At 54.6% G+C, this 48,627-nt stretch carries 43 protein-coding genes and 1 tRNA gene (1 of these 44 cut by a window edge); 27 read left to right on the forward strand and 17 right to left on the reverse strand.

The annotated features are described in order from the left end of the window. From mglA to AAIR21_RS19345, 6 genes are all read right to left on the reverse strand, one after another. A protein-coding gene (mglA, locus tag AAIR21_RS19320; protein ID WP_020883197.1) for a galactose/methyl galactoside ABC transporter ATP-binding protein MglA crosses the window boundary here: on the reverse strand, window positions 1-1,400 show its 5' portion. Its footprint begins 121 nt before the window's first position; the window shows 1,400 of its 1,521 coding nt (coding positions 1-1,400); the start codon lies at window positions 1,398-1,400; its stop codon lies beyond the left edge, outside the window. Window positions 1,401-1,479: 79 nt separating this feature from the next. Further along, window positions 1,480-2,478, reverse strand: coding sequence for a galactose/glucose ABC transporter substrate-binding protein MglB (gene mglB / locus AAIR21_RS19325; protein WP_183516143.1), 999 nt, complete (start codon window positions 2,476-2,478; stop codon window positions 1,480-1,482). A gap of 295 nt (window positions 2,479-2,773) precedes the next feature. Next, complete coding sequence (gene galS / locus AAIR21_RS19330; RefSeq protein WP_020883196.1) at window positions 2,774-3,796, reverse strand: HTH-type transcriptional regulator GalS; 1,023 nt, start codon at window positions 3,794-3,796, stop codon at window positions 2,774-2,776. A 155-nt stretch (window positions 3,797-3,951) separates the two neighbouring features. Then, window positions 3,952-5,109 (reverse strand): DUF418 domain-containing protein YeiB, encoded by a 1,158-nt coding sequence (gene yeiB / locus AAIR21_RS19335; RefSeq protein ID WP_032678573.1) that lies wholly within the window; start codon window positions 5,107-5,109, stop codon window positions 3,952-3,954. 18 nt (window positions 5,110-5,127) lie between these two features. Further along, entirely contained in the window at window positions 5,128-5,796 is a 669-nt protein-coding gene (gene folE / locus AAIR21_RS19340) for a GTP cyclohydrolase I FolE (RefSeq protein WP_020883194.1), read from the reverse strand. A gap of 102 nt (window positions 5,797-5,898) precedes the next feature. After that, a complete protein-coding gene (locus AAIR21_RS19345) occupies window positions 5,899-7,047 on the reverse strand; it encodes a YbfB/YjiJ family MFS transporter (RefSeq protein ID WP_151711879.1) in 1,149 nt (382 codons plus the stop codon). A gap of 138 nt (window positions 7,048-7,185) precedes the next feature. On the opposite strand from AAIR21_RS19345, the gene fghA reads away from it, so the two are divergent. Together fghA and AAIR21_RS19355 are read left to right on the forward strand one after the other, a co-directional pair. Next, window positions 7,186-8,022, forward strand: coding sequence for an S-formylglutathione hydrolase (fghA, locus tag AAIR21_RS19350; RefSeq protein ID WP_151711878.1), 837 nt, complete (start codon window positions 7,186-7,188; stop codon window positions 8,020-8,022). Between the two features lie 249 nt (window positions 8,023-8,271). Continuing rightward, window positions 8,272-10,257 (forward strand): ligand-gated channel protein, encoded by a 1,986-nt coding sequence (locus AAIR21_RS19355; protein WP_106503353.1) that lies wholly within the window; start codon window positions 8,272-8,274, stop codon window positions 10,255-10,257. Between the two features lie 52 nt (window positions 10,258-10,309). Here the strand turns inward: AAIR21_RS19355 and AAIR21_RS19360 are convergent, their stop codons facing one another. Beyond that, window positions 10,310-11,779, reverse strand: a complete 1,470-nt coding sequence (locus tag AAIR21_RS19360) for an amino acid permease (RefSeq protein WP_020883191.1) — start codon at window positions 11,777-11,779, stop codon at window positions 10,310-10,312. A 171-nt stretch (window positions 11,780-11,950) separates the two neighbouring features. Beyond that, window positions 11,951-12,817 (reverse strand): DNA-binding transcriptional regulator YeiE, encoded by an 867-nt coding sequence (gene yieE, locus AAIR21_RS19365; RefSeq protein ID WP_014170915.1) that lies wholly within the window; start codon window positions 12,815-12,817, stop codon window positions 11,951-11,953. A gap of 98 nt (window positions 12,818-12,915) precedes the next feature. Between yieE and AAIR21_RS19370 the strand changes: the two genes are divergently transcribed. Further along, on the forward strand, window positions 12,916-13,962 hold the full coding sequence (locus AAIR21_RS19370; RefSeq protein WP_040017996.1) for a YeiH family protein: 1,047 nt from the start codon (window positions 12,916-12,918) through the stop codon (window positions 13,960-13,962). A 64-nt stretch (window positions 13,963-14,026) separates the two neighbouring features. Further along, entirely contained in the window at window positions 14,027-14,884 is an 858-nt protein-coding gene (nfo, locus tag AAIR21_RS19375; protein WP_014170917.1) for a deoxyribonuclease IV, read from the forward strand. Window positions 14,885-14,931: 47 nt separating this feature from the next. Here the strand turns inward: nfo and fruA are convergent, their stop codons facing one another. Genes fruA through fruB form a run of 3 tightly spaced genes read right to left on the reverse strand, consistent with a single transcriptional unit; the run spans window position 14,932 to window position 18,699 of the window. Then, window positions 14,932-16,614: a PTS fructose transporter subunit IIBC gene (fruA, locus tag AAIR21_RS19380; RefSeq protein WP_032680587.1), complete on the reverse strand. Its 1,683-nt coding sequence runs from the start codon at window positions 16,612-16,614 to the stop codon at window positions 14,932-14,934. Between the two features lie 16 nt (window positions 16,615-16,630). Next, window positions 16,631-17,569, reverse strand: a complete 939-nt coding sequence (gene fruK, locus AAIR21_RS19385) for a 1-phosphofructokinase (protein ID WP_014170919.1) — start codon at window positions 17,567-17,569, stop codon at window positions 16,631-16,633. Next, window positions 17,569-18,699, reverse strand: a complete 1,131-nt coding sequence (fruB, locus tag AAIR21_RS19390) for a fused PTS fructose transporter subunit IIA/HPr protein (RefSeq protein WP_014170920.1) — start codon at window positions 18,697-18,699, stop codon at window positions 17,569-17,571. Before fruB ends, fruK begins: the two co-directional genes overlap by 1 nt. A 360-nt stretch (window positions 18,700-19,059) precedes the next feature. Between fruB and setB the strand changes: the two genes are divergently transcribed. Then, entirely contained in the window at window positions 19,060-20,241 is a 1,182-nt protein-coding gene (gene setB, locus AAIR21_RS19395; RefSeq protein ID WP_020883187.1) for a sugar efflux transporter SetB, read from the forward strand. On the opposite strand, the gene AAIR21_RS19400 is transcribed toward setB, so the two are convergent. Further along, complete coding sequence (locus AAIR21_RS19400) at window positions 20,238-20,492, reverse strand: zinc/iron-chelating domain-containing protein (protein WP_020883186.1); 255 nt, start codon at window positions 20,490-20,492, stop codon at window positions 20,238-20,240. The genes setB and AAIR21_RS19400 overlap by 4 nt on opposite strands. A 164-nt stretch (window positions 20,493-20,656) precedes the next feature. Here AAIR21_RS19400 and yeiP point away from each other — a divergent pair, with 164 nt between their 5' ends. Continuing rightward, window positions 20,657-21,229: an elongation factor P-like protein YeiP gene (gene yeiP, locus AAIR21_RS19405; RefSeq protein WP_008500940.1), complete on the forward strand. Its 573-nt coding sequence runs from the start codon at window positions 20,657-20,659 to the stop codon at window positions 21,227-21,229. A gap of 43 nt (window positions 21,230-21,272) precedes the next feature. On the opposite strand, the gene uxuA is transcribed toward yeiP, so the two are convergent. Then, window positions 21,273-22,463, reverse strand: coding sequence for a mannonate dehydratase (gene uxuA / locus AAIR21_RS19410; protein ID WP_138014035.1), 1,191 nt, complete (start codon window positions 22,461-22,463; stop codon window positions 21,273-21,275). 204 nt (window positions 22,464-22,667) lie between these two features. Here uxuA and AAIR21_RS19415 point away from each other — a divergent pair, with 204 nt between their 5' ends. The 9 genes from AAIR21_RS19415 (at window position 22,668) to yejF (ending at window position 34,249) form a co-directional block, all read left to right on the forward strand. Beyond that, entirely contained in the window at window positions 22,668-24,134 is a 1,467-nt protein-coding gene (locus AAIR21_RS19415) for a mannitol dehydrogenase family protein (RefSeq protein ID WP_032678584.1), read from the forward strand. Between the two features lie 123 nt (window positions 24,135-24,257). Further along, window positions 24,258-25,244, forward strand: coding sequence for a CobW family GTP-binding protein (locus tag AAIR21_RS19420; RefSeq protein ID WP_014170928.1), 987 nt, complete (start codon window positions 24,258-24,260; stop codon window positions 25,242-25,244). A 33-nt stretch (window positions 25,245-25,277) separates the two neighbouring features. Continuing rightward, window positions 25,278-25,991, forward strand: coding sequence for a phosphatase PAP2 family protein (locus tag AAIR21_RS19425; protein ID WP_025203633.1), 714 nt, complete (start codon window positions 25,278-25,280; stop codon window positions 25,989-25,991). Between the two features lie 416 nt (window positions 25,992-26,407). Further along, window positions 26,408-26,977, forward strand: coding sequence for a bifunctional murein DD-endopeptidase/murein LD-carboxypeptidase (gene mepS, locus AAIR21_RS19430; RefSeq protein WP_014170930.1), 570 nt, complete (start codon window positions 26,408-26,410; stop codon window positions 26,975-26,977). 127 nt (window positions 26,978-27,104) lie between these two features. Continuing rightward, window positions 27,105-28,646 (forward strand): cyclic di-GMP phosphodiesterase, encoded by a 1,542-nt coding sequence (locus AAIR21_RS19435; RefSeq protein WP_020883182.1) that lies wholly within the window; start codon window positions 27,105-27,107, stop codon window positions 28,644-28,646. Between the two features lie 77 nt (window positions 28,647-28,723). Continuing rightward, a complete protein-coding gene (locus AAIR21_RS19440) occupies window positions 28,724-30,529 on the forward strand; it encodes an extracellular solute-binding protein (protein ID WP_183516142.1) in 1,806 nt (601 codons plus the stop codon). A gap of 9 nt (window positions 30,530-30,538) precedes the next feature. Continuing rightward, a complete protein-coding gene (locus tag AAIR21_RS19445) occupies window positions 30,539-31,633 on the forward strand; it encodes a microcin C ABC transporter permease YejB (RefSeq protein WP_183516141.1) in 1,095 nt (364 codons plus the stop codon). Further along, window positions 31,633-32,658: an ABC transporter permease gene (locus AAIR21_RS19450; protein WP_183516140.1), complete on the forward strand. Its 1,026-nt coding sequence runs from the start codon at window positions 31,633-31,635 to the stop codon at window positions 32,656-32,658. The genes AAIR21_RS19445 and AAIR21_RS19450 overlap by 1 nt, the downstream gene beginning before the upstream one ends. 1 nt (window position 32,659) lies before the next feature. Next, on the forward strand, window positions 32,660-34,249 hold the full coding sequence (yejF, locus tag AAIR21_RS19455; protein WP_183516139.1) for a microcin C ABC transporter ATP-binding protein YejF: 1,590 nt from the start codon (window positions 32,660-32,662) through the stop codon (window positions 34,247-34,249). Between the two features lie 3 nt (window positions 34,250-34,252). Here yejF and AAIR21_RS19460 read toward each other — a convergent pair whose 3' ends face one another. From AAIR21_RS19460 to rsuA, 3 genes are all read right to left on the reverse strand, one after another. Beyond that, complete coding sequence (locus tag AAIR21_RS19460; protein WP_014170936.1) at window positions 34,253-34,597, reverse strand: YejG family protein; 345 nt, start codon at window positions 34,595-34,597, stop codon at window positions 34,253-34,255. Window positions 34,598-34,877: 280 nt separating this feature from the next. Then, window positions 34,878-36,074, reverse strand: coding sequence for a Bcr/CflA family multidrug efflux MFS transporter (locus AAIR21_RS19465; RefSeq protein ID WP_014170937.1), 1,197 nt, complete (start codon window positions 36,072-36,074; stop codon window positions 34,878-34,880). A 15-nt stretch (window positions 36,075-36,089) separates the two neighbouring features. After that, the gene (rsuA, locus tag AAIR21_RS19470; RefSeq protein WP_014170938.1) at window positions 36,090-36,797 is read right to left on the reverse strand and encodes a 16S rRNA pseudouridine(516) synthase RsuA; all 708 of its coding nucleotides are present in this window, start codon (window positions 36,795-36,797) and stop codon (window positions 36,090-36,092) included. Between the two features lie 151 nt (window positions 36,798-36,948). On the opposite strand from rsuA, the gene AAIR21_RS19475 reads away from it, so the two are divergent. Further along, entirely contained in the window at window positions 36,949-38,709 is a 1,761-nt protein-coding gene (locus tag AAIR21_RS19475; protein WP_020883178.1) for a DEAD/DEAH box helicase, read from the forward strand. Window positions 38,710-38,834: 125 nt separating this feature from the next. Then, window positions 38,835-39,119, forward strand: a complete 285-nt coding sequence (rplY, locus tag AAIR21_RS19480) for a 50S ribosomal protein L25 (protein WP_014170941.1) — start codon at window positions 38,835-38,837, stop codon at window positions 39,117-39,119. Window positions 39,120-39,173: 54 nt separating this feature from the next. On the opposite strand, the gene yejK is transcribed toward rplY, so the two are convergent. Then, complete coding sequence (gene yejK / locus AAIR21_RS19485; protein WP_014170942.1) at window positions 39,174-40,181, reverse strand: nucleoid-associated protein YejK; 1,008 nt, start codon at window positions 40,179-40,181, stop codon at window positions 39,174-39,176. A gap of 134 nt (window positions 40,182-40,315) precedes the next feature. Between yejK and AAIR21_RS19490 the strand changes: the two genes are divergently transcribed. From AAIR21_RS19490 to AAIR21_RS19535, 10 genes are all read left to right on the forward strand, one after another. Then, complete coding sequence (locus AAIR21_RS19490; protein WP_001135586.1) at window positions 40,316-40,543, forward strand: YejL family protein; 228 nt, start codon at window positions 40,316-40,318, stop codon at window positions 40,541-40,543. Between the two features lie 19 nt (window positions 40,544-40,562). Beyond that, on the forward strand, window positions 40,563-42,323 hold the full coding sequence (gene yejM / locus AAIR21_RS19495; RefSeq protein WP_032680580.1) for an LPS biosynthesis-modulating metalloenzyme YejM: 1,761 nt from the start codon (window positions 40,563-40,565) through the stop codon (window positions 42,321-42,323). Window positions 42,324-42,394: 71 nt separating this feature from the next. Next, window positions 42,395-42,471, forward strand: a tRNA-Pro gene (locus AAIR21_RS19500). Window positions 42,472-42,643: 172 nt separating this feature from the next. Further along, window positions 42,644-43,885 (forward strand): integrase domain-containing protein, encoded by a 1,242-nt coding sequence (locus tag AAIR21_RS19505; RefSeq protein WP_025203627.1) that lies wholly within the window; start codon window positions 42,644-42,646, stop codon window positions 43,883-43,885. Window positions 43,886-44,027: 142 nt separating this feature from the next. Continuing rightward, window positions 44,028-44,645 (forward strand): hypothetical protein, encoded by a 618-nt coding sequence (locus AAIR21_RS19510; protein ID WP_025203626.1) that lies wholly within the window; start codon window positions 44,028-44,030, stop codon window positions 44,643-44,645. A gap of 325 nt (window positions 44,646-44,970) precedes the next feature. After that, window positions 44,971-45,171, forward strand: coding sequence for a helix-turn-helix transcriptional regulator (locus tag AAIR21_RS19515; protein WP_025203625.1), 201 nt, complete (start codon window positions 44,971-44,973; stop codon window positions 45,169-45,171). Continuing rightward, window positions 45,164-45,382: a hypothetical protein gene (locus AAIR21_RS19520; protein ID WP_025203624.1), complete on the forward strand. Its 219-nt coding sequence runs from the start codon at window positions 45,164-45,166 to the stop codon at window positions 45,380-45,382. Before AAIR21_RS19515 ends, AAIR21_RS19520 begins: the two co-directional genes overlap by 8 nt. Before the next feature lie 6 nt (window positions 45,383-45,388). Next, window positions 45,389-45,541 (forward strand): hypothetical protein, encoded by a 153-nt coding sequence (locus tag AAIR21_RS19525; RefSeq protein WP_158407508.1) that lies wholly within the window; start codon window positions 45,389-45,391, stop codon window positions 45,539-45,541. Continuing rightward, on the forward strand, window positions 45,534-46,142 hold the full coding sequence (locus AAIR21_RS19530) for an ORF6N domain-containing protein (protein ID WP_025203623.1): 609 nt from the start codon (window positions 45,534-45,536) through the stop codon (window positions 46,140-46,142). Before AAIR21_RS19525 ends, AAIR21_RS19530 begins: the two co-directional genes overlap by 8 nt. Continuing rightward, window positions 46,139-47,917 carry a DNA primase family protein gene (locus tag AAIR21_RS19535; RefSeq protein ID WP_434682024.1) on the forward strand — a complete coding sequence of 593 codons (1,779 nt, stop codon included), beginning with the start codon at window positions 46,139-46,141 and terminating at the stop codon, window positions 47,915-47,917. Before AAIR21_RS19530 ends, AAIR21_RS19535 begins: the two co-directional genes overlap by 4 nt. Window positions 47,918-48,627 lie beyond the last annotated feature (710 nt).

Consider the following 48,627-nt stretch of genomic DNA (forward strand, 5'->3'; position numbering starts at 1 on the left):
GGCATTTCGGAAGAAATAATAATGATCCCTTTATTCTTTTTCGCCAGCTCGGCAATCAGCTGATAAATCTCAAACTTCGCGCCGACGTCAATACCGCGGGTCGGTTCATCCAGCATCAGGATTTCTGGCTGGGTTAATAACCAACGGCCAATAATGACCTTCTGCTGGTTACCACCTGACAGCGAACCAATTTGCGTGCGGTGACCTGGCGTTTTGACGCGCATGGAGTCAATCACCCACTGGGTATCGCTCTTCATGCGGGAGTTATCCAGCAGCCCGACTTTGTTTTTATAGTTGCGAATATTGGAAATTAACGAGTTAAAGTTAATATCCAGATACGCATAAATACCGGTCGAACGACGCTCTTCCGTGACCAGCGCAAAACCATTATTAATGGCTTCGTTGGCGCTGTGGTTATTGATTTTCTTACCGTGCAGCGTGATGGTGCCCGCGGCTTTCTCACGAATACCGAACAGGGTTTCGACAATATCAGTACGTTTTGCCCCAACCAGACCTGCGATACCGAGAATTTCGCCCTTATGCAGGTCAAAAGAGACGTCGCGAATAGACGGCTGACGCAGCGAGGTGAGATTGCGAACCTCAAGGATCACTTCACCCGGCTTGTTCTCTTTGTCCGGGAAGCGCTGGTTCAGAGAGCGCCCCACCATCATGGCGATGATCTTGTCCATATCCAGCCCTTCGAGAGGCTGGGTGGCAATCCACTGGCCGTCGCGCAGGATGGTAATCTCATCACACAGCTGGAAGATCTCTTCCATTTTGTGAGAGATATAAACAATGCCGCAGCCGCGGTCTTTGAGCTTACGAATAATGGTAAAAAGGTGGTTAACCTCTTTTTCCGTTAATGACGATGTCGGTTCGTCCATGATGACGATTTTCGCATCATAGGAGAACGCTTTGGCAATTTCGATCATCTGCATTTGGGATACGGATAACGTTCCCACGCGGGCGCGCGGATCGATATCAATATCCAGTTCATCGAAAATCGCTTTGGTGTCGCGATACATTTTATCCTGATCGACAAAGACACCTTTGGTCGGATAACGGCCCAGCCACATGTTATCCATAACAGAACGCTGCAGCACCAGGTTTAATTCCTGGTGAACCATTGAGATACCGTTTTCCAGTGCTTCTTTTGCTGAATGGAAATCGATCTCTTTCCCCTGAAAAAGAATGCTGCCAGAATCTTTTTGATAGATCCCAAAAAGACATTTTAATAATGTTGATTTACCTGCGCCGTTCTCCCCCATTAATGCGTGAATAGAGTGAGGACGAACTTTTAAATTAACATTATCGAGTGCCTTAACCCCGGGAAATGACTTGTTGATAGCGCTCATTTCCAACAAGTATTCACCAGATGACTGAGTATTTGTGCTGACCATAATTATACCTTGTTGGCCTCGCATATCGCGTTATAAAAGGGCGCAACAAGTTGCGCCCAGTGAAGACAATTCAAATAACTTATTTACCGATAAACTCAGCCAGGTTGGACTGGTCTACGCCGACGTAAGGTACGCGAACGATTTTGTTTTCAATTTTCCAGGTCGTACCGTCTGCCGCACCTTTGCCATCGGCCAGGTTTTTCGCCAGATCGAAGGTTGCTTTCGCCTGGTTGTTGGCATCGTTCAGCACGGTACCGGCCATTGCACCGGATTTCACCAGGGCCAGAGCTTCTGGCAGCGCATCCACACCGAACACAGGAATGGCTGATTTGTTGTGCGCTTTCAGCGCTTCTACCGCACCCATAGCCATCGCGTCGTTGTTGGCAATTACCACTTCGATTTTGTTAGCGTTCGGGCCGGACAGCCACGCGTCCATCTTATCTTTCGCCTGAGCGGTATCCCACATCGCGGTATCTAATGCCAGCTGCTGGGTTTTCAGGCCCTTATCATTCAGCTCTTTGATAACGTAAGTGGTACGGGCTTCAGCATCCGGATGGCCTGGTTCGCCTTTCAGCAGCACGAACTGGATCTGGCCGTCTTTGTTCAGGTCCCAGTTCGGGTTCGCCGCCCAGTGTTTAGCGATCAGATCGCCCTGAATAATGCCGGACTCTTTGGAGTCAGTACCGACGTAAAACGCTTTGTCATAGCTGTCCAGCGCTTTACGGGAAGGTTCTTTGTTGAAGAAGACAATCGGCACATTCTGGCCGCGCGCTTTTTCAATGACCGTGCCTGCCGCAGCGGGGTCAACCAGGTTGATGGCCAGTGCCTTCACGCCTTTTGCCAGCAGAACGTCGATCTGGTCGTTCTGTTTGGACTGGTCGTTCTGGGAGTCATTCATCAGCAGCTGAACATCTGGCGCTGCTTTAGCATCTTTCTCGATAGCTTTACGGACAACAGACATGAAGTTGTCGTCGTATTTATAGATGGTCACACCAATACGGGTATCCGCAGCGTGCGCTGCTACACCAAAAAGCATGCTTGCCATTACAGCAGACAGGGTCAACACCTTCTTATTCATGGTATCTCCGGTTTTTTTTATGCAGGGTAGTTCTTGTGAATAACGATCGGCAGGCAGGTGTTAATAAAACGTTACTGACAGCCGAAGTTCACTTATAAAATTTCTATCTTCCGTGTTCGGTAACGCTCCAGAAATGCGTTTTATTCGTTGTTTGCGGCACATTGGCTATGGTGAAAGTGATTAATCACTGTTACATAGCGTTTCAGCCCCTAAAACGCTGACATCATAGTCAGCGCCTTGTTAAGATACTGTGAATTTACTCACAGATTGAAAACGGTTACATCAGCTGATGTAATCAGTTAGTGATCGGAACCACAATTTGCCGGGCAGCGACAGAATGTCGACGCACTAAAGTCGGCATGAAACAGTGTGTTGCGCCCGGATCCAGCAGCCCTGCCGCCCCCTGTAACGCCAGCTCAGTGGCCAGTTTGGCCATAGAGGCGATGGGGTAACGCACGGTGGTCAGCTGCGGGTCGGTGTAACGGGCAATGGGAATATCATCAAAACCAATCAACGATAAATGCTGTGGCACCGCAATGCCGTTATCCTTCAGCGCAGTCAGCGCCCCGGCCGCCATGTTATCGTTATAGGCAAACACGGCAGACAGCTGCAGATTACGGCCCAGTAACTCCACCATCGCCGCCTCCCCGCCCTGCATATCCGGCGTGCCGGTTCCAACCCAGCTTTCAGACGGCGTAATACCCTGTTCTTTAAGGGCGTTTTGCCAGCCTTCGCGCCGCAGCTCATCATCTTCAATATGATGGCTGGAGGCCAAAAAACCGATCCGCTGATGCCCGTTGTTGATGAGCATTTTGGTGGCCATCATCGCCCCGCTGACGTTATCCAGCCCGACGCAGCGGTGGGCATACCCTGGCACAATACGGTTGATCAGCACCATGCCCGGGATTTGCTCCATAAACCCGGAAATCTCGTCATCGCTTAAGGCTTTTGAATGCACAATCAGTGCGTTACAACGCTGGCGGATCAGCACTTCAATCGCATGACGCTCTTTTTCAGCCTCGTGATAGCTGTTGCCAATCAGCACGTATTTCTGATGCTGCTGAGCGACAACGTCTACCGCTTTAACCAGCGCACCGAAAAAGGCATCAGAGACATCCATCACCACCACGCCAATGGTATCGCTGACCTGCGTGGCTAGCGCCTGCGCATTGGCATTAGGGCGATAACCCAGCTGGGTCACGGCTTTCATTACGGTTTCGCGGGTGTCAGGGCTGACCAGCGCGCTGTTGTTCAGCACGCGTGAGACGGTAGCCACGGAAACACCCGCCTGACGGGCGACGTCACGAATGGTGATCATATTCACCATCCTTCAAAGGATTGCAGCAACTCACAGACACCCCCTGTGTTTAGCAAGGTGGCTATTTTGGCAGCGAGAGAAAGGGGACTACGTGAAGAAGCTCACACAGATGAAAACGTTTACATCCGTTTTGTTAATGATTGTGATCCAGATCGTTATCTGGATGTATTTCTCAATGATACCCCTGAAGCATGTGCGGTTAACTGACGCCACACCCACTCCAGCGGCCCCTGGCGGAAATAACGTAGCCAGAGAACAGAAAACGCCAGGTTAACCATCCAGACCGGGATAACAAACGCCAGCAGCGAAAGCCGGTCGAATTTCATAAACAGGCCAAACCGATAGAAAAGCGTGGTGCATATCAGCGTCTGCAGAATGTAATTGCTGAGGGCCATACGTCCTACGCAGGCAATGGCACTGACAATCCATGCGCGACAAATTTGTGGCCAGAAGCCGTAAATGAGTGCCGCATAGCCAATCGTCTGGAAGGGCGCGCTCAACTCGCGCGGGACCTGAAGCAGAAACGCACACCAGCGGTAGTTCCAGTGCAGATGCCACTGCATGATCACGGCCGGCAGATTAATCAGCACGCCGAGAAGAATTAACCCGGCTCCCGTCAGGCGATAGTGGCGAAGGGAAAACTCCCCTTTCAGCCAGCCGGTGCGCATCAGTGATGCCCCCATCAGCATCATCCCTGCCAGCTGCCAGCCATATTGTGCGCCCAGCGCCAGCAGGTTATCGCCAAGCATATCCGCACGGTTGCTTATCGCTTCCGTGCCTCCTTTCAGCTTCCAGTACTGCTCGTACTGAAGGTTGGCGGCATCGGGGATCCATGAACGGTTTGCCGCATCACCGGAGATTATCCCCAGCAGTAACAGCACGCCAAGGCCCATGACGTAAAGCATCACGCCCGTGTTAAACAGGCTTTTTACGCTGTGCGCATCGCGAATGAGCCGCCAGCAAATCAGCCCGACTAAGCCATAGGCGAGAAGAATGTCGCCATCCCAGAAGAACAGCCCGTGAATAAAGCCGAGGATCACCAGCAACGTCAGACGCGACTGGATCCAGCGCGTACCGCGCCTGAGCAGTAGCTGCAGGCCCGCGCCAAACAGCAGGGCAAACAGGGTGAGGAATTTGACCTGGGCGAAGAGATCGAGGATGGCCCACGTCCAGGCATCGCTGCGGGTAATGTCGCCATACCACGCAGGATTGAGATACGCCGCCTTCGGCAAGCCGAAGGCGCTGATGTTAAGCAGCAGGATACCGAGAATGGCGACGCCTCGAACAAAATCGAGCGTGACGTTTCGCTCCATGTAGCCTGCCCTGTCAGATTAGTTGTGGTGACGCACGGCGCGCAGAAACTCCTGGCGGGTGTTCTGGCTGGATTTAAACAGACCGCCCAGCGACGTCGTGGTGGTCGCACTGGTGGCATCACGCACGCCGCGCGCTTTCACACAGTAGTGAACGGCGTCGATAGATACTGCCACGTTATTGGTGCCCAGCAGCGTTTGCAGCGCGGTCAGGATCTGCTGCGTCAGACGCTCCTGCACCTGCGGACGCTGAGCAAAGAACTGCACGATGCGGTTGATCTTCGACAGACCAATCACCGTATCTTTAGGAATATAAGCCACGGTCGCTTTACCGTCGATGGTCACGAAGTGGTGTTCGCAGGTACTGGTTAACGTGATATCACGTACCGTTACCATCTCATCCACCTTCATCTTGTTTTCAATGACGGTGATTTTCGGGAAATTGGCGTAATCCAGGCCGGAGAAAATTTCGTCAACGTACATTTTTGCGATACGGTGCGGCGTTTCCATCAGACTGTCGTCGCTCAGATCGAGATTCAGCAGTTGCATGATCTCGGTCATATGCCCAGCAATCAGATGCTTACGGGTTTCATTGTCCAGTTCCTGAACGGGTGGACGCAGTGGCGTTTCAAGACCACGCGCAACCAGAGCTTCGTGAACCAGGGCTGCTTCTTTACTGAGTGATGGCATTCTTTTCTCCTGCAGGTGTGGCGTCTTTTGCCCTCGTTGTGGCAAAAGTGTGCGCTCATTGTGCGTGAGGCGGCGCACATAATCCAGTATTCACGACGATAATTATTGCAATTGCTGTTGCCTTTCGGCCTGACGATCCCAGACCAGTGCGCCGCCGATGAACAGCGCGACGCCCGCCAGCCCCAGCGCAGGCTCCAGTCGGTGCGTGAGCCACGTCGACAACGCCGACGTTACCGGGCCAATCAACTGACCGACGGCATAACCGGTAGTAAGCAGTCCCGCCATGTAGCGCGTGTGATCTGGTGCCAGTTCGCGCCCATAAAGTAAAGAGAGCTGAACGGCACACAAGAACCCGCCCCCAACGAGCAAGCCGCCGGTCAGTAACCCGCCAATCCCCGGCAACAGCCAGGCTGCCAGTACGCCGGCCCCCTGCAACCACAATACGATAGCCAGCCTGCGGTTTGAGGTTGAGTTGTGGCGTAAAACGATGCTGAGCGCAATGCCCGCCACGGCGGCAATACCAAATATCGGCCAGACAAACTGGGCAAACAGACTGCCGGGAAAACGCACGGCCGCCATTTGCGATAAAAAGGTCGCCGGAAGGATATAGCCAAACCCGGCCAGGCTGTAGCTCCAGACCAGGCGCTTTACATTCTTCGTCAGGACGAGCGGTTCCGGTGCGCTGCCCGGCCGGTGAAGTTGACCCGCACGCGGCAGATACCGGGCCACCAGCGCGATAAGCACCAGCGCCAGTACGCCGTAGATTTGCCATGCTGCACCGGCGGAAAGCGCCTTAGCCTGGATATAGACGGCAAGCAGCCCGCTGAGCGCAATACCTGCACCTGGTCCGGCAAAAACCGCGGCGCTGAGACCCGGTTTCCCCAGTTGTCCCAGCCGCTCGTTGGTCCAGGCGGCAATCAGCACCATCGACCAGCCGCTCATGCAGCCAATCACAAAGCGCAGCAGGCCATGTACCACGGCGTTATCGGCCGCAGCGGAAAGCAGCGTCAGCGCAACTGCACCAAAAATACCCAACCAGAGGCGTGTTTCAACGAAGCGGTGCGCACGCATTGCATCCCATGCTCCCACCAGATAGCCCAGATAGTTCATCGCCGCCACCAGGCCCGCGCTGGTGAGCGTGAGTTGCCCGGCGGCAATCATTAGCGGCACCTGAGGGGTAAAAGCAAAGCGCCCTATCCCCATCGCTACCACCAGAACCACAAACCCACTGAGCGCGATACGCAGCGCCATGACCGCTCCAATTGTTAAAGAAAAGTTAATTTATGATGCCGCATCTTACCGTCCTGCGAAAGTGAAAGTTGCTCACAGGTAAATGAAAACTCTGTATTATGGGCCGAGTGAATCGCAATTCGTATTAAGGAGCCCTGCATGGAACTGCTCGAAGAGCATCGTTGTTTTGAAGGTCGACAGCAGCGCTGGCGGCACGACTCCAGCGTACTGAACTGTGCCATGACGTTCAGCATTTTTTTGCCGCCAACTGAAACGGGCGTAAAGCCACCCGTGCTGTTCTGGCTGTCCGGTTTAACCTGTACCGACGAAAACTTCACCACCAAAGCGGGCGCGCAGCGTATTGCGGCTGAACTGGGGATTGCGCTGGTCATGCCTGATACCAGCCCGCGTGGCGATGATGTCGCCGATGATGCCGGGTACGATCTGGGTAAAGGCGCCGGATTCTACCTGAACGCGACAGAGCAGCCCTGGGCACGTCATTACCGCATGTATGATTACATTTGTGACGAACTGCCTGCGCTGGTTCAGGCCGAATTTGAGGTAAGCGACCGCTGCGCCATTAGCGGACACTCCATGGGTGGACACGGCGCGTTGATAATGGCGCTGAAAAATCCGGGAAAATACACCAGCGTGTCGGCATTCGCCCCGATTGTGAACCCCACTCAGGTGCCATGGGGTCAGAAAGCCTTCACCCATTATCTGGGCAGTGACACAGATAAATGGCAGGCGTGGGACAGCTGTGCGCTGATGCTGGCCAGCAACACGGGGGACGCCATCCCGACGCTGATCGATCAGGGCGATGCGGATCAGTTCCTCGCCGGTCAGCTTCAACCTGCGGTTCTGGCCGAAGCGGCACGCCAGAAGGACTGGCCGCTGACGCTGCGTATCCAGCCAGGGTATGACCACAGCTATTACTTTATGGCGTCATTTATTGAAGATCATCTCCGCTTCCATGCGGCGCATCTGTTTAAGTAAGTTCCTCCCTTCTTGCCCGGTGGCGCTCCGTCTGCCGGGCCTCAAAACCCTATCCCTTTGAATAAAAGCCAGTTTCACCAACCAACATCAAAACACAAATGATTTCGATTATCATTTGTGTTTACAATTTCACATTCTTTTGTACAATTCCAGGCTCTTCTCCATCACAAAGAGTTCTTACAAGACAAATACATACAGTTCTCAGGGTTACCCGATGGAGTGTTTTTCTTTTTGATATGGAATGTTCAAATGACAATACCACGCGTTACGTTACTGGCTGTTGCCATCAGCGCCGCCATGCTCTCCCCACTTGCTCACGCAGCCGACCCGGATACCGTGGTGGTGACCGCCACGGGTTTTGAGCAAAAAATCCAGAATGCCCCGGCCTCTATCTCCGTCATTTCAAAGCAGCAGATTGAAGACAAGGCTTACCGCGATGTGACCGATGCGCTAAAAGATGTCCCGGGCGTCGTCGTCACGGGCGGCGGAAGCAGCAGCGATATCAGCATTCGCGGCATGGCGTCCCAATACACCTTGTTCCTGGTCAATGGCAAGCGCGTCAGCACACGCAGCACGCGCCCGAACAGCGATAACTCGGGCATTGAGCAAGGCTGGCTACCGCCGCTGGAGTCTATCGAGCGCATCGAAGTGATCCGCGGGCCCATGTCATCGCTCTATGGCTCAGATGCAATGGGCGGCGTAATCAACATCATTACCAAAAAAGTCTCGAATACCAAAGCCTGGACCGGATCGTTACACGGCGATGCCACGTTCCAGGAGAACCATGATTCCGGGGATATCTTCCAGACCAACGCCTACGCTTCCGGCCCGTTAATTGACGGACTGCTCGGTGCAAAAGTGACAGGCCTCCTCTCACGTCGCGCGGAAGATCAGATCCTGAACGGTTTCAATGAGCAGAAAATGCGTAACGGCGGGGTCACGCTGAACTTTACCCCGGACGAGCAGAACGATTTTGACCTCGATTTTGCCCGCGAACTTCAGGACCGAAACAGCACGCCTGGCAAGTCGAAAGCGACTGAAACCTGCCGCGGGACAACCTGCACGCCAAACAGCAAAAGCGAAACCCGCTACGAACATACGACCTATTCCCTTACCCACAGCGGTTACTACAGCGACTTCAACACCACCAGCTACATCCAGCAGGAAGAGACCAATAACCCGGTTCGCAAAATGCGTTCGTATAACACCACTTTCAACAACCAGAACCAGATCTTCCTCGGCGACCATACCCTGACCCTCGGCGGTCAATATCGCTATGAGAAGCTGCGTGACAACGGTAACCAGCTTGAGGCGGCGGACGGGCTCAACAAACTGACGCGCTGGAGCTGGGCGCTGTTTGCTGAAGATGAGTGGGCGATGACCGATAGCTTCACGGCGACCGGTGGTCTGCGTATGGATAAAGACCAGAACTATGGCACCAACTGGACGCCTCGCGGTTATGGGGTGTGGCACCTTGCAGAACAGTGGACGTTAAAAGGGGGCGTTTCTGCCGGTTACCGTGCACCGGATCTGCGTCAGTCCTCCGCCAGCTGGGGCCAGGCAACGGGCGGCGGTCGGCTGGATGGCATGATCGTGGGTAACCCGGACCTCAAGCCGGAGAAGAGCCTGAGCGAAGAGATCGCCCTGCTCTGGGATAACAATCACAGTCTTAACGCTGGCATTACGCTGTTCAATACCGACTTCAAAAACAAAATCACTGAAGTACGCCGCTGTAACAGCAGTGCCGACCCTGCCTGTACGATTGGCGGCCATGCCTACGATTTTGTCAGCGACCGGGTCAACGTCGACAAAGCCAACATGCGCGGAGTGGAATCCACCTTCGGCTGGAAAATCACCCAGGATGTTAACTGGACGGCTAATTACACCTATACCGAATCCGAGCAGAAGAGCGGTCAGTTCTCCGGTAAGCCACTAAATAAAATGCCTAAGCATATGTTCAACACCACGCTGGACTGGCAGGCCACGCAGGATGTGGGCTTCTGGAGCCGCCTGAACTTCCGCGGCAAATCTTCTGAGTATCTCAGCCGAACCTCAATGTCACAGGGCACACCGTCTTACACGCAGGTTGATGTGGGTCTGCGTTATAACGCCAACAAGAACCTGCTGGTAACCGCAGGCGTGTATAACGTGCTGGATAAACAGATTGATTACGAGACTTACGATACCGTACTTGATGGCCGCCGTTACACTGTCGGCATGACCTACAGCTTCTGATCGCCAATAAAAAAGCCCGCTCAACCGAGCGGGCTAAAGAGAGGAAGTGCGGTTATTGTTTTACGCGTCCCGGAAATTCCATTTCACTGTAGCGAACAAAGCGCGTCCCCTTCGTCAGTTTGTAACCAAACCAGATTATCAGGAACAGCGGAATACCGATGTAGGTCGCCGTTACACCACCCCAGTCGATACGGTCCGCAAGGAACGCTTCATAGTTCTGTCCCAGCGTAATAATCAGGCACAGAATGAAGGCGAAAATAGGCCCCAGCGGGAAGAACCCTGAGCGATACGGCAGGTCATTGATGTCATGACCTTGCATAACGTAACCGCGACGGAAGCGATAGTGGCTGATAGCAATCCCGAGCCAGGCGATAAAGCCCGTCATACCGGACGTATTGAGCAGCCACAGGTACACCGTCTGGTTGCCAAACATGGAGGTCAGGAAGCACAGACCGGCAATCACCGTTGTGGCATACAGGGCGTTACGCGGTACGCCGCCACGGGACAGCTTAGAAAAGATGCGTGGCGCTTTGCCGTCGCATGCCAGGGTATAGAGCATACGGGTAGACGCATACATGCCGGAGTTACCCGCTGAGAGCACGGCGGTCAGGATAACGGCGTTCATCACCGCCGCGGCGGAGAGCAGACCGGCATGCTGGAAGACCAGCGTGAACGGGCTAACGCTGATGTCTTTCACATCATTGCGCAGCAGGCTTGGATCGGTGTAAGGAATGATCAGGCTGATAATCAAAATCGCAAACACATAGAACAGCAGGATACGCCAGAATACCTGACGCACCGCGCGTGGAATGTTCTTCTCCGGGTTCTCGGATTCACCGGCAGCAATCCCGATCAGCTCGGTTCCCTGGAAGGAGAAGCCGACAATCATCGCCACGCCAATCATGGCCGAGAATCCACCCGCAAATGGCGCATCGCCAATGCTCCAGTTACTCCATCCTGCAGGTTGAGCGCCTTTGAAAATACCAACGATCATCGCCACACCGACGACGATAAAGATGATGACGGTTGCCACTTTGATCAAAGAGAACCAGTATTCCGCTTCGCCAAAACCACGCACGGAGATGTAGTTGAGCAGGAAGATCACCGCCAGGAACAGCGCACTCCAGATCCAGCCTGGCGTGTCCGGGAACCACCAGTTCATCACCAGCTGTGCGGCGACCAGGTCAACGGCGATAGTAACGGCCCAGTTGTACCAGTAGTTCCAGCCCAGCGCGAAGCCGAAGCCTTCTTCAACGTATTTTTGACCGTAGGTCGAAAACGAACCGGATACCGGCATGTACGCCGCCAGTTCGCCCAGACTGGTCATCAGGAAGTACACCATCAGGCCAATCAGGATATAAGAGAAAAGTGCCCCACCTGGGCCGGCTGCCGAAATTGTTGCGCCAGAGGCAACAAAAAGACCTGTACCGATTGAACCGCCGATAGCGATCATCGTCAGGTGACGCGCCTTAAGTTCGCGACGTAGCGCGGGCGCTTCTGTGGTTTTAATTTCTGAAACCATGTGAAAATGCTGTCCCTTCAACAAATGAGGCGCGATTGTAGCAGACGATACGCGTTCCTTCCGGCAGAAATGCTCAGTTATAAGAGAGCTTCATGACTCGGCCAGGATTATAAGTAAAGCACGCATCTGCATCTCCCCTCTCCCAACGGAGAGAGGATCCGCATTGCGGGTTTACATGTCGCAATAGCGCAGAAAACGCTGCAGCGAGCTGGAAAGGTGTTTCTGACGATGATGAATGCACCACAGCGTGCGCACCAGTTTAGGCAACGGGAGCGGTATTTCGACCAGCGTGCCGGCCTCAAGCTGTTCAGCAATCACCCGCCGGGAGAGACAGCTGATGCCCAGCCCATGACGGACCGCGTGTTTGATGGCTTCCGAGTTGCCCAGCTCCATACTCAGCCGGAAATGCGGCAGGTGGGAGAGCAGCAGGTAATCGACAATTTCACGGGTACCGGAGCCCTGTTCCCGGAGGATCCACTGCGCCTGAGCCAGCCGTTCCAGCGTCACTTCACCCTGTAATAAAGAAGAGGCAGGCGAGGCGAACACCACCAGTTCATCTTCCAGCCAGGGTTCAGCAATGATATCGACGTTGTGACACGGCCCTTCAATCAAACCGATGTCCACGCGGAAATCGATCACCGCATTGATGACATCCTGGCTATTGCCAACGCTCATCTCCAGCGGCAGGGTCGGGAAATCCCGGCGATAGCGGGCAATCACTTCCGGCAGAATGTAATTGCCGATCGTACTGCTGGCGTAAACGCGGATGGCCCCGTTCTCTTCGCGGAACAATTGTTCGATTTCAGTCGCCTGCTCCAGCAGTGCCAGCGCGCGCGGGTACAGCAGGCGGCCATGTTCATTGACGACCAGCCGTTTCCCCACTCTGTCGAAAAGCTGAACCCCCAGTTGCCCTTCCAGATCGGTCAGGGCCGCGCTGACCGCGGACTGGGACAACGCCAGCATTTGCGAGGCCTGCGTCGTCGACCCGCTTTTCAGCACTTCGGCAAAAACTTCCAGCTGACGCAACGTAATGTGCATGGTCACTTACCACTTATATAGATTGATTATAAGTATATAATCAATTTTATTTTTAAGCCACAACGCCGTAACCTTTTAGCCAGATAAAGGAGAAGGTTATGTCAGAACACACCTTACAGCATCAACGTACATTGTGGCACTTCGTGCCGGGTCTTGCGCTCAGCGCGGTGATAACAGGCGTAGCGTTATGGGGCGGCAGCATTCCGGCCGTCGCCGGGGCAGGTTTTAGTGCCTTAACGCTGGCAATATTGCTCGGCATGGTGGTGGGAAATACCGTTTACCCCCATATCTGGAAGTCCTGTGATGGCGGGGTTATTTTCGCCAAACAGCATCTGCTGCGCCTCGGGATTATCCTTTACGGCTTCCGCCTGACCTTTTCACAGATTGCGGATGTCGGCGTCAGCGGGATCGCTATTGACGTCCTGACCCTGACCAGCACCTTTTTACTGGCCTGCTTTATTGGCCAGAAAGTGTTTGGGCTGGATAAACAAACCAGCTGGCTGATTGGTGCTGGCAGCAGCATCTGCGGGGCCGCCGCGGTACTGGCAACCGAACCTGTCGTTAAGGCAGAATCCAGCAAAGTGACGGTTGCCGTCGCGACCGTCGTCATTTTCGGTACGCTGGCGATTTTCCTCTACCCGGCCATGTACCCGCTGGTTGCGCACTGGTTTAGTCCGGAGACCTACGGCATTTATATTGGTTCAACCATGCATGAAGTGGCTCAGGTGGTGGCGGCGGGTCACGCCATTAATCCGGATGCGGAAAATGCCGCGGTCATTGCCAAAATGCTGCGCGTCATGATGCTGGCTCCGTTCCTGATTATCCTGGCCGCTCGCGTAAAACAACTCGCGCCGGCAGGCAGCAGCCAGAAGAGTAAAATCACCATTCCGTGGTTTGCGATTCTTTTCATCGTGGTGGCGGTATTTAACTCCTTCCACCTGCTGCCTAAAGCCGTGGTGGATATGCTGGTCACGCTTGATACCGTCCTGCTGGCGATGGCGATGGCGGCGCTCGGGGTCACAACACACGTTAGCGCGCTGAAAAAAGCAGGTGCAAAACCGCTGCTGATGGCGCTGGTACTCTTCATCTGGCTGATCGTTGGCGGCGGTGCGATTAACCTCGCGGTACATAGCCTGATGGCATAAACCACTTCATCCTTCTCCTGTTAACCCGCTATCATACGTATTTCGGGTTAACAGGAGTCCCTTTATGAAATATGTTGGAGCGCACGTCAGCGCTGCAGGTGGCCTTGCGAATGCCGCCATTCGCGCCGCCGAAATTGAGGCGACCGCTTTCGCCCTGTTCACCAAGAACCAGCGCCAGTGGCGCGCCGCCCCGCTCACCTCTGAAGTGATTGATGATTTCAAAGCCGCCTGTGAGAAATACCACTACGGGCCGGGTCAAATCCTTCCCCACGACAGCTATCTCATTAACCTTGGCCATCCCGTGCAGGAGGCGCTGGAGAAATCCCGCGAGGCTTTTCTTGATGAAGTGCAGCGCTGCGAGCAGCTTGGGCTGACGCTGTTGAACTTCCATCCGGGAAGTCATCTGATGCAGATTGACGAAGATGCCTGTCTGGCGCGCATTGCCGAATCCATCAACATCACGCTGGATAAAACCCAGGGCGTGACGGCGGTCATCGAGAACACCGCCGGGCAGGGCAGTAACCTCGGCTTTAAGTTCGAACATCTGGCGGCCATTATTGACGGCGTGGAGGATAAATCCCGCGTGGGCGTATGTATTGATACCTGCCATGCCTTTGCCGCGGGTTACGATCTGCGAACGCTTGATGAGACGAAAAAGACTTTCGATGAGTTTGAACGCATTGTGGGCTTCAAGTATCTGCGCGGAATGCACTTGAACGATGCGAAAAGCGCGTTTGGCAGCCGCGTGGACCGCCATCACAGCCTCGGTGAAGGCAATATCGGCCACGATGCGTTCCGCTTTATTATGCAGGATGCCCGTTTCGACGGTATCCCGATGGTGCTGGAAACCATTAATCCGGACATCTGGGCAGAAGAGATTGCCTGGCTGAAGGCACAGCAAACCGCTGAACAGGCGGCATAAAAAAAGCCGGGTCGCATAAGCACCCGGCTTTTTTATTGTTTTACCGCTTACGCCGCTTTCGCGACCCCTTCCGCTTCCGGACGTTTCAGCACCGCGTAAGAGAGACCTGCCACCAGCGTACCGGCCACAATCGCCAGCAGATAACCCAGCACTGGCGTGATTGCACCTGGGATCAGCAGCACGAACAGACCGCCGTGTGGTGCCATCAGTTTCGCGCCAACCGCCATGGAGATAGCACCGGTTACCGCGCCCCCCACGATACAGCATGGCAGCACGCGCATTGGGTCACGCGCCGCGAACGGAATTGCCCCTTCGGTGATAAAGCACAGGCCAAGTACCAGGGCGGCTTTCCCCCCTTCCTGCTGCGCTTTGTCGAACTTACGACGTGCAATGATGGTTGCCAGGCCAAGAGCCAATGGTGGCACCATACCGGCCGCCATAATCGCTGCCATTGGCGCGTAGGTCTGGGTACTCAGCAGGCCAACACCGAATGCGTATGCTGCTTTGTTCACCGGGCCACCCATATCGGTACACATCATGCCACCGAGAATAGCTCCCAGCAGTACCGCATTCGCGGTACCCATGGTTTGCAGCCAGTGGGTCAGACCCGCCAGGATACCCGCTACAGGTTTACCGATGAGGTAAATCATCGCCAGGCCCACCACCAGGCTGGAAATCAACGGGATGATCAGGATCGGTTTCAGCGCTTCCATACTCTGCGGCAGTTTCAGCTTCGAGCTGATAAGCTTCGCAACGTAACCCGCCAGGAAACCGGCAATGATACCGCCGATAAAGCCAGAACCGGTGCTCACCGCCAGCATACCGCCGATAAGACCCGGCGTCAGGCCCGGACGGTCAGCGATGGAGAAGGCGATAAAGCCTGCCAGCACCGGCACCATCAGGGCAAACGCGGAACCACCACCAATCTGCATCAGGGCAGCAGCCAGCGTGCCTTCTTCTTTAAACGCGGTAATACCAAACGCAAACGAGAGGGCAATACACAGACCGCCCGCCACCACCATCGGCAGCATATAAGACACACCGGTCAGCAGATGGCGATAGGCGCCAGCTGACTCTTTCTTACCTTCCGTCGCAGTTTGCGTGGATCCCGTTGCCTGATACGGCTTCGCTTCCACCAGCGCTTTATCAAACTCCTGAGCGGTCTTTTTCAGCGCCAGGCCCGTTGACGTGCGGTACATCGGCTTACCGGCAAATTTCGCCAGGTCCACTTCGATGTCAGCCGCAACCATCACCAGATCGGCTTCAGCCACCTCTTCAGGGGTGATTGCGTTGCCCGCACCAACGGATCCACGTGTTTCAACTTTTACCCACCAGCCGCGTTTTTTCGCTTCGGTTTCAATGGCTTCAGCCGCCATAAAGGTATGAGCCACGCCCGTCGGGCAGGCCGTGATCGCCACGATACGTTTTGGTCCGGTCGCGGCAACCGGCGCCGCGACCGGTGCGCTGTAAACAGACGCATGACCTTTCGCTTCGCTCAGGAACAGTTCCGGGTGTGCCACCGCGCGATTGATGTCGCCCAGCCACACTTTTTTGCCATTCAGCGCACTGTCAGCGGGAATTTTATCACCCAGAACAATCACCATTTCGGCGTCGCCCGGGTTATCCGTCATCTCGAGATGTGCTTTGTTCGCCGCCGCTCCCAGCAAGGTCTTCGCCATATAGGCGCGAGCCTGTCCGAGACCGGAGTCAATGATCAGCAGCGTTTTCATTATTCCTCTCCTGCTGTTAGTTAAAAGGTTTTAAGTCAACGCGCGCCATCATCGCGGCTAACTGGGTACGATCGGTAATACCGACATTGCTCTGGCTAACGGCCAGGGCAGCAACGGCGGTGGCAAGACGTAAAGTATGTTCACTGGATTCACGCATCAGCAGGCCATAAATCAGACCGCCAACCATTGAATCCCCTGCGCCAACGGTGCTGACAACGTCAACCGATGGCGGTTTGGCGATCCATTCGCCAGAAGCGTTAACCCACAGCGCCCCTTCTGCACCAAGAGAGATAACCACGTGAGCGATACCCTGCTCGCGCAGCGCATGGGCAGCGTCAATCACATCTTTTAATTCTGGCAGCTTACGACCAGCCCAGATCTCCAGTTCGCGGCGATTCGGCTTCACCAGCCACGGCGAGGCTTTCAGGCCGGCGACCAGCGCGTCACGGCTGCTGTCAAAAATAATGCATGGGCACTGGCTTCGCAGACGCGTCATCCAGTCGGTGAACGCTTCCGGGCTCACGCCGGACGGCAGGCTGCCGCTGACGCAGACCATGTCGAACTGACCAAGCCAGGTCAGAGAGTCGTTCACGAAGCGCTCCCAGTCTGACGGAGTCACCTCGAAGCCTGAGAAGTTCAGATCGGTCACTTCGCCGTCTTTCTCCGTCAGCTTGACGTTGATACGGGTACGGCCCTGAACAACCTGAAAACGATTAGCAATCCCCAGTTCGCTGAACAGCTGCTGGAAACCATCCTGGTTATCTTTACCGAGGAATCCGCCCACGGTGACATCGATACCGAGATCCTTGAGCACTTTCGCGACGTTAATCCCTTTACCTGCAGCATGCAGGCCAGTGGTACGCACGAGGTTTACTTCGCCGCGCTCAATCTCCGGGCAAAACCCCACCAGGTCGTATGCCGGGTTCAGCGTAATAGTCGCAACACGTCTGCTCATTATGCGCCCTCCCCCAGACCTGCCGCGATGGCGTCGCCAATCGCTTTCAGCGCCTGTTCAGCATCAGCACCCTGTGCGGTAAAGCGCAGACGGTGACCTTTCTTCACGCCCAGCGCGACAACTTTCATCAGGCTACGGCCGTTGGCCGGTTTGCCCGTGCCATCAAGGTTAGTCACGGTAATCTCACTTTCGAATTGTTTAATGGTATTCACCAGCATGGTGCCAGGACGGGCATGCAGGCCGTGCTCGTTACGCACTACAAACTCAGCGGTCAGCACGTCATCAGTCAGCACATCATCGCTGGTCAGCAGCGCCAGCAGCGTGCTTGCGTCAGCGTTCAGCAGTTTTTCAGCCTTGTCATTCAGCAGCAGATCGCCAAGACGTTTTAGCGCGGAAACCGGCTGTTCATCGGTCATCGCGACGGTGACCAGCATCGCAGCGTGCGCGCCCTCAACGTCAAACGCGTTGGCCGCGCGGCTCACCGCGATAGCGCTACGCAGGTTGCCTTCAGCACTGTCGTTCAGCCAGATACCTTGTCCCAGGTTCAGCGGCTTCTCATTGATAACGCGCGTGATAAAGGACGCGTCTACCGCACCGGCTTCTTTCAGACGGCCTGCGTTCAGCGCCTGCAGCGTGACCAGATCGCTCGCCACAACATCCAGGGTCAATGTTTCATTATCCAGTTTCAGCGCTTCACTCTGTTTTTCGCCCATCAGCAACGCACGCAGCTCTTCCGCCGTCGTCGCGGACTTCAGCTGTTCAGCCACCGAATCATCGCTCAGCACATGCGTCAGCTGACGCAGCAGGCCCAGGTGCTCGTCACTGCTGGCAGCGATACCGATTGCCACGTAAGCAACCTGACCGTCGCCCCACACCACACCCTGAGGGAACTGATAAACCTGAACGCCGGTTTTCAGCACCTGATCGCGGGTGTCCGTTGTACCGTGCGGAATGGCGATGCCATTGCCGAGGAAAGTGGAGGTCTGCTGCTCGCGCGCCAGCATGCCGTTAACGTAGCCGTCCGCGACATTACCCGCCTGCACAAGGGCAGCGGCAACCTGGCGAATGGCCTCTTCTTTGTTCCCGGCCTGAGCGCCCGGGTGGATATCCTGAACAGATAACTGGAACATGGTTCTCCTCTCCTGCTGAACTTGAATCGTTTCAGCTTAAATGAGAAAAAATGCGCTAGCCTGCTCCGTTTGTTAAAACAAGATAGCGCTGAAACGTTTCAAAAAGTCTTGCGCTTTCTGCTTAACCTTGCAAGAAAAGTTACAAATGGCGATGCAGAATTTAGAGATACAGCACATTTCTTCTTCGCTCAGCTGAATCTTGCTGACGTTCAGCAAGTCAGTTTCAGCTAAGTTCAGCCCGCGACTGTTAATTGAAATGGCATTTTGATTTTTCGTGGCGAAATTGACCGCAGTACCTGTTTATTTTCTGACAAGCGTCGTACACTCCGCGTCTCTTTATGACTTGCTGATATTGAAAGTATGCATAACACCCCTGCCGCCGCCTCGCCAAAACCCTTTGATTTGACGTCCACGGCGTTTTTGATTGTTGCCTTCCTTACCGGCATTGCCGGGGCGTTACAGACGCCCACGCTGAGCCTGTTTCTGACCAATGAAGTCCACGCCCGTCCGGCAATGGTTGGCTTCTTTTTTACCGGCAGTGCCATCATCGGCATTCTGGTGAGTCAGTTTCTGGCGGGGCGTTCCGACAGAAAAGGCGATCGTAAAAGTCTGATCGTCTTTTGCTGCCTTCTCGGGGTGTTTGCCTGCGTGTTGTTTGCTTTTAACCGCAACTATTTCATCCTGCTGTTCGTGGGGGTGTTCCTGAGCAGCTTCGGTTCCACGGCGAACCCGCAGATGTTCGCCCTCGCCCGCGAGCACGCCGACCATACCGGTCGTGAAGCGGTGATGTTCAGCTCTATTCTGCGTGCCCAGGTGTCGCTGGCATGGGTCATTGGCCCGCCGCTGGCGTATGCCCTGGCGATGGGGTTTGGCTTTACGGTGATGTACCTGAGTGCGGCTGTCGCGTTTGTGGTGTGCGGCACCATGGTGTGGTTCTTCCTGCCGTCGATGCGCAAAGAGCCCAAAGTGGCTTCAGGCGTACTGGAAGCCCCGCGCCGTAACCGTCGTGATGCGCTGCTCCTGTTTGTTATCTGTACGTTGATGTGGGGAACAAACAGCCTTTATATTATCAACATGCCGCTGTTTATTATTGATGAGCTGCATCTCCCAGAGAAGCTGGCGGGCATTATGATGGGAACCGCGGCCGGGCTTGAGATCCCGACCATGCTGATCGCGGGCTATTACGCGAAGCGTTTCGGAAAGCGTTTTTTAATGCGCATTGCGGCTGTCGCAGGACTGCTGTTCTATATCGGTATGCTGACGGTGCACACGCCGGGGCTCTTACTGGCATTGCAGCTTCTCAACGCCATTTATATCGGCATACTCGCCGGGATTGGCATGCTCTATTTCCAGGACCTGATGCCAGGCCAGGCAGGTTCCGCTACCACCCTTTATACCAATACCACTCGCGTGGGCTGGATTATTGCAGGTTCAATGGCCGGCATCGTGGCCGAGATCTGGAGCTATCACACGGTATTCTGGATTGCGCTGGTGATGTGTACGCTGACAATAGCGTGTCTGGTGCGAATTAAGGACGTTTAAGGGGCGGTGAGCGCTTCCAGCTCAAGAAGGTAGGTGATCGCCTGCGTGCGCGTGCTGCCGCACATCTCCGCGGACGGCTGAAGGCCGGAACAGACTTTCGGGCGCAGCGGGGAACCAAAGATCATGCACAGGTTATTTTCAGCAAGCTGCACACAGCGGGTATTGGCAGGTTTGCCGTCCGGCATGCCAGGAATGGGGCTTGAAATGGACGGTGCGGTACAACACGCGCCACAATCGGGACGACAATCCATACAGGCTCTCTTTCGCTGAAGAACGCCCGCGCAGTCGGGCATTGCGCGCACAGTAACACCTTTTGTGTATTGATAGCAAAAGCCACGAATTCCGCTTGCCTGAAAGGCCGAGCACGAGTAATTTGGCGCGATATTTTTTACCACCCGTAAACAGGATTACTGCAATGCCAAGAGCGAACGAAATTAAGAAAGGTATGGTACTGAATTACAACGGCAAGCTGCTGATTGTGAAAGATATCGATATTCAGGCCCCGAGCGCCCGTGGTGCAGCAACGCTGTACAAAATGCGTTTCGCCGATGTGCGTACCGGTCTGAAAGTGGAAGAACGTTTTAAAGGTGACGATATCGTTGATACCGTGACCCTGACCCGCCGCTATGTTGATTTTTCCTACATTGATGGCAACGAATACGTGTTCATGGATAAAGAAGATTACACCCCGTATATCTTCACCAAAGATCAGATTGAAGAAGAACTCCTCTTTATTCCTGAAGGCGGGATGCCTGACATGCAGGTTCTGACCTGGGATGGCGTGCTGCTGGCGCTGGAACTGCCGCAGACCGTGGATCTGGAAATCGTGGAAACGGCTCCGGGCATCAAAGGTGCATCCGCAAGTGCCCGCAACAAACCAGCAACCCTGACGACCGGTCTGGTGGTGCAGGTGCCAGAATACCTCTCCGCGGGCGAGAAAATCCGCATCCATATTGAAGAAAAACGCTATATGGGTCGCGCAGACTAATGCGATATTCGCCCGGTGGCACAACGCCACCGGGCAACAGACGTTACAGCAGTTCCGGGTATTTCGTCATCTTCAGCGCCAGCTCAACGCCCCGCACTTCCGCCATGCCTTTCAGACGACCAATCGCCGAATAACCTGGGTTCGTTTTCTTACGCAGATCGTCCAGCATCTGGTGACCATGATCGGGACGGAACGGGATAGGACGAACGTCACCCGCGCGCTTACGACGTACCTCTTCCGCCAGAATCGCATCCACTACCGCGACCATATTCACATCGCCGCCCAGGTGCGCTGCTTCATGGAAGGTTTTTGGATTATCCTCACGACAGGTCGCACGCAGATGCGTGAAGTGAATACGATCGCCGAAGGTTTCAATCATCTGCACCAGATCGTTATCCGCACGCACACCGTAAGAGCCGGTACACATGGTGAATCCGTTATAGATACTGTCCACGGTCTCTTTCAGCCACTGCATATCTTCAATCGTGGACACGATACGCGGTAAACCGAGAATAGGACGCGGAGGATCGTCCGGGTGCACAGCCAGGCGTACGCCCGCTTCTTCCGCTACCGGTACGATAGCGCGCAGGAAAAACGCCATGTTTTCACGCAGCTGGTTTTTATCAATATTCCCGTATTCCGCCAGTCGCGCGCGGAACTGATCCAGCGTATAGCCCTCTTCAGCGCCCGGCAGGCCAGCAATAATATTGCGGGTCAGCTTTTCAATCTCGGCGTCACTGGCTGCGTTAAACCACGCGAGCGCCTGCTGCTGCTCTTCAGCCGTGTAATCGGCTTCTGCACCAGGACGTTTCAGGATGTGCAGCTCAAATGCGGCAAAGGCAATCTGATCGAAACGTAATGCTTTTGAACCGTCCGGCAACGTGTACTCAAGATCGGTGCGCGTCCAGTCAAGAATGGGCATGAAGTTATAGCAAACAGTATCAATACCGCAGGCCGCCAGGTGACGAATGCTCTGCTGGTAGTTGGCAATCCAGGTCTGATAATCACCTGTATGGGTTTTGATATCTTCGTGAACCGGGATGCTTTCCACCACAGACCAGGTCAGGCCTTTTTCCGCCAGCAGCGCCTGACGCTTTTTGATTTCTTCAATCGGCCATACCTGACCATTAGGAATGTGATGCAGCGCCGTCACGACACCCGTTGCGCCAGCCTGACGCACATCATCAAGAGAAACCGGATCGTTCGGCCCGTACCAACGCCAGGTCTGTTCCATTGCCTCACCTCTAAAGTTGTTATACCAATATGGATGACTACGATGACGACTACCATACATGTTTGCCGTAAAGGGTCAACACACCGCCACACATTGATTGATCAAACTCACACTTCGGGGATATTTACGGCTCACCAATTTAATTTGCTGTCATATAACTTTACACTGGCGTTGTTAATTAATGGTTAATCAGGTGTGTATTTCATGAAGACAATTGCCTCCACCTCGCTTCCTGCCCATGTCCAGCTCCCTCGCTACGATCGTAAGCAGTTACGCTCTCGCATCGTCCATTTTGGCTTCGGCGCATTTCACCGCGCGCATCAGGCCTTGTTAACAAACCGGGTGCTGAATGAGAAAGGCGGCGACTGGGGTATTTGTGAGATTAGCCTCTTCAGCGGCGACGTGCTGATGAGCCAGTTGCGCGCACAGGATCATCTCTTCACCGTGCTGGAAAAAGGGGCGGAGGGAAACCAGCCGATTATCGTCGGTGCCGTCCATGAATGTCTGAACGCAAAACTGGATTCTCTGCCTGCCATCATTGAGAAATTTTGTGAACCTCAGGTCGCCATTGTGTCGCTCACCATCACAGAGAAAGGTTATTGCATCGATCCCGCCACCGGTAATCTGGATTTGCACAACCCCCGGATCGTTCACGATCTGGAGAACCCGTCTGAACCGCACTCCGCACCCGGGATCCTGGTCGAGGCGCTCCACCGCCGCCGTGAACGCGGTTTGTCCGCTTTTACCGTCCTCTCCTGCGACAATATCCCTGATAACGGCCATGTGGTGAAAAACGCGGTACTAGGGATGGCCCAGAAACGCGACCCGGCGCTGGCAGAGTGGATTAATTCACATGTGAGCTTTCCGGGGACCATGGTCGACCGAATTGTCCCTGCCGCGACCGAGGCGTCGCTGGCAGAAATCACGAAAGAGCTTGGAGTAGAAGATCCTTGTGCTATCAGCTGCGAACCGTTTATTCAGTGGGTAGTGGAAGACAACTTTGTTGCCGGACGCCCGGCATGGGAAGTGGCTGGTGTACAAATGGTGCAGGACGTGCTGCCGTGGGAACAGATGAAATTGCGCATGCTCAACGGCAGCCACTCTTTCCTCGCGTATCTGGGCTACCTCGCCGGGTATGCGCACATCAACGAATGTATGGAAGACACCGCTTTTCGCGAAGCCGCACGTCGGTTAATGCTGAATGAGCAGGCTCCTACGCTGCGTATTAAGGATGTCGACCTCACGGCTTATGCCGATAGCCTGCTTGAACGCTTTGCCAATCCGGCACTGCAGCACCGGACCTGGCAAATTGCGATGGACGGAAGCCAGAAATTGCCGCAACGCATGCTGGATGGGATCCGCATCCATCTTGAACGTAAAACCGCGTGGCCGCTGCTGGCCCTGGGCGTTGCAGGCTGGATCCGCTACGTCAGCGGAACCGACGAGCGTGGCGACGCAATTGATGTGCGCGATCCGCTGAGCGATAAAATCCGCACCCTTGTTGCAGCCAGCAGCGACGCTGAGCGCGTCAACGCCCTGCTGGGGCTGAGTGAAATCTTTGGTCACGATCTCGCACAAAATAGCATTTTCGTGGAGGCCATCAGCCAGGCCTATCAGCGCATCGCCCGCCATGGCGCGCGTCAGGCTGTTATCGAAACGTTAAATATTTAGCGATTATTGCGCTTAAGGCGAACGGCGATTGCCTCCGTTCGCCCTCCCCCTTCTCATTGCGCCCGTTTTTCGCCAGGATGATGGATAATTGTTATAGCATCACAATTATCGACTGGAGCGCACGTGACCAAAACCAACCTCATTACCGGTTTTCTCGGCAGCGGTAAAACCACCTCAATTCTCCACCTGCTGGCCAATAAGGATCCGGCAGAAAAATGGGCCGTACTGGTCAATGAATTTGGCGAAGTGGGTATTGATGGCGCATTACTGGCAGACAGCGGCGCGATGATCAAAGAGATCCCCGGTGGCTGCATGTGCTGCGTAAATGGTCTGCCGATGCAGGTCGGGCTGAATACGCTGCTGCGTCAGGGCAAACCAGACCGTCTGCTGATTGAACCGACCGGGCTGGGTCATCCGAAGCAAATTCTCGATTTACTGACCGCGCCGGTCTACGAGCCGTGGATCGATCTGCGTGCCACGCTGTGCCTGCTGGACCCCCGTCAGCTGCTGGATGAAAAAGCCGTGACCAACGAGAACTTCCGCGACCAGCTCGCCTCGGCAGATATTATCGTCGCCAATAAAGAGGATCGCGCAACGGCGGAAAGCCAGTCCGCACTGGAGACATGGTGGCAGCACTTCGGTGGCAACCGTCAGCGGGTGCAGACCACCCAGGGGAAAATTGATAACGCCCTGCTTGACCTGCCTCGCCTGAACCTGGCGGCGCTCCCGGCAAGCGCGGAACATGCCCACAGCCATCCGCAAAAACAGGGTCTGGCTGCCCTGAGTCTGCCGGAACACCAGCGCTGGCGTCGTAACCTTAACAGCGGCCAGGGCTATCAGGCCTGCGGATGGATTTTCGATGCGGATACCGTATTCGACACCATCGGCATACTCGAATGGGCCAGACTGGCTCCGGTCGATCGTGTTAAAGGGATCATGCGCACCCCGGACGGGCTGGTGCGGATCAACCGTCAGGGCGAAGATTTCTTTATCGAAACGCAAAATGTGGCGCCACCTGATAGCCGAATAGAGTTAATTAGTGCGGTTAACGCCGACTGGAATGCCCTGCAGTCCAGCCTGTTGAAGCTTCGTTTAAGTTTGGGCGGCTAACGTTGCCCCAGATTTCACTCTATGCTGAATGTTATGACGACTCGACTTCCCCTGATATTACTGCTTAATGTCGCCGGTCTGGCGCTCTTTTTCTCCTGGTATATCCCAGCGAATCATGGTGTCTGGTTTCCGCTGGATTCTGCCATTTTTCACTTCTTCAACCAGGAACTGGTGAAGAGCGAAGCCTTCCTGTGGCTGGTTGCTATCACGAATAACCGTGCCTTTGACGGCTGCTCGCTGCTGGCGATGGGCGGCCTGATGCTCTCTTTCTGGCTGAAAGAGGACAAAACAGGACGCCGCCGTATTCTGATTATTGGTTTGATGATGTTGCTGCTTGCGGTGGTAATTAACCAGCTGGCAACGGCCATTATTCCGGTTAAGCGTTCCAGCCCAACGCTCTTCTTCCCCGATATTTATCGCGTCAGCGAGCTGCTGCATATTCCAACGAAAGATGCGTCGAAGGCCAGTTTCCCGGGCGATCACGGAATGATGCTGCTTATTTTTTCCGGCGTGATGCTCCGCTATTTCGGCCGAAAAGCCTTTGCGATAGCCCTGATTATTTTTGTGGTTTTTGCCTTCCCACGGGTAATGATTGGCGCTCACTGGTTCACTGATATTGCAGTCGGTTCGCTCTCTTCTGTGCTGGTTGCGCTGCCGTGGTGTCTGATGACACCGCTGAGCGACAAGATAATAGCCGTGTTCGATCGCTACCTCCCCGGCAAAACGCAACAAATCAGAAACCAATAATTAACCTTAATTAACACTATGCATCAGGGATCGTTTTGATCCTTGATGCATTTTTCTCCCCTTTCGTCCCCTCCCGTCATCATTTCGTCACAATATTCGTGATAAAAATGAATGTGTTGCACGATTTTTAACCTCAATCGCGCACATTTTGAACAATTATCAATTTTTACTTTCTGTATCACAATTTCTTATAAAAAAAAGGCTTTTTTTGCTCGCAATACCCCAGGCAATCGGTTAATCTCGAACTCGTTTTGCCCCATAGAGATAATTATTTCGCTGGTGAATAAATTTGTGCGCTACGCCACAAATGTGATCAGAAAGAATTGTCTCATTGTGAACAGATAATTAGTCTCGTCACGTTTGGCATTTTTTATAACGATATTTGTCGTTAAGGACTTCAAGGGATAATAAACAAAATGGTCAAATCTCAACCGATTTTGAGATATATCTTACGGGGGATCCCGGCGATAGCAGTGGCGGTACTGTTATCTGCATGTAGTACATCGAACACCGCAAAGAATATGCATCCTGAGACGCGTGTTGTGGGAATGGAAGATTCCTCGTCACTGCAAGCCTCTCAGGATGAATTTGAAAATATGGTACGTAATCTGGACGTGAAGTCCCGTATTATGGACCAGTATGCTGACTGGAAAGGCGTGCGTTATCGTCTTGGCGGCAGCACCAAAAAAGGCATTGATTGTTCCGGTTTCGTACAACGTACTTTCCGTGAGCAGTTTGGGTTAGATCTTCCGCGTTCAACTTACGAACAGCAGGAGATGGGTAAGTCGATTTCACGCACTAAACTGCGCACCGGGGATTTAGTCCTGTTCCGTGCGGGTTCGACAGGTCGACATGTTGGCATCTACATTGGCAATGACCAGTTTGTACATGCCTCCACCAGCAGCGGTGTAACCATTTCCAGCATGAACGAACCTTACTGGAAGAAGCGCTATAACGAAGCGCGACGCGTACTGACCCGCAGTTAAAATAATCATTGTATCGTTGGTTATCCCTTGGCCGACGATATGATAAAAAAAAGCACTGCTTCGGCGGTGTTTTTTTTTGCCCGTTACACTGAATACATTCAGCGGCAATCCAGGAACCACGACGTCTATGTTCACCCGCTACTTCTCCAGTAATCGCAAGATACTTTTCCTCAGCCTTATCACCGGCCTGATCACAGCCCTGCTCCTGGGTTCATTGCAATTTTTCTGGAGCTACCACAAGCGGGAAGTCAGATTCGACACCCTGATTGACGACGTGAGCATCTACATGGAAAGCTACTTCGATGAGTTGAAAAGCTCTATCGATCTCCTTCAGCCGCTCACGCTGAACAGCTGCCACGACGTCAACGCGGAGCTGACCTCTCGCGCGGCGTTTAGCCTTAACGTGCGCGCCTTTTTGCTGGTCAGGGATAAACTGGCGTACTGCTCTTCAGCCACCGGTCCGATGAACGTCCCGATGGAAGAACTGATACCCGAGCTGCACATCGATAAACAGATTGATATGGCGTTACTGCCGGGTACACCAATGATGCCGCACAGACCCGCGATTGCCATCTGGTATCGAAATCCGCTGGTGAAGGACGGCGGCGTGTTTACTTCGGTAAACATCAACCTGACTCCGTACATGCTTTACACCGCACGCCAGAACGAGTTCGCGGGCATTGCCATCATCATTGGCGACAATGCGTTGTCGACAAGGTCCGCCACACTGGTGAAGGCACAGGATTTACATGAAACGCCGGCGCGTACCGCGACCCTAAAAGAGGTTCCGCTGACGATCAAACTGTACGCCGAAGAGTGGACGAGCGATGAAATCCTGTTCGCGGTGTTCTTTGGACTGGTCTGCGGGATCGCGGCCGGCTCGCTTAATTTCTATATCCTCACCACGCGTCTTAACCCAGGCAAAGAGATCCTGAGCGCCATTAAACGCGGCCAGTTTTATGTGGTGTATCAGCCTGTTGTGGATGCCGAGACGCTGCAAATGCGTGGTGTCGAAGTCCTGATGCGCTGGAAACACCCGACGATGGGGGAAATTCCGCCTGATGCCTTTATCAACTTCGCCGAAGCGCAGAAGCTGATTGTGCCGCTGACGCTGCATCTCTTTGACCTCATCATTCGCGACGCGCCGGTATTACAGACCCTTCTGCCGCCGGGCGCAAAACTGGGCATTAACATTGCGCCGGGGCATCTTCATGCGGAAAGCTTCAAAGAGGATATGCGCACTTTCCTGGACTTAATGCCGCCGGATCATTTCCAGATCGTGCTGGAAATCACCGAGCGCGACATGGTTAACCATCGGGAAGCCAACAATCTTTTCGAATGGCTGCACAATGAAGGCTTTGAAATTGCGATTGATGATTTTGGTACCGGCCACAGTGCGCTGATTTACCTTGAGCGTTTCACCATGGATTACATCAAAATTGACCGGGGTTTTGTCAACGCGATCGGGACGGAAACCGTGACCTCCCCGGTGCTTGATGCCGTACTCACCCTGGCAAGACGACTGAATATGTCGACCGTCGCCGAAGGGGTGGAAACGCCGGAGCAGGCAGCCTGGCTGCGCGAACATGGCGTTGTTTTCCTTCAGGGTTACTGGATTAGCCGCCCGATGCCGCTGGAGCAGTTCCGCCAATGGCAGCCTGAACGTTGAATGATTTCACATTGCCCGTGACGTCACTTATTATTCAGCTTAACTGAGCCGGTCAGTCGAAAGGGAGTCGCCGCGAGATGCTTATGCGCTTTATGTTGCTGCTGTTGGCGTTAACGAGCCTGTCCAGCCAGGCGCAAACCATCAAAGAGAACATCGCGTTCTCCGTGATTGGTGAGCCAAAGTACGCGGTCAATTTTACGCACTTTGATTACGTCAACCCTGCCGCGCCAAAAGGCGGGAACGTGACCCTCTCCGCCACGGGGACGTTCGACAACTTCAACCGCTTCGCCCTGCGCGGCGTGGCGGCAGCGCGAACAGAATCGCTCTACGATACGCTGTTTGTTACGTCTGATGATGAACCCGGCAGTTACTACCCGCTGATTGCCGACAACGTACGTTACGCGGATAACTTCGCGTGGGCGGAAATTTCGATTAACCCACGGGCGCGTTTTCACGATGGGACGCCGGTCAAAGCCAGCGACATTGCCTTCACATTTCACAAATTTATGACTGAGGGCGTTCCCCAGTTCCGCATTGTCTACAAAGGCGTTACGGTCAAAGCCATTGCCCCGCTCACGGTGCGTATTGAGCTGAGTGAGCCGAATAAAGAGAATATGCTCAGCCTGTTCTCCCTGCCCGTGATGCCTGAATCATTCTGGAAAAATCACAAACTTAGCGACCCCCTCTCCACGCCCCCGCTGGCGGGTGGCCCATACCGCATAACCGACTGGCGCATGGGGCAGTATGTTGTCTATTCCCGGGTCAAAGACTACTGGGCGGCAAACCTGCCGGTAAACCGGGGCCGCTGGAATTTCGATACCCTTCGCTACGATTACTATCTTGACGATAACGTTGCATTTGAAGCCTTCAAAGCCGGTGCGTTCGATATGCGCGTGGAGAGCAGCGCTAAAAACTGGGCGACACGGTATATCGGCAAAAACTTCGCTAACGGGTATATCGTTAAAGACGAGCATAAAAACGCGTCCGCTCAGGATACGCGCTGGCTGGCGTTTAATATTCAGCGTCCGGTATTTACTGACCGCCGGGTGCGGGAAGCCATTACCCTGGCCTTTGATTTTGAATGGATGAACAAAGCGCTATTTTACGGCGCTTACAGCCGGGCAAATAGCTATTTCCAGAACACTGAATACGCCGCTCGCGATTACCCAAAAGCGGACGAACTTGTCCTGCTGGCACCGCTAAAAGCAGAACTGCCGCCGGAGGTGTTCACGACGGTATTTCAGCCTCCGGCGTCAAAGGGTGACGGCTACGATCGCGACAACCTGCTTAAAGCCAGTAAACTGCTGGATGACGCAGGCTGGCCACTGAAGAATCAAAAACGCGTCGATTCCAGAACGGGCAAACCGTTAAGCTTTGAGCTGCTGCTTGCGTCCGGAAGCAACGATCAGTGGGTGCTGCCGTTTAAGCACAATCTTGAACGGCTGGGGATTACCATGAACATTCGCCAGGTCGACAACGCGCAGCTCACCAACCGCAAACGCAGCCGTGATTACGATATGATGCAAACCCTGTGGCCCGCGCAGCCGTGGCCCAGCTCAGATCTGCAAATCTCCTGGGCATCCAGCTATATCGACTCCTCCTACAATGCGCCGGGGGTGAAAAGCCCGGCGATTGATGCCTTGATTGCGAAAATTGTGGCGGCGCAGGGTGATAAAGAAAAACTCCTGCCGCTGGGACGCGCCCTCGACAGGGTCTTAACCTGGAATTACTACATGCTGCCAATGTGGTATATGGGCGAAGACCGGCTTGCGCGCTGGGACAAGTTCTCCGAGCCTGCCGTACGCCCTGTCTATTCACTGGGCTTCGATACCTGGTGGTATGACGTTAACAAAGCCGCCAGACTTCCCGCTGAGCGGCGATAAGGAATCATCATGGGTGCGTATCTGATCCGCCGTCTCCTGCTGATTATCCCGACCCTCTGGGCAATCATCACGATTAACTTTTTTATTGTGCAAATCGCGCCCGGCGGCCCGGTCGACCAGGCTATTGCAGCCATTGAATTTGGCAACAGCGGCGGCATGCCCGGCGGCGGTGGCGAAGGAATGGGCGCGAGCCATGCCCGCACCGGCCTCGGAAATATCAGTGAAAGCCATTATCGCGGCGGACGTGGCCTGGATCCGGAAGTCATCGCCGAGCTCACCCATCGTTATGGCTTCGACAAACCGCTTCACGAGCGGTATTTCAACATGCTCTGGGACTACCTCCGCTTTGATTTTGGCGACAGCCTGTTTCGCAGCGCGTCAGTTTTAACATTGATTAAGCAAAGTCTGCCGGTGTCGATTACCCTGGGGCTGTGGGGAACGTTGATTATTTATCTCGTCTCTATCCCCCTGGGGATCCGTAAAGCGGTTCACAACGGCAGCCGCTTCGATGTCTGGAGCAGCACGTTTATCATCATCGGCTATGCCATTCCGGCGTTTCTGTTTGCCGTTCTGTTGATTGTCTTTTTTGCCGGTGGCAGCTATTTCGATATCTTTCCGCTGCGGGGGCTGGTGTCAGCGGATTTCAGCACCCTGCCCTGGTACAAGAAGATCACCGATTATTTCTGGCACATCACGCTGCCGGTGCTTGCGACCGTTATTGGCGGCTTTGCGGCCCTGACCATGTTGACCAAAAACGCCTTTCTCGATGAAATCCGTAAACAGTACGTTGTGACTGCCCGTGCGAAGGGCGTCGGCGAAAAGCAGATCATGTGGAAACATGTCTTTCGCAACGCCATGCTGCTGGTGATTGCCGGATTTCCTGCCACGTTCATCAGTATGTTTTTTACCGGCTCGCTGCTGATAGAGGTGATGTTCTCTCTCAACGGACTGGGCTTGCTGGGATATGAAGCCACCGTGTCGCGCGATTATCCGGTCATGTTTGGCACACTTTATATCTTCACCCTGATTGGCCTGCTGCTGAATATCATCAGCGATATCAGCTATACGCTGGTTGATCCCCGAATTGATTTTGAGGGCCGCTGATGCCGCGTTTAAGCCCCGTCAACCAGGCCCGATGGGCCCGTTTTCGCCACAACCGCCGCGGCTACTGGTCGCTGTGGATCTTTGCCGTCCTGTTTGTCTTAAGCATGTGTTCGGAATTGATTGCCAACGATAAACCGCTGCTGGTGCACTTTAACGACCGCTGGTATGTGCCCGTTCTCACCCAATACAGCGAAAGCGATTTTGATGGCCCGTTTGCGACGCCCGCTGAATATCAGGATCCGTGGCTTCGCCAGCAAATTGAACAGCACGGCTGGGCACTCTGGGCGCCGGTGCGTTTTGGCGCAAACAGCATTAACTTTGCGACCACCACCCCCTTCCCTTCCCCGCCTTCCGCGCAAAACTGGCTGGGAACGGATGCCAACGGTGGCGATGTGCTGGCACGCATCCTCTACGGCACGCGGATCTCGATCCTCTTTGGGCTGATGCTGACCGTCTTTTCCAGCGTGATGGGCGTGGTAGCAGGTGCCGTTCAGGGCTACTACGGCGGGAAAATCGACCTCTGGGGCCAACGTTTTATTGAAGTCTGGTCAGGCATGCCGACGCTGTTTCTGATCATTCTGCTTTCAAGCGTGGTACAGCCAAACTTCTGGTGGCTGTTAGGCATTACCGTCATCTTCGGCTGGATGGCGCTGGTAGGCGTGGTACGGGCGGAATTTCTGCGCACCCGTAATTACGATTACATTCGCGCTGCCCAGGTGCTGGGGGTGAGCGACCGCGGGATCATTTTCCGCCATATGCTTCCTAACGCCGTGGTAGCGACCCTCACTTTCCTGCCGTTTATTCTGTGCAGTTCCATCACTACCCTCACCTCGCTTGATTTCCTTGGCTTCGGGCTCCCTCTCGGTTCCCCGTCGCTCGGCGAGCTACTGCTGCAGGGCAAGAACAACCTGCAGGCACCGTGGTTAGGCATCACCGCCTTTCTTGCCGTGGCCGTGCTGCTTTCACTGCTGATTTTTATTGGCGAAGCCGTGCGCGATGCTTTTGATCCCAACAAGGCGGTATAAGATGACGCAGCCCCTTCTCAGTATTGATAACCTGTCGATTGCCTTTTCAAAACAGGGTGAGGCGCGTACCGTGGTCACGGAGTTGTCGCTGCAGATCCAGCGCGGCGAAACGCTGGCGCTGGTAGGCGAGTCAGGCTCTGGCAAGAGCGTATCGGCACTGTCGATCCTGCGCCTGCTTCCGTCTCCGCCCGTCAGCTATCCGCAAGGCGACATTCTGTTTCACGGTCGCTCGCTGCTGCATGCCGACGAAAAAACCCTGCGCGGAATTCGCGGCAATAACATTGCCATGATTTTCCAGGAGCCGATGGTCTCTCTTAACCCGCTGCACACGCTGGAAAAACAGCTTTATGAAGTGCTGTCCCTGCACCGGGGCATGCGCAAAGAGGCGGCGCGGGGGGAGATTCTGGATTGTCTTGAACGAACCGGCATTCGCAATGCCGCAAAACGGCTGAACGATTTCCCCCATCAGCTTTCCGGCGGCGAGCGTCAGCGGGTGATGATTGCGATGGCCCTGCTCACGCGACCCGAACTGTTGATTGCCGATGAGCCCACCACCGCGCTGGACGTGACGGTGCAGGCGCAAATTCTGCGGCTGCTGCGGGAGTTGCGTGACGAACTGAACATGAGCCTGCTGTTTATCACCCATAACCTCAGCATTGTGAGAAAGCTCGCCGACAGCGTCGCCGTGATGCAAAACGGACGCTGTGTCGAGCAGAACACCGCAGTCACCCTGCTGAAAGCGCCTCAGCACCCCTATACGCAACGTCTGCTTGATAGCGAGCCCACGGGTGACCCGGTTCCCCTGCCGGCTGACAGCGCGCCGTTGCTGCGCGTTGAGGGGCTGAGCGTGTCGTTTCCTGTTCGCAAAGGGATTCTGCGGCGCATCGTCGACCAGAATCCGGTATTGAAAAATATCCATTTTTCCCTGCGTCCGGGCGAATCGCTGGGGCTGGTGGGCGAGTCCGGTTCGGGAAAAAGCACCACCGGCCTGGCACTGCTGCGCTTAATCGCCTCGCAGGGTGAGATCCTTTTTGACGGTATGCCGCTGCACAACTGGAACCGTCGCCAGATGTTGCCCGTTCGTCCCCGCATGCAGGTTGTGTTTCAGGATCCAAACTCCTCGCTTAATCCACGGCTGAACGTATTACAGATTGTCGAAGAGGGTCTGCGCGTTCATCAGCCGGCATTGACCGTCCGGCAGCGGGAAGAAGAAGTGATACGCGTTATGGCAGAAGTTGGCTTAGATCCGAATACCCGGCACCGCTACCCGGCTGAATTTTCCGGCGGTCAGCGCCAGCGTATCGCCATTGCCCGCGCGCTGATCCTCAAACCGGAGCTGATCATTCTGGATGAACCGACGTCGTCGCTGGACAGAACCGTTCAGGCTCAGATCCTGGCATTACTGAAAGGATTGCAGGAAAAGCACAGGCTGGCCTATATCTTTATCAGCCATGATTTACAAGTTGTGCGGGCGTTATGCCATCAGGTGATTGTGTTGCGACAGGGAGAAGTGGTCGAGCAGGGAGAGTGCCAGCGCGTATTTGCTGCGCCAACGCAGAGCTACACGCGCCAGCTGTTGTCCGCAGACTAGCGCTCAGAAAGGATACTGGCCCGAGAAAGGCTCAGCGATAGCAACACCAAAGTTTTTCAGACGGCAGGTCGCGGCAAATTCATCCTGGCTTTTCACGAACAGGCAGGGTTCACCTTCACACTCCAGTACGGAGCTGTCCACTTCAATATCCGTCAGGGCCTCGCTGAGACGTTCCATGACTCGCCATGCATTTTCGTCGCTCGGGCTCAGCAACTTAAGTGCAACCAGACAATTCTCGCAACCCGCGACGCTTTGCGGAATCGGTTCAACTTTCGAACCTGCAAAACCCGCCGACCAGCGATAGCTCTGGGGCAAGCGATGGACTATGGAGAGTTGTAATGTATTCACGTTCGTTCCCCGGAAGCAAAATTTACTTCACAATTTATTTACATTTATAGTAACACATCATCGCCAGCCTGCACTATTCGGCGCTTTTTTATAGGTGTTCAGGCTCGCGTCGGCGCTATATGTACCCGTTTCTGCGATCTAACTCAACCTTTTTAAATACAATGATGTGACTTTTTACACAAATAGATTTTACATAAAAGAAACAAACACAGGGTAAACGAACGCAGCTTTGGTTGATGTGTGTCAACAAAAAAGGCCCTGCCTGGGCCTTATTTGCGCGTTAGCTGGCCACCTTTCGCGGCCGACTGGCGTAGAGATAGAAAAGAATGGAGCTGGTTGCACAAAACGCCATCGCCCACAGCATCGGCCAGGCCGTATTAAACGTGGCCATCGACAGTAACGCCCCGACGATGGCGCCGATGCCAAAGCGGAATGTTCCGGCCAGCGACGAGGCGGTGCCTGCCATATGCGGGAATTCGTCGAGGATCACCGCCATCGCATTGGAGGAAACCATCGACACGCAGCCGACGAAGGCCGCAACCCCCACCACCAGCGCCCAGAAGCCCACGCCTGTAAAAGCACTCAGCACCAGCCAGATAGCCATCACAAACTGGATCCAAAGCCCGGCGCGGAACATGTTCAACGCCCCGACTCGGCGGACAAAGCGGCTGTTAATGATGGTCATAATGAACAGGAAGACGATGTTGAGCGCAAAGTAATAACCGAAGTGCTGCGGAGAAACATGGTTCAGTTCGATATAGACAAACGGCCCGGCGCTCAGGAATGAGAACATCCCGGCGAAGCTGAAACCGCTCGCCAGCATATAGCTCAGCACGCGCTTATGGCGAAACAGTGAGGCGAAATTCCCCATTGTGGTTCGGATGTGGAACTTCTGTCGGCGCTCCGCGGGTAGCGTTTCATCAATAAAGAAGAAGATCATTGCCGAGGCCAGCAGCGCGGCAAGCGCCAGGATCCAGAAAATCACATGCCAGCTGAACCATACCAGCACCGCACCGCCGGCCATAGGAGCCACCAGCGGTGCAATCGTCGTCACCAGCATCACGAACGACATCATCCGGGAGAACTCTTCTTTCGGGTAGATATCGCGCATCAGGGCATTGATCACCACGCTTGCCGCTGCCGCTGCCAGACCGTGGAAAAAGCGCATGACAATCAGTTGATCGATGGTTTGCGCCTGCGCACAGGCCACCGCTGCCCCTGCAAAAATCAGGGTCCCGCCAAGAATAACGGGCTTGCGGCCAAAGCTGTCCGCCATCGGGCCATAAAACAGCTGACCGAGGGCAAAACCGAGAATATAGGTGCTGAGCGTCATCTGCGCGCTGCCTGCCGGTACGCCAAACTGCGCGGAAATAACCGGCAGCGCAGGCAGATACATATCAATAGACAGCGGCATCAGCATGGCCAGCAGGCCAAGAATGAAGACAATTTTGAACGACGAGTGTGGCCTGGTGGTCACAGAGTTCTCCTGAAATTAATGCGAAGGCAGACCAACGCTGGCGATCTCTTCTTCCGTTAACGGGCGATATTCGCCGGGCGCCAGCTCAGGATCGAGTTCAATTGCGCCAATACGTTCACGATGCAGACCGACAACGTGGTTACCCACCGCGGCAAACATACGCTTCACCTGATGGTAGCGCCCTTCACTGATGGTCAGACGAACCTCGGTAGGCGCGATCACTTCAAGCACGGCAGGCCGGGTCAGATCTTTTTCATTATGCAACTGAACGCCGTTGGCAAATTGTTCTGCCGTGTCATCCGCGACCGGAGACTCCAGCGTCACCCGATACGTCTTCTCGCAGTGATGACGGGGAGACGTGATACGGTGCGACCACTGCCCGTCGTCGGTCATCAGCACCAGCCCGGTGGTGTCGATATCGAGACGGCCAGCGGCATGCAGCTTGTGCGCGACCGGTTCGTCGAGGAAATAAAGCACCGTTGGATGATCCGGATCGTCCGTAGAACAGACATAGCCTTCCGGCTTATTGAGCATGAAATAGCGCGGCCCGTGCTGTTGGGTCAGCGGGTTGCCGTCATATTCAACCTGATGGTCAGGCTGGAGTTTGAATGCAGTGTCTTTCACAATGTCGCCATCCACGGTAACGCGGCTGGCGCGAATTTCACGCCCGGCAATAGCGCGGCTTACGCCGAGTTGCTGAGCGATAAACTTATCAAGTCGCATGAAATCTTTTTAGCCTTAATGGTGCTGGAAGTCGGACAACAGGTCCGAAAAAGAAGCAGTCTGGAATGGCTCAGTATAATGGTCTGGTTGCGCCACTCAAGGGAAAAAGTTTCGTGGCATACTATATGCGAAATAACTAAACCGAGACCCCATGACTTTTACACTTCGTCCTTATCAGCAGGAAGCCGTTGACGCCACTCTCGCCTGGTTTCGTAAACACCAGGCACCGGCGGCCATTGTGCTTCCGACCGGTGCTGGCAAAAGCCTGGTGATCGCCGAACTGGCGCGTCTGGCACGCGGACGCGTGCTGGTGCTGGCCCACGTCAAAGAGCTGGTGGCGCAGAACCATGCCAAGTATTGCGCGCTCGGGCTGGAAGCTGACATTTTCGCTGCCGGGCTAAAGCGCAAAGAGAGCCACGGCAAAGTGGTCTTTGGCAGCGTACAGTCGGTGGCCCGCAACCTTGATCTGTTTCGCAGTGAATTTTCGCTGCTGATTGTCGACGAGTGTCACCGCATCAGCGATGACGACGACAGCCAGTATCAGCAAATCCTCACTCACCTGAAAGAGGTGAACCCGCACCTTCGCCTGCTTGGCCTGACGGCGACCCCGTTTCGCCTGGGTAAAGGCTGGATCTATCGCTACCATTATCACGGCATGGTGCGCGGCGATGAGAAAGCGCTGTTCAGCGACTGTATCTATGAACTTCCTTTGCGCTACATGATCAAGCATGGCTACCTGACGCCGCCCGAGCGGCTGGACATGCCGGTGGTGCAGTACGATTTCAGCCGGTTACAGGCGCAGAGCAACGGGTTATTCAGCGAAGCGGAGTTGAACCAGGAGCTGAAAAAGCAAAAGCGCATTACCCCGCATATCATTAGCCAGATAGAAGAGTTCGCCGCGACGCGCAAAGGGGTCATGATCTTTGCCGCCACCGTGGAGCATGCGCGAGAAATTACCGGGCTGTTGCCCGCCGAGGACGCGGCCTTAATCACCGGCGAGACGCCCGGGCCGGAGCGCGACCGCCTGATCGACGCCTTCAAAGCGCAACAATTCCGCTATCTGGTGAACGTGTCGGTGTTAACCACCGGGTTTGATGCCCCGCATGTCGATCTGATTGCCATTTTACGTCCGACCGAATCGGTCAGTCTTTATCAGCAGATTGTGGGGCGCGGCCTGCGCCTGGCGCCCGGGAAAACCGACTGTCTTATTCTGGATTACGCCGGAAACCCGCACGATCTCTACTCTCCGGAAGTCGGCACGCCAAAAGGCAAAAGCGACAACGTCCCCGTTCAGGTCTTTTGCCCTGCCTGTGGTTTTGCCAACACCTTCTGGGGTAAAACCACCGCAGACGGCACGCTGATTGAACATTTTGGCCGCCGCTGTCAGGGCTGGTTTGAAGATGACGAAGGACATCGCGAACAGTGCGATTTCCGTTTCCGCTTTAAAAACTGCCCGCAGTGCAATGCGGAAAACGATATTGCCGCCCGTCGCTGTCGCGAATGCGATACGGTTCTGGTCGATCCTGATGACATGCTAAAAGCAGCGCTGAAGTTAAAAGATGCGCTGGTGCTACGCTGTTCCGGTATGGCACTGCAACCCGGCGCGGATGACAAAGGCGAGTGGCTGAAAATCACCTATTACGATGAAGACGGCGCAGACGTCAGCGAGCGCTTCAGGGTACATACGCCTGCCCAGCGTATGGCCTTCGAACAACTCTTTATTCGCCCGCACACCCGTACGCCCGGTGTACCGCTGCGCTGGATTACCGTGGCCGATATCGTGCGCCAGCAGGTGTTACTGCGCCACCCGGATTTTGTTGTGGCTCGTATGAAAGGACAGTTCTGGCAGGTTCGGGAAAAGGTGTTTGATTACGAAGGCCGTTTTCGTCGCGCCAACGAATTACGCGGTTAAGGGGACTTTTCATTGATGTGAGGGGCATTTGAGTATAAAATGCCGCCCGCTTCATATCCGTGAAGCAGAACACTCACCTGCTGCTGGGTCGCCTGTAGTAGGGTTTAAAATACAGAGAGAAATCAATGTTTACTATCGAAGCAGAAGTACGTAACGTGCAGGGTAAGGGTGCGAGCCGCCGCCTGCGTAACGCTAACAAGTTCCCGGCTATCGTTTACGGTGGCGAAGCTGCTCCAGTTGCAATCGAACTGGATCACGACAAAGTGTGGAACCTGCAGAACAAACCTGAATTCTACAGCGAAGTTCTGACCATCGTTGTTGGCGGTAAAGAAGAAAAAGTGAAAGTTCAGGCTGTTCAGCGTCACGCGTTCAAGCCAAAAGTCACTCACATCGACTTCGTTCGCGCGTAATCGCAAACACGTCGAAAAAAAAGCCCCGCTTCTGCGGGGCTTTTTTTATGCCTGTTATTTCCCGCCAGAGGTGCGTCGCTGAAGCTGATCGCGCAGGTTCGGCGGCGTGCCTTTAATGGTCAGCGTATCGGTGGCCGGATCCCAGAAGATGCGTTCACCCAACAGCATGGCATCAAAGTTGATGGTCAACCCACCGCCGCTACCGGCAAATTTAGTGAGCTGTCGCAGCGTACTGCGATCCGCCGGGAAGCTCTCTTCGAGCTCATAGCCTTTATCAGCGGTAAATTCCTGGAAGCTGACTTCACTGACGCCCGCCAGCTCTTTTGACAGCGACTCCAGCTCAATCTCTTCTCCCGCCTGCAGCTGTTCGTTGCAGTAACTGTACACCTGCTGGCGCACGGTCTGACGCTCAGATTTATCGAGCTGCGCTTCGGCGGTAAAGTCGTCAACCGCCTGCAGCAGCCCTTTGTTCTGCGCTTTGGCGTTAAGACCTTCGCTGGCGCCGAGGAAGTCCATAAAGAAATCAGCCACTTTACGGCCGACGCGGCCTTTCAGGAAGGTCAGGTAGCGGGTCGATTCCGGGTTCGTTTCCCACTCGGTTAAATCGATACGCGCCACGATATCCGCATGGTTGATATCAAGATAATGGGTAGAGCTGATATCCAGCTGCTCATTCACGCGCATGCTGCTTAAATTGTTCAGCACGGTGACCAGCAGATACTCTACTGCCAGGTAGCGATAGTGACAGAACAGGACGATACCGCCGTCTGCGAACGGGTATTTTGCCAGTTCGTCACGCAGACGTCCGGTGGCGGCGCGGCTAAACGCCAGGAAATCCTCTTCGCCCTGACGCTGTAGACGAAGACTATCAGCCAGTTCGCTCTCTTCGCTGAACAGACCATAGGCTTTATTTTTAGCACTGTAGACGCGGTGCAACTCCGCCATCATTTCCACAACGGTCGCCGTGGGTTCCAGTAACGAATCGCGAAGCACCACTTCAAGGGTTTGCTCATCACGCTTGATAAGCTGGTGCAAGGCAATCTGGTTGATTTCCAGACTCATGATAAACTCTCCTTTTAGACCGGGCGGTATTCAACCACCACCAGGTCATGTGTGCAACAACAGATAAAAAAGGGGAAAAAAAGCTGTCGCTACGGTAATATGTTGCCCTTTCATCAACAAACTGATTTTGATTTATGCCACAACATTCCCGCTACAGTGATGAACACGTTGAACAACTGCTCAGTGAGCTGGTCAACGTACTGGAAAAACATAAAACGCCGACCGATCTCTCCCTGATGGTTTTGGGAAATATGGTCACCAACCTTATCAATACCAGCGTTGCTCCGGCTCAGCGTCAGGCGATCGCCAAATCTTTCGCCCAGGCGTTACAGTCCTCCGTCAGCGACGACCAGGCCCATTAAGGGAAACGAACAACAGTTTATGGTGACGAATCGTCAGCGCTACCGTGAAAAAGTCTCCCAGATGGTCAGCTGGGGACACTGGTTTGCCCTGTTCAACATTCTGTTAGCGTCGGTCATTGGCTGTCGTTATCTGTTTGTCGCAGACTGGCCGACAACGCTAACCGGGCGTATTTACTCCTGGATGAGCGTTGTGGGTCACTTTAGCTTTTTGGTTTTCGCCACCTATCTGCTGATCCTGTTCCCCCTGACGTTTATCGTCATGTCGCAGCGGCTCATGCGCTTCTTGTCCGCTATCCTCGCGACGGCGGGGATAACGCTGCTGCTTATCGACAGCGAAGTCTTTACCCGTTTTCACCTGCATCTCAACCCCATCGTCTGGGAACTGGTGATCAACCCGGATCAAAACGAAACGGCCCGTGACTGGCAGCTGATGTTTATCAGCGTTCCGGTGATCCTGCTTATTGAGATGCTGTTTGCCACCTGGAGCTGGCAAAAACTGCGCAGCCTGACCCGTCGGCGCCATTACGCGAAACCCGTTGCGACGCTCTTTTTCGTCTCCTTTATTAGCTCGCACATCATGTATATCTGGGCGGATGCGAACTTCTATCGCCCTATTACCATGCAGCGCGCTAACCTGCCGCTCTCTTATCCGATGACGGCCCGCCGTTTCCTCGAAAAACACGGCCTGCTGGATGCGCAGGAGTATCAGCGCCGTCTGGTCGAACAGGGTAATCCGGAAGCGGTCAGCGTTCAGTATCCGCTGAGCGAACTACGCTATCGCGATATGGGCCGCGGGCAAAACGTCCTGTTAATCACCGTCGATGGCCTGAATTATTCACGTTACGAGAAGCAGATGCCTGCTCTGGCTGATTTCGCCAGTAAGAACGTGACGTTTACACAGCATATGAGTTCCGGTAACTCGACCGACGCGGGTATCTTTGGTCTCTTCTACGGCATTTCAGCCGGATACATGGACGGCGTGCTGTCCGCCCGTATTCCTGCGGCACTGATCACCGGACTTAATCAGCAGGGTTATCAGTTAGGGCTATTCTCTTCGGATGGCTTTAACAGCGCGCTCTATCGCCAGGCGCTGCTGTCAGACTTCTCACTGCCGGCGGCACAGAGCCAGACAGATGAACAGACCGCCAGTCAGTGGATAAGCTGGCTGCAACGCTACGCCCAGGAAGATAACCGCTGGTTCTCGTGGGTTGCCTTAAACGGCACCAACCTTGAGGACACGAATCAGAAAGGCTTTGCGCGCCGCTACAGCCGCGCTGCCGGTGATGTGGATGCACAAATCGGCCGCGTGCTCGACGCGTTGCGCGAGTCTGGCAAGCTGGATAACACCGTCGTGATCGTCACGGCCGGTCATGGTATCCCGTTGGGTGACGAAACGAAGAGCATGGAGTGGTCGCGCCCAAATCTGCATGTTCCGCTGGTGATCCACTGGCCGGGAACGCCGGCGCAGCGCATCAATATGCTGACTGAACATAAAGATGTGATGACGACCCTGATGCAACGTCTGCTGCACGTCAGCACGCCAGCAAACGAATATTCACAGGGGCAGGATCTCTTCAGTGCCACCCGCCGCCATAACTGGGTGACGGCTGCCGGAGAGAGCACGCTGGTGGTGACTACGCCAGCGCTGACGCTGGTGCTGAACAACAATGGGAAGTATCAGACGTATAATCTGCAGGGTGAGCGGTTGAAAGACCAAAAACCGCAGCTGAGCCTGCTGCTGCAGGTTCTGACGGATGAGAAGCGCTTTATCGCTAACTGATTAATTATAAACCAGTTAGCAACAGATTCCCTTGCATTCAAAACGGAATCGAGTAGTATTCTTTTATGCGTCGGCACGTAGCGCAGCCTGGTAGCGCACCGTCATGGGGTGTCGGGGGTCGGAGGTTCAAATCCTCTCGTGCCGACCAAATTACAATATGGCGTGGTTCAGTCCAGACCATAAACTTCGATAAAGGCCGCATTCACACTGTGTTTGCGGCCTTTTTTCGTTCGAAATAGTTCAGCCTGATACATTTACAGCCAGATATTTTAGTTATACGTTTTGTTATACACCCACGATATAACAATGGAACGTATAACATGGCGAGAGTCACGACCCCTCTGACCGCAACAGAAATCCGCGCAGCGCGTCCGGCTGAAAAGGAATACACCTTACAGGATGGCAACGGGCTTTATCTGCTTGTTAAACCCAATGGCGCTAAAATATGGCGTTTCAACTATGTGCGCCCGGATGACAGAAAACGCGCCCTGGTCAGTTTTGGCTCGCTGGATGATGTAACCCTGGCTGATGCCCGTAAGCGCCGCGACGAGTACCGCGCAATGGTGGCACAGGGCATTGACCCGCAACACCACCAGCAACGGCAACGTGAGTCCGATTTGTTACGCAGGGGGTATACCTTTCGTAAAGTGGCGGCAGACTGGTACGCCATGAAGCAGGCGCAGAACCTCGCCGCTAATACCATCAAAGATATCTGGCGCTCGCTGGAAAAATACGTTTTTCCCGATGTGGGCGATATGCCCGTGACGGAACTTACTCCCCGGCACTTTGTCACTTTGCTGGAGCCTATCAGGGCCAGAGGAAATCTTGAAACTCTGAAGCGCGTTTTGCAGCGCATTAACGAAGTGATGGACTTTGCCGCTAACAGCGGGTTAATCCAGCTGAATCCCGCAAGCAACGTCCGCAAGGCGTTTCCGACCCCGGTCAAAAAGCATATGCCCACCATTCGCCCGGAGCAGTTACCGGCGCTGATGCAGGCATTGTCCGTTGCAGCCATCGAACGGCAGACCCGCTTACTGATTGAATGGCAACTACTGACCGTCACTCGCCCGGCAGAAGCGGCAGAGGCCCGCTGGTCTGAAATAGATACAGACGCGAAACTCTGGACTATCCCCGCCGGGCGAATGAAGATGCGCCGTGACCATGTGATCCCACTATGCGCACAGGCGCTAGCTGTACTGGAGAACATGCAGCCCATCAGTGCCCACCGTGAGCACGTTTTCCCCGGATTCAAAGATCCGAAACAGCCTATGTGCAGCCAGACTGCTAACGCGGCATTAAAACGTATGGGCTTTAAAGGAGTGCTGGTCTCACACGGGCTACGCGCCATATTCAGCACGGCAGCGAATGAGGAAGGCTTTGAGCCGGACGTGATAGAAGCGGCACTGGCGCATGTTGATACCAACAGTGTACGCCGGGCATACAACCGCAGCCAGTACACAGAAAAGCGCGCAGTGCTGATGTGCTGGTGGGGTAATTTTGTTGAGGCTGCTGCGACTGGTGCCACAATTGCAAGCGGATTCAGGGGATTAAAAGCAGTTTGATTTTTTCTGGTTATTTATACAGTAAACACTATCACACACCCAAAAACCATTCTATTCTGTACCATAACAAACCCCACCCATGACTGACACAAGGCCATACATAGTGTATGGCTTATTTTACAAGGTTTTTGGTAGGTAGCACATGAAGAAAAATATTCTGAACCTTCCCCATCACTTACGCCGTCTCCGCTTTGTTCATTCTCAGCGGGCCGCGCTAGCTATGGCAGGAGAGTACCATCTCAATGAGCTATGGGAGATTGACAGAAAAATTCACCCTGAGCTTTGGTTCGCGGCTCGTGCATATCATGACAGTATGATTCATGCAATCAGCGAAGAAAATTTACTGTGGCATACTCTCTGGAAAGATACTGAGGGTAATACTACTCGTGCATTATTTCTACCTGCGGTGATTTGGCCTTGGGCGCTGTCTGAGTTATCGGATAACAGTTTGTGGTACGGGGCAGAAGATTTTATTGATACGACACAATCAAACGTTGCCCTGAATGATACCGGGTTATCTGTTAACCGTGGACGCGACAGCCAAAGTCTGGTGATCGCCGGGCTATCGCGTCTTCTTGTTTCGCGGACACACGGAGCATACCGTTATGGTCAAAAGCCAAATATCAGTGCACTGGCGCGTGATGCGGTCAATGTGCTGGCGGATGTGTTACCTGCAGACAAGGACAAAACCGAAACTTTTCGTAAAGTAATATCTGAATCTCTGGGGAGTCTGCCTGTCGCCGAAACACGCCCAGAGTAATCCACGCGCAGGGATGCGCATATCTCCCCTTTTTATTCCTTTTCCGCATTGTTGAAATGCGCACTTTTTCACTCCCCCTACTCCGTGTACTGCAATCCTGAAATTTCTTTTCTCTAAACAGCTTATAAGCGTTTTCCCAGACTTTTACCAACTTTTATTGAAACACACCAAGGATTGTAACCACATGATTTCATTAAATTAGATTAAGACAATATTTTACCAGGTTTCTTACCAGCTTTATTTCCTGGATTACCAGACATTTATTATTCAGCCCTTTTAAATGGTATCAGCCCGGAATAACCCGGCGTGAATGGAAATAAATGTGATGCATACCGAAAACAGAAAAATACTGGTGATTGGTGAAGTGCTGGCAATTATGCGGATGAAGTCTAAAACCTCGCTGTATGACCTTATCGAAAACGGCGGCTTTCCCCGTGGCGTGCGTATCGGGTTAAAGCGTCGCGGCTGGTATGAAAATGACGTATACGCCTGGATTGAGCAGGACAAGGAGCAACCGAATGAATAACAGTGAATGCCTTACAGGTTGCGCTGATAAATGGCAGTGCGCCCTGCGCGGTCTCCGCATTCAGATCCTGCTAACTGTAGAAAACGGTGAGGTGGTTCAGCGCCAGCTACTGCGCCCCGATGAAATGGCGATGAGCCTGGCGTGTTTTACTGAACTGGCTGCCCGAGCTGGCTGGACAGTCATACCACCGGACGCACACACAGAGGAATAATTCGCAATGAAAAATTTAACTGGCTTCACTGCCAGCGGTTTTCTGCAACCTGAACCCGGCGCGGCGTCTATTTTCGTATCGGATTATCTGTACGGGCAAACGGCTGTTTCTGCCCGGTCATTCCACCAGCATAATAAAGGGGGAGCCGCTTATGCGTAAGCGCAATATTATTCTGAATAACCACGCCCTGCCGCTGGTGGAGTATCAGGGGCAGCGTGCGGTGACGTTTGCCATGATTGATCGGGTTCATGAGCGACCGGAAGGCACCGCAGCGGCAACCTTTCGTCGTCACCGTCAGCGCTTTATCACCGGACGGCACTTTTACGAACTGACCGCCGATGAAATACGTCGGCAGTCACTCACGCACCTCTTTCCAGCCAGGACAGCGAAAGGGCTGCTGATTGCCGAAGCGGGTTATCTGTTACTGGTAAAACCCTTTCACGACAATTTGTCATGGAAAATCCAGGAAATACTGATTGCAGCGTATTTTCGTACCGTGCCAGAGTTTCCCGAACTGCATCACGTCGCCGTGCCGGATATGGCAACGCTTGCCGGGATGCCCGTACAGGAGGCGCAGCACATCGTGACCCGCGCAGAATCTGAATCCTTCCGCGAGCACGGGCAGCGCGGCAGCCAGTCGATGACCCTGCGCCGCAGGGAAAAGCGGGCGCTGCGCCCGGTGCTGTTACAGGTGCAGGCATGGAGCCAGCCGCCGCTGACGGGCTTTGATGCGGCCTGCGGGCCGGAGGGGGACGCATGAAGAACGCCCCAAACCTGAAGCAACAGCCTGAAGACAAATTCACGGAGCAGGTGATTTTTGCGGGCGCGGATGCGTGGATACACGCGAAGGACTGGCAGCAGCATAACCGGGCAGGCGACAGCGTGCCGCCCGTGGTGCTTGCCGGGCGTGATCTGGACAACCTGCACGGCCTGCGCATCACCGACCGGGGGCGGCGCGTTGTGCGCGTCTGCCGGGCCGGAAAACTGTCAGAGCGCCACATCACCGCCATTGCGACATACCTTGCGCTGGCGGGCGTGAAGGAAGCGCGGTTTTATTCCGAAAGCCACGAACTGCTGGAGGACTGGACGCCGCGCCTTGCCGGGCTGAAAGCGGAAGCGGAGCGCGGGGAGAGTCTGAGCGTGCCGCCGGAAAAAACCTGCCTGCCGGACGGTGCTGACCTTGCCCGGATGGCTGCCAGCGAGCGCGGGCGGGTGCTGGCGGCCTTTTACGGCAGCGTGGCGGTGACGCCGGAGAGCGGCGCGGTGTATGCGTACCGGGACGGCATCTGGCAGCATATTGCCGACAGCGGGCTGCGCCGCGCGCTGGCGGCGATATTTGACGCCCATGACACCGCGTACAACCCGAAAGGCATTGATGCGGCAATCGATGCCATGAAAATCACGGTGCCCGTCCTGCCCGCCAGCGACCGGGCGCTGACGGGTTTTGTGAACGGCGTGTACGACCTGCACGCCGGGCTGTTTCTGCCCCATTCCCCGGAGCACGGCCTGCTGAACCATAACGGCATCGTGTTTACCGACCCGCAACCTGGTGAAAACCTGCGCGACCACGCCCCGCACTTCCAGCGCTGGCTGATGCACGCCGCCGGAGGGGATGCGCACCGCGCCGACCGGATTTGCGCCGCGCTGTTTATGGTGCTGGCAAACCGCCACGACTGGCAGCTGTTTATCGAGGTGACGGGGGAAGGCGGCAGCGGGAAAAGTGTCTTTACCGCCATAGCGTCGCTGCTGGCAGGGACACACAACACCGCCAGCGGCAACATGGCGGCGCTGGACAGCGCCAGAGGCCGGGCGCAGTTTACGGGAAAACGCCTGATAATCCTCCCCGACCAGCCGAAATATACCGGAGAGGGAACGGGCATCAAGGCCATCACGGGCGGCGACCCGGTGGAGATTGACCCCAAGTATGAGAAGCAGTACACCACGGTACTGCGCGCCGTGGTGCTGGCAACCAACAACGAGCCGATGATATTCACCGAACGAAACGGCGGCATTGCCCGGCGGCGGGTTATCTTCCTCTTTGACCGTCCGGTTGCGGAGCGGGATCGCGACCCGCTGCTGGTGGAGAAAATCGCCGCTGAACTGCCTGTCATCATCCGCTGCCTGTTTGCCACCTTCCGCCAGCCGGACACCGCCCGCCCCCTGCTGGCAGAGCAGCGCAATTCTGACGAGGCGCTGACGGTCAAGCGCGGCACTGACCCGGTGGTTGACCTCTGCGCGGCCCTGTACTTCATGAGCGAGCCGAAAGGGTTAATGATGGGTGGCGGCACGTGGGCGGGCCAGCCGGAGCCAAAGCGCTACCTGTATCACTTCTACCTGGCGTTTATGGAGTACCACGGGCCGGGTAAGCCATTATCGGTGGAGAAGTTCGCCCGCGCCATGAAGCAGGCCGCGCGGGAGTACGGCAGCGAATACCTGACCCGACGGATAAAGGGCCGCACACAGACCAATATCGGCCTGACGGACGAGGCCGACGAGTTTCTGCCCCGCGCATGGGGCAGCGATGCGCCGGAGTGACCGCGCTCCCCCGACGGTCAGCCCTTACCCCTGCCCGGTGTATAAAGTTTTGCCGCGTTTTACCTTCACTCCTCTACCTGAAACGCCACCAGCCCTTACAGGACAAGGGCTACAGACAGGTAGAGGTATATTATTTTACCTCTACCTTACTGCTACCTGCTTCTACCTGAGCAGAGATTATCCGTTCATGCTGTCCGACCGACGGCGGGTAGAGGTAAGGGGCAAAAGGTAGACCCAGGGTAGAGGTTGAAAAATGCATCCTATACCTGATTAACTGACTGTATTTAAAGAAAATAAATGCCACCTTCCGGGCCGGGTAGAGGGGTGAGGCATAACAACGGCAAAAAGATTTACAGGGGACCCCCTGCGCCCCCGGACGATAGCGGCGGGCGGAAACCGGGCTGAGGGGGTATCGCTCATTTTCTGCATGACCGAAAACACCACAACGCCTGACGCCGCAGGGGATACAGCCATGTAAGCCGCCGCGACAGAATGAGCATTTTTATAAAATAATGCGCACATTCTGAGAGGAAATGCGCGATGACTGATGGCTTTTGAGGTGGAAATGTTCGTGGATCGTATTTGCTGTAAACAGCCTGCCAGCCGTGATGGCACTTTGTATCATTTTATGAACCTGATTTCAGTTACCTTCGCGGTAAGCGCCCCGGCAACGACGTCTGTTGACGCTCCCTCAATCCGGCGATGATAGA

Origin of the sequence: Enterobacter sp. PTB (assembly GCF_051130085.1) — a bacterium.
Classification (GTDB): domain Bacteria; phylum Pseudomonadota; class Gammaproteobacteria; order Enterobacterales; family Enterobacteriaceae; genus Enterobacter; species Enterobacter ludwigii.

What these genes read in the sequence shown, in the direction of transcription:
- uxuA (WP_138014035.1), bottom strand. Translation starts at nt 22,463, where the DNA reads ATGGAACAGACCTGGCGTTGGTACGGGCCGAACGATCCGGTTTCTCTT.
- setB (WP_020883187.1), top strand. Translation starts at nt 19,060, where the DNA reads ATGCATAACACCCCTGCCGCCGCCTCGCCAAAACCCTTTGATTTGACG.
- AAIR21_RS19345 (WP_151711879.1), bottom strand. Translation starts at nt 7,047, where the DNA reads ATGGCGCTGCGTATCGCGCTCAGTGGGTTTGTGGTTCTGGTGGTAGCG.
- AAIR21_RS19355 (WP_106503353.1), top strand. Translation starts at nt 8,272, where the DNA reads ATGACAATACCACGCGTTACGTTACTGGCTGTTGCCATCAGCGCCGCC.
- folE (WP_020883194.1), bottom strand. Translation starts at nt 5,796, where the DNA reads ATGCCATCACTCAGTAAAGAAGCAGCCCTGGTTCACGAAGCTCTGGTT.
- AAIR21_RS19415 (WP_032678584.1), top strand. Translation starts at nt 22,668, where the DNA reads ATGAAGACAATTGCCTCCACCTCGCTTCCTGCCCATGTCCAGCTCCCT.
- rplY (WP_014170941.1), top strand. Translation starts at nt 38,835, where the DNA reads ATGTTTACTATCGAAGCAGAAGTACGTAACGTGCAGGGTAAGGGTGCG.
- rsuA (WP_014170938.1), bottom strand. Translation starts at nt 36,797, where the DNA reads ATGCGACTTGATAAGTTTATCGCTCAGCAACTCGGCGTAAGCCGCGCT.
- fruA (WP_032680587.1), bottom strand. Translation starts at nt 16,614, where the DNA reads ATGAAAACGCTGCTGATCATTGACTCCGGTCTCGGACAGGCTCGCGCC.
- AAIR21_RS19400 (WP_020883186.1), bottom strand. Translation starts at nt 20,492, where the DNA reads ATGGATTGTCGTCCCGATTGTGGCGCGTGTTGTACCGCACCGTCCATT.
- fruB (WP_014170920.1), bottom strand. Translation starts at nt 18,699, where the DNA reads ATGTTCCAGTTATCTGTTCAGGATATCCACCCGGGCGCTCAGGCCGGG.
- yejM (WP_032680580.1), top strand. Translation starts at nt 40,563, where the DNA reads ATGGTGACGAATCGTCAGCGCTACCGTGAAAAAGTCTCCCAGATGGTC.
- AAIR21_RS19525 (WP_158407508.1), top strand. Translation starts at nt 45,389, where the DNA reads ATGAAAAATTTAACTGGCTTCACTGCCAGCGGTTTTCTGCAACCTGAA.
- AAIR21_RS19535 (WP_434682024.1), top strand. Translation starts at nt 46,139, where the DNA reads ATGAAGAACGCCCCAAACCTGAAGCAACAGCCTGAAGACAAATTCACG.
- galS (WP_020883196.1), bottom strand. Translation starts at nt 3,796, where the DNA reads ATGATCACCATTCGTGACGTCGCCCGTCAGGCGGGTGTTTCCGTGGCT.
- fruK (WP_014170919.1), bottom strand. Translation starts at nt 17,569, where the DNA reads ATGAGCAGACGTGTTGCGACTATTACGCTGAACCCGGCATACGACCTG.
- AAIR21_RS19425 (WP_025203633.1), top strand. Translation starts at nt 25,278, where the DNA reads ATGACGACTCGACTTCCCCTGATATTACTGCTTAATGTCGCCGGTCTG.
- AAIR21_RS19370 (WP_040017996.1), top strand. Translation starts at nt 12,916, where the DNA reads ATGTCAGAACACACCTTACAGCATCAACGTACATTGTGGCACTTCGTG.
- yejK (WP_014170942.1), bottom strand. Translation starts at nt 40,181, where the DNA reads ATGAGTCTGGAAATCAACCAGATTGCCTTGCACCAGCTTATCAAGCGT.
- yeiP (WP_008500940.1), top strand. Translation starts at nt 20,657, where the DNA reads ATGCCAAGAGCGAACGAAATTAAGAAAGGTATGGTACTGAATTACAAC.
- AAIR21_RS19505 (WP_025203627.1), top strand. Translation starts at nt 42,644, where the DNA reads ATGGCGAGAGTCACGACCCCTCTGACCGCAACAGAAATCCGCGCAGCG.
- yejF (WP_183516139.1), top strand. Translation starts at nt 32,660, where the DNA reads ATGACGCAGCCCCTTCTCAGTATTGATAACCTGTCGATTGCCTTTTCA.
- mglB (WP_183516143.1), bottom strand. Translation starts at nt 2,478, where the DNA reads ATGAATAAGAAGGTGTTGACCCTGTCTGCTGTAATGGCAAGCATGCTT.
- AAIR21_RS19510 (WP_025203626.1), top strand. Translation starts at nt 44,028, where the DNA reads ATGAAGAAAAATATTCTGAACCTTCCCCATCACTTACGCCGTCTCCGC.
- yieE (WP_014170915.1), bottom strand. Translation starts at nt 12,817, where the DNA reads ATGCACATTACGTTGCGTCAGCTGGAAGTTTTTGCCGAAGTGCTGAAA.
- AAIR21_RS19490 (WP_001135586.1), top strand. Translation starts at nt 40,316, where the DNA reads ATGCCACAACATTCCCGCTACAGTGATGAACACGTTGAACAACTGCTC.
- mepS (WP_014170930.1), top strand. Translation starts at nt 26,408, where the DNA reads ATGGTCAAATCTCAACCGATTTTGAGATATATCTTACGGGGGATCCCG.
- AAIR21_RS19520 (WP_025203624.1), top strand. Translation starts at nt 45,164, where the DNA reads ATGAATAACAGTGAATGCCTTACAGGTTGCGCTGATAAATGGCAGTGC.
- AAIR21_RS19515 (WP_025203625.1), top strand. Translation starts at nt 44,971, where the DNA reads ATGCATACCGAAAACAGAAAAATACTGGTGATTGGTGAAGTGCTGGCA.
- AAIR21_RS19445 (WP_183516141.1), top strand. Translation starts at nt 30,539, where the DNA reads ATGGGTGCGTATCTGATCCGCCGTCTCCTGCTGATTATCCCGACCCTC.
- AAIR21_RS19435 (WP_020883182.1), top strand. Translation starts at nt 27,105, where the DNA reads ATGTTCACCCGCTACTTCTCCAGTAATCGCAAGATACTTTTCCTCAGC.
- AAIR21_RS19360 (WP_020883191.1), bottom strand. Translation starts at nt 11,779, where the DNA reads ATGGTTTCAGAAATTAAAACCACAGAAGCGCCCGCGCTACGTCGCGAA.
- yeiB (WP_032678573.1), bottom strand. Translation starts at nt 5,109, where the DNA reads ATGGAGCGAAACGTCACGCTCGATTTTGTTCGAGGCGTCGCCATTCTC.
- AAIR21_RS19440 (WP_183516142.1), top strand. Translation starts at nt 28,724, where the DNA reads ATGCTTATGCGCTTTATGTTGCTGCTGTTGGCGTTAACGAGCCTGTCC.
- fghA (WP_151711878.1), top strand. Translation starts at nt 7,186, where the DNA reads ATGGAACTGCTCGAAGAGCATCGTTGTTTTGAAGGTCGACAGCAGCGC.
- AAIR21_RS19475 (WP_020883178.1), top strand. Translation starts at nt 36,949, where the DNA reads ATGACTTTTACACTTCGTCCTTATCAGCAGGAAGCCGTTGACGCCACT.
- AAIR21_RS19450 (WP_183516140.1), top strand. Translation starts at nt 31,633, where the DNA reads ATGCCGCGTTTAAGCCCCGTCAACCAGGCCCGATGGGCCCGTTTTCGC.
- nfo (WP_014170917.1), top strand. Translation starts at nt 14,027, where the DNA reads ATGAAATATGTTGGAGCGCACGTCAGCGCTGCAGGTGGCCTTGCGAAT.
- AAIR21_RS19530 (WP_025203623.1), top strand. Translation starts at nt 45,534, where the DNA reads ATGCGTAAGCGCAATATTATTCTGAATAACCACGCCCTGCCGCTGGTG.